Origin of the sequence: Allobaculum sp., assembly GCF_047010065.1 — a bacterium.
GTDB lineage: Bacteria > Bacillota_I > Bacilli_A > Erysipelotrichales > Erysipelotrichaceae > Allobaculum > Allobaculum fili.
The window spans coordinates 1-57,671 of sequence record NZ_JBKXLD010000001.1; the positions used below are offsets into that span (position 1 = coordinate 1).

The 57,671-nt window shown below is 49.9% G+C and carries 38 protein-coding genes and 1 tRNA gene (1 of these 39 running past the window's edge); 33 read left to right on the forward strand and 6 right to left on the reverse strand.

Annotation, left to right across the window (positions count from 1 at the left end; all coding sequences use genetic code 11):
• Window positions 1-554 precede the first annotated feature (554 nt).
• The 3 genes from ACLUYS_RS00005 (at window position 555) to ACLUYS_RS00015 (ending at window position 3,536) form a co-directional block, all read left to right on the forward strand.
• A complete protein-coding gene (locus ACLUYS_RS00005; RefSeq protein WP_288339776.1) occupies window positions 555-1,496 on the forward strand; it encodes a YitT family protein in 942 nt (313 codons plus the stop codon).
• Between the two features lie 187 nt (window positions 1,497-1,683).
• A complete protein-coding gene (gene nagA / locus ACLUYS_RS00010) occupies window positions 1,684-2,820 on the forward strand; it encodes an N-acetylglucosamine-6-phosphate deacetylase (protein ID WP_230266792.1) in 1,137 nt (378 codons plus the stop codon).
• On the forward strand, window positions 2,820-3,536 hold the full coding sequence (locus ACLUYS_RS00015) for a hypothetical protein (RefSeq protein WP_230266791.1): 717 nt from the start codon (window positions 2,820-2,822) through the stop codon (window positions 3,534-3,536). The genes nagA and ACLUYS_RS00015 overlap by 1 nt, the downstream gene beginning before the upstream one ends.
• 254 nt (window positions 3,537-3,790) lie before the next feature.
• Here ACLUYS_RS00015 and ACLUYS_RS00020 read toward each other — a convergent pair whose 3' ends face one another.
• The gene (locus ACLUYS_RS00020; protein WP_412658547.1) at window positions 3,791-4,939 is read right to left on the reverse strand and encodes a leucine-rich repeat domain-containing protein; all 1,149 of its coding nucleotides are present in this window, start codon (window positions 4,937-4,939) and stop codon (window positions 3,791-3,793) included.
• Between the two features lie 490 nt (window positions 4,940-5,429).
• Here ACLUYS_RS00020 and ACLUYS_RS00025 point away from each other — a divergent pair, with 490 nt between their 5' ends.
• Together ACLUYS_RS00025 and ACLUYS_RS00030 are read left to right on the forward strand one after the other, a co-directional pair.
• Window positions 5,430-8,003 (forward strand): ATP-dependent Clp protease ATP-binding subunit, encoded by a 2,574-nt coding sequence (locus tag ACLUYS_RS00025; protein WP_230266789.1) that lies wholly within the window; start codon window positions 5,430-5,432, stop codon window positions 8,001-8,003.
• Between the two features lie 87 nt (window positions 8,004-8,090).
• Window positions 8,091-8,840 (forward strand): NAD-dependent protein deacylase, encoded by a 750-nt coding sequence (locus ACLUYS_RS00030; protein ID WP_412658549.1) that lies wholly within the window; start codon window positions 8,091-8,093, stop codon window positions 8,838-8,840.
• Window positions 8,841-9,062: 222 nt separating this feature from the next.
• On the opposite strand, the gene ACLUYS_RS00035 is transcribed toward ACLUYS_RS00030, so the two are convergent.
• Window positions 9,063-9,425 carry a helix-turn-helix domain-containing protein gene (locus ACLUYS_RS00035; RefSeq protein ID WP_230266787.1) on the reverse strand — a complete coding sequence of 121 codons (363 nt, stop codon included), beginning with the start codon at window positions 9,423-9,425 and terminating at the stop codon, window positions 9,063-9,065.
• 234 nt (window positions 9,426-9,659) lie between these two features.
• The gene (locus tag ACLUYS_RS00040) at window positions 9,660-10,397 is read right to left on the reverse strand and encodes a hypothetical protein (RefSeq protein ID WP_412658550.1); all 738 of its coding nucleotides are present in this window, start codon (window positions 10,395-10,397) and stop codon (window positions 9,660-9,662) included.
• 698 nt (window positions 10,398-11,095) lie between these two features.
• On the opposite strand from ACLUYS_RS00040, the gene ACLUYS_RS00045 reads away from it, so the two are divergent.
• The 14 genes from ACLUYS_RS00045 to ACLUYS_RS00110 all read left to right on the forward strand — a co-directional run bounded on the left by ACLUYS_RS00045 (window position 11,096) and on the right by ACLUYS_RS00110 (window position 25,772).
• Window positions 11,096-13,138, forward strand: coding sequence for a tetratricopeptide repeat protein (locus tag ACLUYS_RS00045; RefSeq protein WP_412658551.1), 2,043 nt, complete (start codon window positions 11,096-11,098; stop codon window positions 13,136-13,138).
• 168 nt (window positions 13,139-13,306) lie between these two features.
• Window positions 13,307-15,298, forward strand: a complete 1,992-nt coding sequence (locus ACLUYS_RS00050) for a protein kinase domain-containing protein (RefSeq protein WP_412658553.1) — start codon at window positions 13,307-13,309, stop codon at window positions 15,296-15,298.
• Complete coding sequence (locus ACLUYS_RS00055; RefSeq protein ID WP_230266783.1) at window positions 15,295-15,447, forward strand: hypothetical protein; 153 nt, start codon at window positions 15,295-15,297, stop codon at window positions 15,445-15,447. The genes ACLUYS_RS00050 and ACLUYS_RS00055 overlap by 4 nt, the downstream gene beginning before the upstream one ends.
• 186 nt (window positions 15,448-15,633) lie before the next feature.
• Complete coding sequence (gene essC / locus ACLUYS_RS00060) at window positions 15,634-20,388, forward strand: type VII secretion protein EssC (RefSeq protein ID WP_412658555.1); 4,755 nt, start codon at window positions 15,634-15,636, stop codon at window positions 20,386-20,388.
• 229 nt (window positions 20,389-20,617) lie between these two features.
• Window positions 20,618-20,869 carry a hypothetical protein gene (locus ACLUYS_RS00065; RefSeq protein ID WP_230266781.1) on the forward strand — a complete coding sequence of 84 codons (252 nt, stop codon included), beginning with the start codon at window positions 20,618-20,620 and terminating at the stop codon, window positions 20,867-20,869.
• A complete protein-coding gene (locus tag ACLUYS_RS00070; RefSeq protein WP_289640765.1) occupies window positions 20,866-21,051 on the forward strand; it encodes a hypothetical protein in 186 nt (61 codons plus the stop codon). The genes ACLUYS_RS00065 and ACLUYS_RS00070 overlap by 4 nt, the downstream gene beginning before the upstream one ends.
• A gap of 26 nt (window positions 21,052-21,077) precedes the next feature.
• On the forward strand, window positions 21,078-21,398 hold the full coding sequence (locus ACLUYS_RS00075; protein ID WP_230266779.1) for a hypothetical protein: 321 nt from the start codon (window positions 21,078-21,080) through the stop codon (window positions 21,396-21,398).
• A gap of 60 nt (window positions 21,399-21,458) precedes the next feature.
• Window positions 21,459-21,785, forward strand: a complete 327-nt coding sequence (locus tag ACLUYS_RS00080) for a hypothetical protein (RefSeq protein WP_230266778.1) — start codon at window positions 21,459-21,461, stop codon at window positions 21,783-21,785.
• On the forward strand, window positions 21,769-22,056 hold the full coding sequence (locus ACLUYS_RS00085; protein WP_230266777.1) for a hypothetical protein: 288 nt from the start codon (window positions 21,769-21,771) through the stop codon (window positions 22,054-22,056). The genes ACLUYS_RS00080 and ACLUYS_RS00085 overlap by 17 nt, the downstream gene beginning before the upstream one ends.
• Window positions 22,057-22,257: 201 nt before the next feature.
• Window positions 22,258-23,211 carry an FHA domain-containing protein gene (locus ACLUYS_RS00090; protein ID WP_230266776.1) on the forward strand — a complete coding sequence of 318 codons (954 nt, stop codon included), beginning with the start codon at window positions 22,258-22,260 and terminating at the stop codon, window positions 23,209-23,211.
• On the forward strand, window positions 23,198-23,509 hold the full coding sequence (locus ACLUYS_RS00095; protein WP_230266775.1) for a hypothetical protein: 312 nt from the start codon (window positions 23,198-23,200) through the stop codon (window positions 23,507-23,509). The genes ACLUYS_RS00090 and ACLUYS_RS00095 overlap by 14 nt, the downstream gene beginning before the upstream one ends.
• Before the next feature lie 4 nt (window positions 23,510-23,513).
• Window positions 23,514-24,020 carry a zinc ribbon domain-containing protein gene (locus ACLUYS_RS00100; RefSeq protein WP_288876484.1) on the forward strand — a complete coding sequence of 169 codons (507 nt, stop codon included), beginning with the start codon at window positions 23,514-23,516 and terminating at the stop codon, window positions 24,018-24,020.
• Between the two features lie 246 nt (window positions 24,021-24,266).
• A complete protein-coding gene (locus ACLUYS_RS00105; RefSeq protein ID WP_412658558.1) occupies window positions 24,267-25,415 on the forward strand; it encodes an acyltransferase in 1,149 nt (382 codons plus the stop codon).
• A gap of 93 nt (window positions 25,416-25,508) precedes the next feature.
• The gene (locus ACLUYS_RS00110) at window positions 25,509-25,772 is read left to right on the forward strand and encodes a DUF1653 domain-containing protein (RefSeq protein WP_230266772.1); all 264 of its coding nucleotides are present in this window, start codon (window positions 25,509-25,511) and stop codon (window positions 25,770-25,772) included.
• An 83-nt stretch (window positions 25,773-25,855) separates the two neighbouring features.
• Here ACLUYS_RS00110 and ACLUYS_RS00115 read toward each other — a convergent pair whose 3' ends face one another.
• Complete coding sequence (locus ACLUYS_RS00115) at window positions 25,856-27,643, reverse strand: DUF6020 family protein (RefSeq protein WP_412658560.1); 1,788 nt, start codon at window positions 27,641-27,643, stop codon at window positions 25,856-25,858.
• Window positions 27,644-28,056: 413 nt separating this feature from the next.
• A tRNA-Ser gene (locus ACLUYS_RS00120) sits at window positions 28,057-28,146 on the reverse strand.
• An 833-nt stretch (window positions 28,147-28,979) separates the two neighbouring features.
• On the opposite strand from ACLUYS_RS00120, the gene ACLUYS_RS00125 reads away from it, so the two are divergent.
• The 11 genes from ACLUYS_RS00125 (at window position 28,980) to ACLUYS_RS00175 (ending at window position 51,884) form a co-directional block, all read left to right on the forward strand.
• On the forward strand, window positions 28,980-31,619 hold the full coding sequence (locus tag ACLUYS_RS00125; RefSeq protein ID WP_412658561.1) for a vWA domain-containing protein: 2,640 nt from the start codon (window positions 28,980-28,982) through the stop codon (window positions 31,617-31,619).
• A gap of 200 nt (window positions 31,620-31,819) precedes the next feature.
• Window positions 31,820-35,413 (forward strand): tubulin-like doman-containing protein, encoded by a 3,594-nt coding sequence (locus tag ACLUYS_RS00130; protein WP_412658563.1) that lies wholly within the window; start codon window positions 31,820-31,822, stop codon window positions 35,411-35,413.
• 451 nt (window positions 35,414-35,864) lie between these two features.
• Window positions 35,865-37,844: a hypothetical protein gene (locus ACLUYS_RS00135; protein WP_412658564.1), complete on the forward strand. Its 1,980-nt coding sequence runs from the start codon at window positions 35,865-35,867 to the stop codon at window positions 37,842-37,844.
• Window positions 37,845-37,848: 4 nt separating this feature from the next.
• Window positions 37,849-42,465 (forward strand): hypothetical protein, encoded by a 4,617-nt coding sequence (locus tag ACLUYS_RS00140; RefSeq protein ID WP_412658566.1) that lies wholly within the window; start codon window positions 37,849-37,851, stop codon window positions 42,463-42,465.
• 295 nt (window positions 42,466-42,760) lie between these two features.
• A complete protein-coding gene (locus ACLUYS_RS00145) occupies window positions 42,761-45,352 on the forward strand; it encodes a hypothetical protein (RefSeq protein WP_230266765.1) in 2,592 nt (863 codons plus the stop codon).
• 104 nt (window positions 45,353-45,456) lie between these two features.
• Window positions 45,457-46,554 (forward strand): DUF4062 domain-containing protein, encoded by a 1,098-nt coding sequence (locus ACLUYS_RS00150; RefSeq protein WP_230266764.1) that lies wholly within the window; start codon window positions 45,457-45,459, stop codon window positions 46,552-46,554.
• A 14-nt stretch (window positions 46,555-46,568) separates the two neighbouring features.
• Complete coding sequence (locus ACLUYS_RS00155; RefSeq protein WP_230266763.1) at window positions 46,569-47,339, forward strand: inositol monophosphatase family protein; 771 nt, start codon at window positions 46,569-46,571, stop codon at window positions 47,337-47,339.
• 369 nt (window positions 47,340-47,708) lie between these two features.
• Window positions 47,709-48,809, forward strand: a complete 1,101-nt coding sequence (locus ACLUYS_RS00160) for a transglutaminase domain-containing protein (RefSeq protein WP_230266762.1) — start codon at window positions 47,709-47,711, stop codon at window positions 48,807-48,809.
• A 102-nt stretch (window positions 48,810-48,911) separates the two neighbouring features.
• A complete protein-coding gene (locus ACLUYS_RS00165) occupies window positions 48,912-49,466 on the forward strand; it encodes a hypothetical protein (RefSeq protein ID WP_230266761.1) in 555 nt (184 codons plus the stop codon).
• Between the two features lie 540 nt (window positions 49,467-50,006).
• The gene (locus ACLUYS_RS00170; protein ID WP_412658569.1) at window positions 50,007-51,290 is read left to right on the forward strand and encodes a tetratricopeptide repeat protein; all 1,284 of its coding nucleotides are present in this window, start codon (window positions 50,007-50,009) and stop codon (window positions 51,288-51,290) included.
• Between the two features lie 87 nt (window positions 51,291-51,377).
• Window positions 51,378-51,884, forward strand: coding sequence for an NUDIX hydrolase (locus ACLUYS_RS00175; RefSeq protein ID WP_230266758.1), 507 nt, complete (start codon window positions 51,378-51,380; stop codon window positions 51,882-51,884).
• Window positions 51,885-52,067: 183 nt separating this feature from the next.
• On the opposite strand, the gene ACLUYS_RS00180 is transcribed toward ACLUYS_RS00175, so the two are convergent.
• Window positions 52,068-52,670, reverse strand: coding sequence for a hypothetical protein (locus ACLUYS_RS00180; RefSeq protein WP_230266757.1), 603 nt, complete (start codon window positions 52,668-52,670; stop codon window positions 52,068-52,070).
• 148 nt (window positions 52,671-52,818) lie between these two features.
• Between ACLUYS_RS00180 and ACLUYS_RS00185 the strand changes: the two genes are divergently transcribed.
• The 3 genes from ACLUYS_RS00185 to ACLUYS_RS00195 all read left to right on the forward strand — a co-directional run.
• Window positions 52,819-54,396 (forward strand): FHA domain-containing protein, encoded by a 1,578-nt coding sequence (locus ACLUYS_RS00185; protein ID WP_412658571.1) that lies wholly within the window; start codon window positions 52,819-52,821, stop codon window positions 54,394-54,396.
• Window positions 54,389-55,879 carry a protein kinase domain-containing protein gene (locus ACLUYS_RS00190; protein ID WP_412658572.1) on the forward strand — a complete coding sequence of 497 codons (1,491 nt, stop codon included), beginning with the start codon at window positions 54,389-54,391 and terminating at the stop codon, window positions 55,877-55,879. The genes ACLUYS_RS00185 and ACLUYS_RS00190 overlap by 8 nt, the downstream gene beginning before the upstream one ends.
• A 112-nt stretch (window positions 55,880-55,991) precedes the next feature.
• Window positions 55,992-57,671 carry the 5' portion of a hypothetical protein gene (locus tag ACLUYS_RS00195; protein ID WP_412658574.1) on the forward strand. It continues 240 nt past the right edge of the window, so the window shows 1,680 of its 1,920 coding nt (coding positions 1-1,680); its start codon is at window positions 55,992-55,994; its stop codon lies beyond the right edge, outside the window.

Here is a 57,671-nt window from a genome sequence, read left to right on the forward strand (position 1 = left end):
GTTGCAGTGAGTGAACGGACGTCAGAAGGCGGAAATTCAGAACGATCTTTTTCTTCTTTTCTGAGCAAGCCATTCGAATATGGAAGGCTTTCTCAAAAAACCGAAGGAAGAGGAGAGTACAAAAAAGCCCGAAGCTGAGCTGGTTCGCTTCCAAAAGCACGTCAGAATACAGGCTTTTCCATTGCAAAATACAGACGGACGAAAACGCGTCCAATGTTTGAACGACTAGTCCTTTCCCCCAAAGACATCGCCTTTTTGGTCAGAAAACGAGCGGCGCGGTTAGAGGGTCAGCCCGTTTGAAAGAGCCAAAACCCTGACTTAAGATTTAAATACTTATTAAATAAGATGAGTTGCTTAACTGAACAAGGAATTTATGATTCCTGCCTTCGTTTTGGTTTTGTGCAGTTCTGAGGATTTCATCCATGCACAGACGATGGGTTCCCAGAACGCCCCAAAAATCGAAACGAAAAACCGTCAGAGACAGGAGACGGTCTTGGTCTGGTAACAAACAAGAAAAATTCTGTCGATAAGAAAAGAAACAGAGGTATACCAACGTGAATTCATCCCCCAACCAAAACGGCACGCTGCAGTCCGATCCTGTTATGCCAAAAGATGCAAAACATCTTGAACCCAAAAAGAAAAAGATATTTACAAAGCACAAAGCGTATCAGTATTTTCTGCTGATCGTCGGCAGCATTCTTTTTCCAATTGGCGTCAACGTCTTTATTTCCCCCTGGAAATTCAATACGGGCGGCCTGATCGGTATCGCCCAGATCGCTTCGCAGATGATCTGCGGTTCCGTAAAGCTGTCCGGTCTTTTTAACACCCTGATGAACATCCCGCTGTTCATCCTGGCCTGGAAAGCCTTAAGCAAGAGCTTCCTTTTCAAAACGATTCTTTCCATTCTGATTCAGTCGACTCTGCTTTCTTTCTTAAGCGTTCCAACAACCCCGATCTTCGCGGATCCGCTCACCAACGTTATCTTTGGTGCGATCCTTGGCGGTCTTGGCATCGGTCTTTGCCTGCAGTCTGCGGGCAGCGCAGGCGGTCTGGATATTCTCGGCGTCTATTTCTCGGTAACCAAACCCGGATTCTCCGTCGGCAAGATTTCCTACATCGTTAACGCGTTCGTTGAACTGTTCGCCATTTCGATCTACGGTCTGGAAAACGCTCTGTATTCCACGCTGTTCATCGTCATCATGTACTTTGTCAGCGACCAGGTACACCTGCAGAACATTTCGATGACAGCTATGATCATTACCTCGAACCCCGAACTGAAACACGTTATTCTCGATCGAATCCACCGCGGCGTAACCTGGTGGAAAGGCAACGGCGCCTATACCGGCGACGACAAGGAAATTCTTCTCTGCGTCATGAACCGCTACGAAGTCCGTTACATGAAAAAGCTGATTCAGGAATACGATCCGAAAGCTTTCCTTCTGCTCAACCGGACCAAGGCAGCCCTTGGAAATTACGAACGCCGGTTAATGGAATAATCCTGTTTTTGAAAGCTGTAGCGAATCAAATGCTTGTTTATCGTTTTTGACAAATTTGTAATTATTAACATTTACAAGGGCAGAAACTGGATAAAATAAATGGTGATCATTGTCAAAGGGCAGCCGGACGACTGCCTTTTGACCCATACAAGGATCCAGCAGAACTGGATCACGGAGGAAACATTTTATGATTATTCAAAGCCGTAGAGTATGGGTCGTTGATACTTTCATGCCATGCCAGATCAAGACGAATGGCGAAAAGATTGAAGCGATTCTCCCTTACGAAACCCTGCCTGTTGACGAAGACTATGGCGATCTGCGCATCGTTCCTGGCTTCATCGATCAGCATACCCATGGCGCCTATGGATGGGACACCAATGACGCTACGGAAGAAGGCCTGCGCAACTGGATGAAGAACATCGTTCGCGAAGGCGTTACCGGCATCCTGCCGACAACCATCACCCAGTCTGAAGAAGTTCTGACGGCTGCGGTTAAGAACGTCGCCAAAGTCGTACGCGAAGGCTACGAAGGCGCTGAAATTCTCGGTATCCATTTCGAAGGTCCGTACCTTGATCAGGTGTATAAGGGCGCTCAGCCGGAACAATACTGCGTAAAACCGGACGTAGAACAGTTCAAGCGCTACTACGAAGCTTCCGATCATCTGATCAAGCTGATCACCATGGCCACCGAACATGACTGCGACTATGAACTGACTCACTTCTGCGTGGATCACGGCATTGTAGTCAGCCAGGGTCACTCCGGAGCCACCTATGAACAGGCACTGCTTGGCGTAGCCAACGGCGCGATGTCCATGACGCATGTCTACAACGGCATGACCAAATTCCATCACAGAGAACCAGGACTGGTCGGTGCAGCGTTCCGCTTCAGTGACGTATACGGCGAACTGATCTGTGACGGAAACCATTCCACAAAAGAAGCGATCTTCGACTTCTACAAAGCCAAAGGTCCAAACTTCGCCATCATGGTTACTGACTCCCTGATGGTTAAATCTCTGCCGACTGGAACTAAGGTTCTCTTTGGCGGAAACGAAATCGAACTGATGCCGGACGGATCCGCTCACCTGACATCCACAGGCGGACTTGCCGGTTCCACACTGAACGTAAACAAAGGTCTGAAAGTTCTTGAAGAAGCCGGGGTTCCATGGCTTTCCGCCATCAACTCCGTAACGATCAACCCGGCTACTCTGCTTGGCGTCAACGATCGCAAAGGCTCCATCCAGGCCGGAAAGGACGCTGACCTCGTCGTTCTCGATCCGAACTACGACGTAGTCATGACCTACACCAAAGGAAAGAAGGCATTCTAGTGAAGTATTACCTGCAGACCATCGATCCCGCTGAATTTCTCGAAGTCAATCAGGCGATTACCCTGAGCGGTGTCTATACCGAACCCATGGATTTTTCAAGATCGAATAAAAACGTCAAGGAGACGCTGAATTCGCTTCTTGAAGTCATGAGCGAAAGCCAGAATATCCTGCTCTATTCAATCGCTCCCAGCTTCCGCAGCATTCTTGAAGAGGGAAGACACCTGCAGGCATTCTCACCGCGTCTGATTCCCGTGGTCACTGCGGATTCCCAGGGCTACATGACCCTCAAAGCCGCGCATACGCTTCATATTCCGACAGCCTGCGGCCGAATCTTTACCCTCGAACAGGCGATGGCCTCCATGCATAACCAGGCGTGGCTGACCATTCTGGATCTTGAAAAGATTTCCCGCTTTGCACCAATTGAAGGCCTCGTTGAAGACGTCCTCAATACGGCTGGTGCCTATTCGCCCAACGAAGACTATGATCCTGATCGCGTTCTGGTCGTCGTTTCCGATTCCAGTCAGTTCCATATGGCCATTCAGGCCGGCGCCCAGAATATCTGCGCTCCGAAAAGCGTCTTCGATCAGATGCTGTATTCGCCTCTGACCAAGTCCGAATCCGTGGCAGCCAGAGATGAATGGATCGTCACCTATGCCCGCATGGAAGTTCTGGATGATGACCAATCCAGCGATGACGAAGAGGAAAATCTCGGCTGATCCGATTATTAAGCAAAACCAGATAGAAGCCCGCTCTAAAAAGCGAGAATTCATAAAAAAACTGCGAGGATCTTCTAAGTAAGTTGCCTCGCTTTTCTTATATCGTCTTTCGTCTATCGTCTTTCGTCAAAATCGTTGAAAAACTGAGCAGAAGAAGAAAGTCCGCCCTTTTCAGAAGCAGAGAAAAACGGGGATCATCGAATAAATGATCCCCGCAGCGGATTTATAGATTTATGGAAAGAATGAAACGATCTTCAGCTGTTTAACGGAATGTCTTTCGCGTAAACGCGGACGTTATGATCGGCGTTGACGTGGGAAAGCTGTTCGCACTCCCGCAGATCAATTTCCTTAAGGTCGTTTCTGGAGGCGTTGAGACTGACCAGAGAAATGCAGTCGTTAATGTTCAGCTGCGTAATCTGGTTATCGGAGCAGTTGAGATGGGCGAGATCCGGGCAGTCGAGAATGTTCAGCGTCTTCAGATGATTGTGCTGGCATTTGAGGTACATGAGCCAGGGACAGTCGTTTACGGTCAGCTTTTCGAGATCGTTGCTGGAGCAGTCGATTTTTTCGAGTTCTTCAAAGGTAACAATTTCCAGTTCATGAAGCTGGTTGTTCGAGCAGTCAAAATCGATGAGATCCTGCCATGGGTAAACGGTCAGCTCCTTGAGCTGATTATCGGAACAGTTGAATTCGGTAAGGTTTTCGAGGTTGCCTGGATCCAGAGAAGAAAGAAGGTTGCTGGAGCAGTCGAGAACCTGCAGATTCAGACAGCTTTTTACATCGAGTTCCGTCAGAAGGTTTTCGGAGCAGAAGAGTTCTTTTAATGCGGGGCTGGATTTGAATACGAGAGACTGCAGACGGCCGCAGCGGCAGTCGAGCTTGCGCAGACGGGAGCATCCATCGACGAAAAGCTGACGCAGCGGATTGGCGTACACGCGGACTTTTTCAATGTTGGGGCAGGCACGCAGATCCAGTCCGCGCAGGCGGTTTTCCTGACACGATAAAGACGTGAGCGCCGGCACTTCACTTAAGTTCAGAGAGGTTAACCGGTTTTCCCGGCAGGAAAGCTTGCGCAGGTGTTCATGTGAACCGAGGGTGAGCTCGGTGAGGTAATTGCCATCGCAGTTGAGATTTTCCAGATAAACGAGGCTGGAAATATCGAGCGCTTTCAAAAAATTGAGGCTGACGTCGAGCTTTTTGAGATAGCGGAAATGTTCAATGCCTTCCAGACTGTCAATAAAAAGGGAGGAGAGGTCGAGGTTTTCGATCCGGGAAAGAATATCGAGATTCAGAACATCGCCTTCCTTCAGCTTGCACTGCTTGCAGACGGCTTTTCGAAACTGAGCGTCCGGGAAAAATTGGGAATCGAGTCGAATGATTGTTTTGTTGTCGGAAATGGGCATGTCTATTCTCCAGACTGTGAAATATTATGGAATTTAAATTTTAATGGAAGAGCGAATGACGTGCAGGATCATCTCTGGAAAGCGCAGTCTGAACAAAAAGAAAACATTCGCAGCCGGGACTAAAATTGAATTCTGGTCAGCGGTTTATCTAAGCCAAATACGTCCAGAAAAAAAAGAAACCGGGCTTGAAGGCATTACTTCTGGGGGAATGGGCTTCCATCGGATCGAGCAGAACTCGCTAAGATCACTGTAGTCTTTAAAAAGAAGAGGTTATGAGGCTTTGCCCGAATAGAAATACGGTCAATGTGCTTTTAAACGATGCCAGGCCTGTACACAATGCTGAAACTGACGAGCTAGAGGAAGCGTTTCAGTGTACAGGACGGGCTTAGGCGGTCTGCATTGCGGAGTGATAAATGTTTTAGGCATCCTCGAAATGGGAATGAAGTCCTGCGCCTATAATGAGGATGTTAGATAGACAAGGAGGGAAAGTATGGAATTTGATAAGATGTCCGAGAATCTTCAGAAGATCCTGGTTGAAGCCATGAATGATGCGAAAGCAAAATCTCATGCCAGCGTGGATACGATTGATGTTCTCGAGGCGATGTTCAAAGACGGTACTCTCAAAGGCCTGTTTGATCGGCTGAATGTGAATCCGCAGACTGCTCTTTCCGTAATCCGTGAAGAAGAAAAGAATATCGTTAAATCCAGCTCCGCAAACATCAACCTGAGCAATGAAGTTCAGAAGTCCATCGAGACCGCGTCCAAATGGGCAGCGGAACACGAAGAGACCTACCTCAGTACGGCTACGCTCTGGATTGCTCTGATGTTCAACAAGTCGTATATCTCCCGCAAGCTGGTTCAGATTTTCAACCTGACCGAGCAGCAGTGCTACCAGGCTGAACTGGAACGCCGCGGAGGACGTAAAATGGATACCCCGAATTCTGAAGAAAACCTTGAAGCCCTGAAAAAATATGGACGCGACCTGGTCGCTGAAGTACGCGAAGGCAAAATTGATCCAATCATTGGACGTGATGATGAGATCCGCCGGATGATGCAGATCCTTTCACGTAAAACCAAAAACAACCCGGTTCTGATTGGTGAACCAGGCGTTGGTAAAACGGCTGTTGTTGAAGGACTCGCATGGCGTATTTTCAAGGATGATGTTCCAGAATCTCTGAAAGACAAGAAACTGATCGAACTGGATATGGGATCTCTGATCGCCGGCGCGAAATACCGCGGCGAATTTGAGGAACGACTGAAAGCCATTCTGGATGAAGTCAAACAGTCTCAGGGTCAGATCATTCTGTTTATTGATGAAATTCATAACCTGGTCGGCGCCGGCAAGACCGAAGGTTCCATGGATGCAGCCAACCTGCTCAAGCCAATGCTGGCGCGCGGCGAACTGCACATGATTGGTGCCACCACCTTTAACGAATACCGCAAATACATCGAAAAGGATGCGGCTCTCGAACGCCGTTTCCAGCAGGTTCAGGTCAAGGAACCAAACGTAGAAGATACCATTTCCATTCTGCGCGGTTTGAAAGACCGTTTTGAATCCTACCATGGCGTACACATCAACGACGATTCGCTCGTTGCTGCCGCCGCGCTTTCCGATCGTTACATTACCGACCGTTTCCTGCCGGATAAAGCCATCGACCTGGTCGACGAAGCCTGTGCGACGCTGAAAGTCGAAATGGAATCCATGCCGCAGGAACTCGACGAACTGCAGCGTAAGATCATGCTTCTCCAGATTGAGAAAACGTCTCTGATGGATGAAGACGATAAGAAAGCCGCGGAACGCCGTAAAGAAATTGAAGAAGAAATGGGCCGTCTGCAATCCAAGCGTGATGAACTCTACTCCAAGTGGGAAGACGAAAAGCGTGAAATTGAACTCGCAAAAGAAGACAAGCAGGCCCTTGAAAAAGCCAAGCTCGATCTGGAAACTGCCCAGAACGAAGCCCGCTACGAAGATGCAGCCAAACTGCGCTACGCAACAATTCCTGAGCTCGAAGCCCGCATTGCTGCCCGTCAGGGAGAAGAAGCCGGTGAAGATGCTCTGATTCAGGAAACCGTCAACGAAGAAATGATCGCCAAGATTATTTCCCGCTGGACCGGCGTAGAAGTCAGCCGTCTGGTTGAGAGCGAACGCAAGAAACTGCTCAATCTCCAGAACGAAATGGAAAAACGCGTTGTCGGCCAGGATCATGCGATCAATCTGGTTGTCGATGCCATCCTTCGTTCCAAAGCGCAGATTCAGGATGAAAACCGGCCGATCGGTTCCTTCCTGTTCCTCGGTCCTACCGGCGTAGGTAAAACCGAAGTCGCCAAGACGCTGGCACAGCAGCTGTTCGATGATGAACGTCATATCGTACGAATCGACATGTCGGAATATATGGAGAAACATGCTGTGAGCCGTCTGATCGGAGCGCCTCCTGGATACGTTGGACACGAAGAAGGCGGTCAGCTGACAGAAGCCGTTCGTCGTAATCCGTACTCGATCGTCCTCTTTGATGAGGTAGAAAAAGCCCATCCGGATGTCTTCAACGTTCTGCTGCAGATCCTCGATGACGGCCGTATCACCGACTCCAAGGGGGTTACCGTCGACTTCAAGAATACGATTATCATTCTGACGTCCAACCTCGGCGCTCAGTATGCGTTTGAGTATGCCAAGGAACCGGAAATTCTCCATGAGAAATACATGGAAGAAGTTAAGAAGCACTTCCGTCCAGAATTCATCAACCGTATTGATGACATCGTGGTCTTCAACGCACTCGATGACAAAGCCTTCATCAAGATCGCGCACAAGTTCGTCGGCGAACTCGAACATCGTCTGGCTGAAAAAAATATTCGCCTGCATGTCAGCGACAAAGCCTACGACAAGATCGCCGAAAACGGCGTAGACCCTGTCTTTGGTGCTCGTCCAATGAAGCGTTACATTCAGCGTTATCTCGAAACGGACATCGCCCGTAAGATGATTGAAGAAGGCATCATGAACGACGCCGATATCTATGTAGATATCAAAGACGGAAAATTCACCGTCGGCATCATTAAAAAAGAAGACTAGATTTATAATCAGACCGGGAGAGATTTTCTTCCGGTCTTTTTTCAGCCTGACGGCTGCCCAGGCAGGAAAATAAAGGAGTAAAGCCATATGACGCTTACAGATATTCTTCGCGATTCCAGCAATATTGTCTTTTTTGGCGGAGCCGGCGTTTCGACCGAAAGCAATATTCCAGATTTCCGTTCTCCGACGGGTCTCTATGGAGAGAAAAAGGAAAACAAGTATCCCTATCCGGCGGAAACGATGCTTTCCCATTCGTTTTTTGTCCGTCACCCCAAGGAATTTTTCAATTTCTACTTCAATGAAATGATTTATCTCGACGCCGTTCCAAACGCCGCGCATTACGCGCTGGCGGATCTGGAAAAGATGGGCAAGCTGAAAGCCGTAATTACCCAGAACATTGACGGTCTGCATCAGAAAGCCGGATCGCTCAACGTGCTGGAACTGCACGGATCCGTTCTGCGCAACTACTGTACGAAAGACCATACGTTTTTCACGCTCGAAGAAACGATGAAAAACCGCGATCAGGACGGCATTCCAAGAGATCCGAAAGACGGCGCCATCATTAAACCGGATGTCGTTCTGTATGAAGAATCCCTGGACGGCAGCGTTCTGAACCAGGCGGTTTCGGCTATCGCTCAGGCTGACTGCATGATCGTTGGCGGTACCAGCCTTCAGGTTTACCCGGCAGCCGGACTTCTGCAGTATTTCCGCGGCCGCTACCTTGTTCTGATCAACCGGGACAGCACCCCGTATGACAATCAGGCGGATCTGGTCATTCACGATTCCATCGGCAAAGTTCTCGGCGAAGCCGTAAAGGAACTCAAAGCCGAAAAATAGGACAGAACTGGAAGGAAGACCGTTTCCAGCCCGGTTTCTTCGTTCCTGTTGAATCTCTGATAAACACGAAAGCCGCAGTTGGACACACGATCGATGTGTCGGACTGCGGCTTTTTTCGCGAAGCGTAAAGCTATAAATTTGCGAAGCTAGAAATTATGGATCCAGATGGATCCGGATTCTTCTGTCTGTTTTGGATAAAGAACAGGATCTGGCAGGAAAAGGTCACAGCGTCAGCTGCACATAATCCTTCGGATCGGACGCCACTTCAAGCAGCCGCTTGACCAGAATCTGCACGGTGACCTGATCCTCATGGGAAAGCTTTCGATAGTCTTCAACGAGCATCTGTTCATCAATCGAAAGAATCAGAGGGGAAGCGTCTCCCGGATCGGTCAGTCCCAGAATGTAATAAATGGAGACGTCAAAATAGCGGGCAAGCTCTTCGAGCTTTTTCTGGGGGATGTTCTTGATGCGGTTGGTCTCGTATTTGGAAATGGAAGTCGGGTTGACGCCGACGGCTGCCGCGACTTCTTCAAGAGTTTTCTTGCGCTGAATTCGAATGTATTTAAGACGGTCACCAATTGTCATATGTATAATTCCTTGCTTTAAGTATAGCGTAAAAAGCAAGATATTCTGTAAATCTTTCCTCAAAAGACAGATCCAGACGGACAGGACATCCGAAAACAGACAAGGTACAGCTTTTTGAGCTGTACCTTGCATGGTTTTGTGGTATTTGAGCGTCACCAGATCAGAAAGCCTCAGACGAGAAAAATACCTTCTGGATCCGTCTGGTTTGCGGATGGGTTCAGCCGATCCGGCCTCTTACTCCCCGCTGAACTCGCGAAGCGTGTCCATGATCGTTTCCAGAATCTTTGTAGGGGGCAGATCGAGTGTTTCCGCAACCAGATCGATGACGGTTTCCGGGTCCGCGGTTTCCCCTTCGGGGGATTCGCCGCCAAAGAGCTGATAGAGATGTTCAAAGAAGTTTTCTGTCGGCTGCATCTCGAGCGCCTCGATGATTTTCGCGCGCAGCCGGCGGATCGGGGAATCGCTGTGGACGGCAACGGATTCCGTTTCGTCTTTTTCGTCATCCAATTCTTCGTCTTCGGATTCCTGACCGAATCCATAGACGATCTTCGCCATATCCTTTCCATAGACGTCGAAGGCGGCGATGGACATGTGGATCGCGTCATCGAGCACGTCTGGATTTACGGTACTGTTTTCCAGGTTGATGTACGTTTTGTAGCGGATTTCTCCATCGCGCAAATCCATTTCGAAGTTTCCGTTGCGCAGCCCGTAGTTGGCATTCGTCTGAAGAACAGCCAGTTTCGTCATCATTTTGCGATCGCTGTCATCCCCGCGGAAGGGAGCGATCATGTACATGGTGAGGGTATGATCGCACAGCCGGATCGCGAAATCGTAGGCTCTGAATTTGGACTTCGGCACAAGCATGGAGAAGCGGATCAGGCCGTCGTTCGTGTCGTCGAATTTGTGGATGCCGATTTCTTCAAACGCATCCAGAACCCATTTATGGGTTTCTTCTGCATAGTCGTAATGCATAATGTATTTCCTCCTTTTTTCCCTGAGAAACCAGGAACGGAACGCGAATTCGATTCCTTCGCTTCTCAGCGATAAAGAGAAGCGATCGGGGGAACCGAACCTGTATCTGGTTTTCAGTATAGAAGTACGAGAAAACTGAATTTTGGAGGGGTAAAAATTCTGCTCTGAGCTCAAACAGAAGAGATCTTCAAAGACGAACCCTTTCTTTGGAGAGGATCCGGGCGCTTTTGGAAGGCGCTCTTTTTTGCAGGACCAAACCGGAAATTCTGTTCCGAAAAAAGGCCGGCGCTGTGAGAGCCAGAGAAACCGAAGAAAGAATTACACCCGGATCGGCCAATCGGACGGTCGGAACGCGAGCGGATGATCCAGGGCATGCGAGAGAATGGAAAACTTACGACACAAAAACTGCGCAGATTGGGCAAAAACAAGTTCGAAAGCCGACAGAATCACCCCTTCTTTTTGGGAAACGAAGAAAGGCAGTAAATTTTAATTACGATTATATCTAGATCGAATTCGAGCCTTTCCTATACATCACAGCGGAGGAAAGGCTCGGAGTGTCCTAACAAATCAACCGGCACAAAGAACGGTTAAAGATAAAGCACGCATTTCCTGGCGAACCTTCGCAAGGCTTGAAGGCAGACCGGGAAACGGCGGTTTCTACGGTAGTGAAAAGAGAAGAAAAGGCAGGAAGAACCCATATGAAATGTCCAAAATGCAAAGCAGAAATTCCAGACGGCATGAAGTTCTGCATGAACTGCGGAGCACCGGCTCCCGAAAAGAAAGGCGGCCTTTCCAAAGGCGCCAAAAAAGGAATCTTAATTGGATGCACGGCTGCAGTCGTCGCTGCCGGGGTAGGCCTTGGCAGCTGGATGGGCCGGTCGATGAATTCTGGAAACTCCTATGAAGCAGCGATTGCGGCTGCAGAAAAATATATGGAAACTCAGGATTACGACAAAGCGGAAGAAGCGCTTCTGGAAGCCAAGAAAATTGATCCGAAACGATCCGATACGTACGAACAGCTCTATTCTCTGTATTCGAATCAGGGCGACGAAGAACAGCTCGTCGGGCTCGTAGAAGAAGCGCAGACCGTTCTGGATCAGCAGGAAAACGATACGTTTACCCAAAACGTGAACGAGATGGCCGAAGCGGGTCAGGCCGTACCGATCGAAGAAGTCATGAATGCGGCTGCCGATACGATTCAGTACAGCAAGCATATGAATGAGGCGATGGATTCCCTTGAACAGGCGGATGTGGCGACCGCTGTCCGTCTTCTGAATTCCGCAATTGAAATCAATCCCGCCCGATCCGACGCCTACCTCCTTCTTTATCAGGTCCTGATCGAAAGCGGAGATGTGATTGAAGCCCAGCAGGTCGTTGCGGATGCGCATGCCACTCTGCCGGACAGTGAGCAGGAAGAGTTTGATACGCAGCTCGCCAATGTAACCAGACCGGAAGAAGACGGAAAAACCGATCCGGGATGGACGGAAGTTGCGGATTTAGGTCCGCTCGATTTTACCCCGATTGAAATTGGCGAACAGGGCTGGCTGATCGCCGCCGACGGCGTTTACGGCTTTGTGACCCCGCAGGGAAAAGTTACCCGTACGGATCGAAAGCTCAGCTGCGAGATTCTGCTGAAAAATTCGCAGGCGAAAATTCCGGAAAGCATCCAGTCTGTTTCACTGCGCGCGGACGATCAGGGCAAACAGTACGAAATTACAAAAGATCTGCATGAAGCAAAAGCCGAGCCCGTCAAGAAAGAGGAAAAGCCCTCTTCCGCGAAGAAGGAAGAAAAGCCGGCTGCAGCCGACAAGAATGAAAAAACGGCTGCAGAAAAGACGACGCATTACGCGCTCAACGAAAAGCTCGAACTTATCGTAGTCGGAAACACTTCGGAAAAAATTGCTTCCCAGGAAGCACCGATTGCTAAGGAGAACAACGACGCGTCCGATTCCGATCCATCTGCTGCCGATGCCGCTCAGGATGGAAAAGCGGATCCGAATGCGGGAGCAGACGATACAAAAAAGGCGTCCGGCGAAACCTCTGCGAATGAAAAAACTGTAAATGAGAAAGCGGCCATCCAGCAGCCTGCCGCACCGATTCTGGTTCGCGTCGAGAAAAAGGCCGCTTCCGATGAGAAGGCACCTGCTGCAAAGGACAAAGCGAAAGAGGATGTCTTCTATATTTACAATCCGGTAAACCGGAAAGCCTACGGTCCATACGATGCAAAACAGATTCCCTGTTTTGCACTGATCGAACGCGAAGTTCCCGCCATGAGCATAGTGAATACGGAAAACTATGCTCTGGGCCCCTTCTTAGCGCTGAACACAGATCGGACGTTCACGATCATTTCCGCAGACGGAAAGAAATCCAAAGAGGGAATCCTGGACGTTTCCAGACCCGGTCTGCATGGAATCGGAACGTATTCCAAAAAAGGATTTGAAATGCTGGACGGCAGTCTGAAAGTCGAATACGCCGGAGAGTTTGAAGACGGCGGCTGGATGATTCGCAGCGTTGCGCCGGTAAAAATCAACGGGAAATGGAAACTGGTTCGCTTTGACCAGAATGAAAACGCTGGGGTTAATGCCATTTCAGAAGCGGAAGAAAAAACGCAGACTCCGGATGAAAAAGACAGCGCAGAACTGAAAGCAAAGGAAGAAAAATCGCAGGACCAGAAAAAAGAAGACGAGCCTTCACAGGCTCCAGCGGAAGCTGCTGACGGTGTGAAAAAGAAAAAAGCTTAAGCCGGCCAGTAAACGCTTAAGCAGGGAATAAAAGCTAAAGCAGAAAACGAGGACAGAAGTCTGCGTGTACGCAGCCCGTTCCTTTCCATTGGAAGCGAACAGGCAAAACCATACGCGCGCAGGCGTCTATCCTTGCAGACAGAGAGAAAAAGGGAAGCAGGGAAGACTATGACATCAGCGGAACTTTCGAAAATGTATCAGATCAAAGGAAGAATCGGGAGCGGAACAGGCGGCCTGGTGATTCTGGCCTATCAGATCAACCTGAGGCGGTATGTCGTTTTAAAGCAGATTCTTAACCCCTCGATCGATGAGGAAGCCAACCGCATGGAAGCCAACCTGCTGAAAAAACTGAAAAGCCGGTATTTGCCGGCCGTCTACGATTACCTCGAAGTCGACGGGAAGTTTTTCACCGTCATGGAATTTATTGACGGGCGCTCGCTCGAAAAGATTCTGGAAAGCGGCGAAAACCTTGGACTGCTGCAGCTGCGGCAGATGGGGATGGATATTGCCTCTGCCTTAAGCGAACTCCATCGTCAGGAAAAGCCGATTCTTCATCTGGACGTAAAGCCGGCCAACATCATGATTCGAAAAAATGGAGACGCGGTTCTTATTGATCTGAACGCGTCGATGGAAGGAAACAGCGCGGAAGGCATCGGCGGAACGCCAGACTACTGCTCTCCCGAACAGAAACGGGTGTTTGAACAGTTCCAGGCACACGGATCCATGCCCGGCTTTCGCGCGCTCAGCCCGCGCAGCGACATTTACTCGCTGGGAGTCACCCTCTATCACGCGGCTATGGGAAAAATTTATACCCCGGAAGATCCGCAATGGGACGGGCTGGCCGCGAAAACTTCAGAAGAGTTTATGGAAATTCTGAAAAAGGCGCTCGCGCAAAAGCCGGAAGATCGCTACGAATCCGCGGAGCAGATGAAGGAAGATCTGTCGGTGATGGAAGAATCCAGCAGCCGCATTCGCAAATGGCGAAAGACCGTCAAAACGCTGAAAACCCTCTGTACTGCCGGGCTGGTGTTCTTTATCGCGCTCGGCGCGTTCTCGGTCTACCTGATCGTGCAGGATGGAAAAGATCAGTATGACCATCTCACGACGGCCATGACCGAACAGATTCGAAACGGACAGTATGCCCAGGCGCAGGAAACGTATCAGAAAGCCAAGGAAGTCAGCTCCTCCAAAGGCTATGCGGACCTACTGCGCTCGGACATGCTGATCGCGCAGGGAAAATATGCGGAAAATGAACAGTATCTGGCGGATACCGTTTTGCAGATGGATGACATTACCAAAAATTCGAACTATCTCGCGCAGGCGCTGAAAAACCTGGCTGAGTCGCAGTTTGCGCTTGGCGAGTATGAACCGGCTGCGCAAAATTACGCTTCAGCCTACGAATTACAGGAAGACGACGCCGCACTGGCGCGCGATTACGCCATCACGCTGGCGTATCTTGGAAACTTCGATCAGGCGAATACCGTTCTGGAACAGGCACAGGCTGGCGGACTGACGTCTGGCGATCTGGTCCTTGCCCAGAGCGAGATCCAGCATGCGATGGGCAATACCGCGCAGGCGATCGAACAGCTTGAAGCGCTGAAAATGGAGACAGCCGATCCGGCTATGCAGTATCAGATTTACTGCCGCCTTCCGGACTGGAAAATGGAAGTCGGCGAGTATGAAAAAGCAGCCGGCCTTTTAGAAGAAGCGATCGAAAAACTGCCCGAGGCGTATGGATTAAGAATGCGTCAGCGGCTGGTTCACGTCTATTCGCGCCTGGCTTCAAATTCGCCAGACAAGAAGTATCTCCAGAAGGAGGCGGATCTTCTTCAGGAAATTGTGAATCAGAACTATGCCTCGTATCAGGATCTGAACAATCTGGCCGTAGTAAACCAGAAACTCGGCCGCTTTGATGAAGTGGAAAAAAACATTGCCCGCATGGAAGAAGTACAGCCCGGTCATTACAACAATGCGAAACGCCGCGCGTTCCTGGAACTCGATCGACAGCTGGCGGCGCCGGTTACGGCCCGGGAGTTCCACACCTTTGATCAGTATTATCAGCAGGCTTTCGCGCAGTACGACAGCTCGACTGGAGATACCGAGATGGATCTGCTCGAAACCCAGCATGAAGAAGTAGAAAACGGAGGATGGCTCGAATGAACAAAACCATCGGAATCATCTGCCTGGGAATTGCCATTGTCGGCGTTGTGATCTGTCTGGCCGTTCTGATTTATCTGAACAATGTCAAAGAGAAAAAAGAACAGCAGATTCTTCAGGCGATTCACGAAGAATACCGGGCGAAAAGCTGACCAGTTCAGCCAGCCTCATGCGCCAGCCGTCTCAGGGTGAACCTGCGCTTAACGCTAAGCTCGGCAGGCCATAAAGACGGTTTTGCCGGATGGCGTCGACGTACCGACGTGTTTTTCTGTGCAGAAGCCGAGGCAGGCAGGACAGGACAGGGAAAAATCGGGAAGATTTAGTTAGGAAGTGATTGTATGGGTCGAGAACAGGGACTCTCTTTAAAACAGGTACCAGAATGCTCCAGAAATCTGTACTTCATTCATGAAGGGCAGCTGATCACGGTCAAATCTCTGTCCCAGTACCCCATCGGACGAAGTCGCATCTGGCTTTCGGATCGATACAGCTTCATCAACCTCTGGTTTGAACGCAACGAAAAGGAGCAGAGAATTTCCATTTTTGGAAACGGGCGGCTGAAAGCCTGGGATCAGACGCAGCCGCAGACGAGTCTGGATCTTCAGAATCTGGAAGCCTTTGAAATTGAATTCGGTTCGATTCGGCTGCAGGTTCTGCTGATCGAGGATGCGGAAGATACCGTTTTGATGAAAAACTTTCTCCTGCCGCGCACCGGTCAGATTCACATCGGCCGAATGTCAGAAAACGACATTCAAATCGATAATCCGCTCGTCTCCCGTCTGCATGCGACGATCGATCTTTCCTCGGAGGGCATGCATCTGCGCGATGAGCACAGTTCGTTTGGAACGCGCGTAAACGGCGAATTTGTTTCGCTGCGTTCGCTTCAGGCCGGCGACCGTCTGGAATTTCCAGGCTGTCTGATTGTCGTCGGATTAGGCTTTTTATCGATCCAGAGCCTGACCGAACATACGGTCGTGCGCTCCCTGACGCCTCTGACGGACCCCATTCAGTTAAAGGAATGGTCTTCTCTTCCCAAACCAAGGGAAAGCATCCCGTTTTTTCGCAAGCCGCGCGAACGTGCGTTTCATTTTGATCCCGTCAAAATTACCGTCGACCTGCCGCCCCTTTCCATGAGCGCCAACAAGATTCCTCTGCTGCTGCGCCTTGGCGGCCCGGCTGTGTTTTCCGGAATGAGTGCGCTCAATGGAAACTTCACGTCTCTGATCAGTTCGGTCATGTTTCCCATGCTGACTTCGAAGTTTACCGAGAAAGAACGAAAAGAATACGAAAACCGCCGGTATGTTCGCTACAACGAATATCTCAGTGAAATCCAGAATCAGATTGAAACGGTTCAGGCGATGGAACTGCAGGACCTCAACGAAAACAATCCGTCGGAAGACGATCTGTTCCGCTTTCTGCCCAGCCGTAGACGGCTGTGGGAAAGAAGACCGGTTCATCAGGACTTTCTGCGTCTGCGCATCGGCAAAGGAAAAGTTCCGCTCAAAAGTGAAATTCAGTATCCATCCCGATCGTTTGGCGTCGATGAAGATTCTCTGGCCCTCAAAATGTACGGGCTCGTCGAACAGGATTACGCCTTGACGGATGCGCCGATCACAGTCGATTTTATCGAGGATTACATTTGCGGCGTGCGCGGCAGCCTGCAGAGAAAGCTCTCCTTGTTTTACCGGCTCCTGTTTCAGATCTGCTACTTGCATGCGTCGGAAGAGCTGAAAATCATTCTGGTCATGGACCGCGATATGCTGGAGGAAAATCCGTTTTTAAAATTTCTGCCCCACATCTGGGATGACCGGCAGGAGTTTCGCTGGATTATTACCAGCGAAGCCGATGCAGCCGAAGCATCCAAGCGTCTGAGTGAACGAGTGGAAGAAGCGCAGAAAAAGGAAGGCCGCCGCGAACAGGTTCTGGAAAACCCGCCGTACTATCTGGTCTTCTCCTTTTCGCAGGAACTGCTTGAATCCGCAAAATCGCTCTGGACAGCAGTCACGGCCGGACACAACCTTGGCTTCAGCATTTTCAGCTTTTCGACCATCCTGCCTAAGGAGTGTACGAAAGTCTTTTCTCTCGAAGAGGGAGGCATTCATATTTTGCAGCTGGAACATCAGGAAAAGCCGGATCTGTTCTGTCTGGACGCTTCGATTTCCAGAAACGCTCTGATGAAGGCGTTCAGCGAAATTTCCAATATCCGCCGTCCCAAAGAGAAAAAGGAAGAAGAACTGCCGGCGATGCTGACCTTTCTGGAAATGTACAAAGCCGGCCGTATTGAACATCTCGATATTGAACAGCGCTGGAAAGATTCCAACCCGATGAAAACGCTGGCTGCACCAGTCGGTGTCCATCCCGACGGGTCTTTGTTTGAGCTGGATATTCATGAAAAAAAGCATGGCCCGCATGGCCTGATCGCCGGTATGACCGGGTCGGGTAAAAGTGAGTTCATCATTTCCTACGTTCTGTCGCTGGCCGTTAACTATCATCCGTACGAAGTCTCGTTTATTCTGATCGACTTCAAGGGCGGAGGTCTTACGGGCGCGTTTGTGGATCCGCAGCGCGGAATCAAGCTGCCGCATGTTGCGGGTACGATTACCAACCTGGACGAAAGCACGATGAACCGGGCTCTGGCATCGATCGAGAGTGAACTCAAGCGCCGCCAGAAAATATTCAATGAAGCCAAATCCATTGCCAACGAAGGAACGATGGACATTTACGGCTACCAGCAGCTTTACCGCCGCGGCGTTGTGAGCGAACCGGTTTCCCATCTGCTCATTATTTCCGATGAGTTTGCGGAGCTGAATGACCAGCATCCGGAATTTCTCGATCAGCTCGTTTCTACTGCACGTATCGGCCGAAGCCTTGGCGTCCACCTCATTCTGGCGACCCAGAAACCGGCGGGTGTCGTCACGGGTCAGATCAAAAGCAACACCAAATTCCGCGTCAGCCTGAAAGTTCAGGACCGCAGCGACTCCAATGACATGATCAACCGGCCTTATGCGGCCGAAATCAAGGAAACCGGCCGCTTTTACATGCTGGTGGGATACGACGAGTACTTTGCGATGGGTCAGTCCGCGTGGACCGGCGCCGAGTATAAGCCGTCCGATGAAGCGCAGTCTTCGGAAAACAAGGAAATCCTTTTTCTCGATCCCAATGGCGAACCGTATTTTAAAACCAAGCCGATTCAGACCAGACGGCAAAAAGGCCGCTCGCAGCTCGTTTCCTTAGTGACCTATTTGTCCGATCTGGCCAGACAGAAGGGAATCGAAGTGCCTTCCTTATGGCTCGACCCGCTCAATCCGCAGATCAGCCTGAGCTCTCTGAAGCAGCCGGAAGATTCCTATTCGGTAACGATCGGTCTGACGGATGATCCGGAAAATCAGGAACAGCTGCCCTATACGCTGGATCTGGCCAATGCGGGAAACATTTTAATTGCCGGCGAGCCGGGAACTGGAAAAACCTGGCTGGCGGAAACCATTCTTCTCACTTCAATCGATAGAAATTCACCGGAAGATCTGCAGTTTTATATTGCCGACCTGACGGGAAAGTCACTGGGCATGTTTTCCCAACTGAAACATATCGGCATGTGCATGAGCCGACCTTCCGAAGAGGAACTCTGCCTGCTCATTCAGTTTGCGTACGATCTGCTCGAAAAACGCAAAAAACTGTTTGCGCAGTATAACCGGACGAGCTTTGCGTCCATGCGCCGAGTGCAGCGCCTTCCGCTGACGTTTTTTATCATTGACGGATTTGACGATTTCCCCGACAGGGGACAGGGCCGTCAGGCGCTCGATCAGCTTCTTCGGCTGCTGAGGGACGGACCGGCTTTCGGCATTCAGTTCATGCTTCTCGTCGCGGACGTGCGCAATGTGACCGCCAGACAGCAGAGCGTCATTCAGACGTCTTTGCCCTTACGGCTGACCGATATGTATCTGTATCAGGATCTGCTGGATATCCGGCCGAAGGCCTTTCCCGATCCGCTTCCCGGACGCGGCTACATCCGAAAGGACAAGCGGGTTTTAGAGTTCCAGGCAGCCGCGCTCGACCCTCAGCTCGATGACGCCGAACGCTACGGTCAGATCCTTTCGCAAATTGAAACCGCGAATACGATCTGGAAAGACGCAGCCGAGCCCGATCATCTGACGCAGATCGATCCGGAACAGACGTATGAGGAGTTCATCGCGCCGTTCAAACCAGAACGCATTCCGCTTGGAATTATCCGCACCCGGCTGCGCCCGATTGCGCTGCCGTTTCAGCAGCTGAGCACCCTGCCTGTCTACTTTGGAAATCCAGACGCTGTGAACTACGTCATGGGCGCCATTCAGACCGCCGTCAAAAAGAGCGGGGGCTCTGTGATTCGACTGAGTGCTTCTGAGCTTCCCAAAACGCATCGAGAAGGAATCGAGTGGACAAAACTGACCGCTCAGACGGTGAACACGTTCGTCAATCAGCTTGCGAAAATCGCAAAGGAGCGCAAAACGATCCGCCTGGAAATCCAGAAGGAAAAAGGCATCGAAGACTGGAAAAAAGCCGCCAGCCTGAAAATCGTCCGCAAAGAGATGCGAAGAAGAACAGAGCCTCTGTTTATTCTCGTGGACGATTACGGGGATCTGATCCTGAATCTCAGTGCCGGATCTGCCGGACCTTTAAGCGGGATCATTAACAACACAGCCGGTTTCAATATTTATTTTGTATTCGGCTGGCATCCTCAGGACAAGGAACGCATTTCTCTGGCCAGCCGAAAACTGCACGAGACAGAAAAATCAAAGCTGGACGAAGGGAATCTGACCCTCGAGGAAGTAGAAGAACTTCGAAGATTCACCCTTGCCAATGACCCGGAACGCTTCGACGCTATGATGAAGTCACATTTCAAAGGGAAACTGACCCTGTTATTTGGCGGATGCTTTGACCGGCAGGATCTGGTGACTTTGCCGCGCGAATATTCCAGAATTGTCCGTCCATCCAAAACGCAAAATCTCAATAACGGGCTGATCTGGGAAAACGATCAGGTCGAAACCATTTTCCTTCCGCTTGGCGATTTAAGGAAAACCGCACAGGAAGATGAGGATGAACGGCCGGTTCTCAGCTAGACCGGCTGCCTGCATTTTGCACGAGATACGGGTCAGGAAAGAGAAAGGGATTGGAAAAGAGATGGTGATCGGGAAAGTGAAAAGTGATCTGATTCAGAAAAGATAAAGGACTCCGGGAAAGGAAAGACGGTTCAGAGCAGGCCTTCTTTCGGACGGAATGTCCCCTGAACGAACGAAAGCCAGGATGGATACGGCGGCGAAAATAGAGCTGCAAAGAAAGGAACTGTTTATGGAAAAAATACTGATCGATTTATACGTTCCTTCCATTCAGAAAACATACAACCTGATGGTTCCGGATTCGATGGACTGCAAGGAACTGACCCAGCTGCTCGCTCAGGCGGTTGAAAATCTGGCCGGCGGAAAGTATTACGCCTCCGAACAGGAAGTTCTGTTTAGTCAAAAACAGCAGCGCGTATTAAAAAGCGGCAACGATTTGAAAGATTATTCGATCGGTCAGGGGGATGTACTATATTTACTTTGATGCAGAACCGACAGGAACTATTCGATCAGATTCAAAGGCTGATCCACAGTATAGAAATGGACGTGGAAAGCTGGCAGCGCGAAACGGAGGGAGAATTTTCCCGGGAATACATTCACGCGCGTCAGGCTCAGCTCGAGCAGATCCGGCGCCTGAAAGAATGGCTGATCCGAAATGGTGAGTAAAACAAAGAAACAAGGAGGAAAGAACTATGAGTGGAAATTGGGAACTGGAAGTCGCAACAGAAGTTATGGATATGTCTGCCGAAGATCTTCAAAACATTGGAACTGTTATCCAGGAAAGCAGCAAAGCGGTAGACGCACTGATTGGAGAGCTGTACGAGGAAAGCGAAGGTACATTCTCGGATCACCTTAAAGAAGTCGGCAATGAGTTCGTAGATCTGGTGGATGCCTGTGTACAGGTCATCTGGGATCTGGCGAAGGGCTTTATCCGCGCTGGAGAATCCCTGGTCGGCGCGGAGAAAAATGCAACGGATTCCCTCCGCTCTGCCGGCATCGGAAAAGGCAAGTAATCGAAACTGTACATCTAAGTCAATCAGAAAATAGAAAGAGAACACATTAAAAGAAAGACTATGGAAAAACTGAAACTTAAAGTCTCGGAAGAAAAATATCGACAGACTCTCGACAAACTTGGAGCCGAACTGGATAAGATGCAGGGATATCAGAAAGACCTGCAGAAAGTTAAAGAAAATATGCAGAACGGCGTAATTGGCAACGTGGGAAACGACGCGGTCCGAAACCTGGATACCCATCTGCATAATGTGCAGACGGTAATCACGAAAACCATTGCTGCCAGAACCCAGATTGAAAACTATCTCAATTCCATGACCCAGACACAGAGCACCATCACGGATGATCTGAAGGCGCTGGAAGATGAGGCGAATGCGATCTTCGGATAAAATTCGAACCTCGGCACGACAGCTCCATCGCTCCAGAGAGACTCTTCTGCAGGAGAGAAACCTTCTTCTTTCCATCATCGCAAATCTGAGACAGTCACCTGAACTCCACGCGGCTGCCCATCCGTGCGAAACGCTGATACAGGAAAATCAGAAGCTCCAGCAGCTCCTCGAAGACTACGAATCGGCAATGACCCGTACCCTTCAGGATCTGGAAGAGAGTCTGAAACGATGTGAAGAAAGCGCTCTGGATCTTCAGCGACAAATGAAATAAAACCGTTTTTTCAAAATGACGTCGAGCCAGGACGAAAAAACGGCATCCATAATTTGTTTCAGCGATCCGCCGGGTACAGCCCGACTGGATCGCACCTGACGAAACGTGGTTCGACAGCGAGCCACGTTTCGTATATCTGCCCCCTTCTTTGGAATCCGAAAAAAGGAAAGGCAGACCACGATAAGCCATAAGGAAGGACACATGAAAAAAGCAAAGTGGATTTCTGTTTCGTCACTGGATATCCCGCCGGTTTCCGCCCGTATTAGCGGGCTGATTCCGATCGTGGTTCCCAGAACAGCCAGCGATCCCATTCGACATAAAGCCGTAGACAGCGAAGAAAAGGAAATCTGCGGCGGCGATTTCTCAAACATCCATTCCCAGACCGAACCCGAACCGTTCGTTTTTCCGGAAGAAAAGCCTGCCGGTTTTCCAGCTTTCGAATCCGCAAAAAACGAAACCACGTCATCCAAAAAAGACATCTTTGATCAGATGTTCCGGGAATTTTCCTCAGATTCCAAAGTGGAGACGGACCTTTTGAGCAAGAAGGCTCCAGAAATCATACCGGAACGTCCAGCAGAAACCATCGTGCAGGATAAAGCGGATCCTGTCGAAACTCAGCAGGAACAAAATTATCAGGAAGTCGAGGAAAAAAAGGCGGAAGATACGGCTATGCGAGATCTGGATGACTTGCTGGACTTCAGAACCGATCCAGCCCCAGAGGAAGCCGCCGAAGCTGCCGAAGCTGTCGAAGTGCTCGCTGAAATACCGAAAAGTTCTGACGATGGTATGGTACAAAATTCCGATTCCATCCCAGAGCCCGAACCGATCGTGCGTTCCCGGTCAAACTGGTTTTTGCGTCATATGAATACGGGCATTCAGATTCGCCTGCAAAAAGAGCTGCTGATCGGATGCGGAAGGCAAAGCGACTTTGTCATCGATTTTGATACGACACTCTCTGAGCGGCATGCCCGGCTGACGCTGGAAGAGAATCGCGTTATGGTGGAAGATCTCAATTCTTCTTCCAAGACGTTTGTCAATTATCAGCCCGTCACGCAGAAATCGGAAATCCGAGACGGACAGATTCTTCGCCTTGGCTCCAATCAGCTGTTCCAGCTTGAACAAAGCAAGGAGGATTTGCGTCATGAACCGATTTGAAGGCGTATTGATCGGCACAGACTCATTCCATAAGGGAGAAGCGGTTCTGCTGCACCATCTGGAAGAAGTGTTCGTGGAGATGGAGGAAGAGCCGGAAGTCGTTCTGGAACAGAGCGAAAAGGCGTCTGTCGGCATTTTTTACGATTGTGATCTGGGCATGTATGGAATTGAGCCGTTTGAAAACCGGGCTGTCTTTTTAGAAAGCGGGCAGCCGCTGGGGAAACATCGTCGATATTACCTTGGGCGGGATACGGCGATCTATTTGAAGCAGCGCGAATTTGCGATTGTACTGGGGTAAGACTATGAGCGGAAATAATAAAACAGTTTTTATTCGAATGCCAAAAGCCGATCAAGGGGAATCGTCTCTGGAAGCCCTCGATGCGGCGTACCGGGAACTGGGCAAAGCGTTTTATGAAAATCGTTTCGAAGAACCGACGCCAGAACTGATTCTTTATTTTGATCAGATTACGCATCTTAAAGAACAGCTCAAACTGCGGGATCGTCATACTGAGACGATGGACCTGCCAAAACCGGAACCTGCCGCTTCGACCGGCGGCATATTTGACCAGCTTCGCTCAATCGATCTGGACAGTCTCGATAATCTTGAGAGTCTGGACAGTTTAGATGGACTCGAAAGTCTCAGCCCGTGTGAAGATCTGGATTCCAGAAACAAAACCGGAAACGGCGATTCAAACCGTTCAGACCCGTTCGAGCAGCCGATGACGTTTAAATACTGCCCGTTCTGTGGCACCAAACTTCCGCTGGATGCCCGTTTCTGCGGCAACTGCGGAGAGTCCTGCGAAGAATAACGGGTTTCGCAAATCGGACAGAAAAAGAAGAGATACTGTACGTAAGGGGACAGCTCTTCTTTTTTTTCTGGTCATAAGAAACGGCGATGAATACGGACCAGAAAAATCGAGGGAAAAGGAATGGACTTTGTCAGAGGATCTTTTGCGTTCGACTATTTGAAATGCCCGATTTTTAAGAATTCGTCAATTGTCTGCTCAGTCCGTTACAATAAAGCCGATCGTTTACGATTTGCAGGAGGTTTAAAAATGACACAATCCACTACAATGGCTCTGACTCGATCCAGGCCAAAAAAGAAAAGGGGCCGAGATGCCCGCGTAGAACTGGTTCGGCTGATCGCCTGTCTGATCGTTCTGCTCTGTCATTCGTATCCGCCAGTGATCATTAACGGCGAACCGGCTTTTGGCCGTGTCTTTATTGCCTGCCTGGGAGCGGATGGCGTTGGTATTTTCTGGATGGTCATCGGCTGTTTTCTGTTTTCCAGTACGTATGGCAAAACGCTCAAGCGAGGGTTTACCCGGATTTTTATTCCGCTCGTTCTGGCGAGTCTGCTCGGCATTGCGATGAACAGTCTGCCCCTGCCCGGATTTGTCCCTTCGGATATTCCGGCGGTATTGAATGATTTTCTGCAATGGCGAAACGGTGTAATCGGCATGGATCATCTGTGGTATTTGTACGTCAATCTGCTCGTCTTTCTGTTCTTTCCGGTTTTGAAATGGATTGCGGACGGGCTGGATCGATCCCGAGTCGCCACCATTCTTTTTATGGCTGCTACGTTAGGGTTCTTTATTGTGAACGATCTGACGTCCAACCATCTCGCCGGCTTTTCTCACTATCTGTTCCGAGCAGCCATTCCGGCTTCCATCGAAGTGATCTGGGGACATATTCTGTATCGAAATCGAAAACACTTTCACGGCTGGATCACTGCCGCTGCGGCACTGGCCGGTTTCGTTTTCCTGAATCTGGCGCGGGCCAGGGTCCAGATGAAACATTTTGCGGCAGATCCGGGCGATGCGAGCGCGCTGTACTGGTATTCCGCCTGGGGCATGCTGGCCTCGGCACTCATTCTGATTTTTGGTCTGGCAGCCATTCGCCCCAGAAAAGGCGCTAAAAAAGCGGTTGAAGCGGGTGCAGAATCGATGATCTGTGCAGCCGCTTCGTATTCTTTTCTGATCTATATTGTTCACTTTCCCATTTTGCGCATTCTGACCAGCGTAGGATTTACTCAGTCTCTGCAAAATCTGATTTTGAAAAGCAACGGTTTCGCTTTCAGTCTGCTCTATACCCTTTGCATGGAGGCGATTCTCTTCGTGCTTTCCTTTATTCTTTCCTGGATTGTGAAATGGCTGTGGAAGGGCATCAAGATGCTCTTTCAGCCGGAAAAGGTCTATGGATAGAGCGTGAAAATTCGTTTTAAGTTAAGTAATGAATTTGCCTGTAAAAGCGTAAATGTCTGGATCAGGCAGTTCAGGATTTAAGGAGTGACATGTATGGAAACAAAGAAACAGACAATTTACCCTGGCCGAATCTATCGTCATTTCAAAGGCGATCTGTATCTGGTCGAAGCCATTGCCCGAAACGCGGATTCCGCTAAGGAAATGGTGATCTACCGCCAGCTGTATGGAGACGGTTCACTGTGGGTACGCGAACTGGATGAGTTTGCTTCCCCGGTGGATCATGAAAAATATCCAGAAATGAAACAGACCTGGCGCTTTGAACTCCAGAAGGTGGAGTCGACAGCCAGACATTCGTAATGAAAAGGCAGGTACCGACGATAAAGTCGACACCTGCCTTTTTATTTGAGGAATGCCTGTACTGGGTTTGAAAAATCAGAAGATTAGATAGCCGCTTTGGAAGCGGCAGCGGCTGGATCGGCAGCCGATTTGCGTACGGTCCGTTTTATACGGGCTGTTTTCTTTTTTGGCTTGCGGGACAGAGCGCTCAAAAGCAGAACGCCAAGAAGGAACGGCCACTGATACGTATAGATAAAGGAATAGCGCAGCAGGGAAACAGGCCCAAGCAGCATGGTCAGAATATACAGAACGGTATAGAGGCACGCGGTTGCCGCAAACTTGCTTCGGAAGAAAATAGCATAGCCAAGAAGGAAGATCACCAGATAAAGGGTAATGCCGGGATCAAAGAAACGCAGCCACAGCGGACAGTTGTCAAAGGTGGCCGACTGCATTGCAATGCCGCGCAGTTTGTCGCGGTAGCCGGGAAGCAGAGAATAGGAAGCGATATGCTGCTTATCCGCGTAGTCTTCGTAGCTCGTCATAACAGAGAGCGCATTGTACTCTCCATAGCGCATATCGAAATAGGGAGCGGTCAGATAGGCGGCTGCCTGAATCGCGCCGCGCCAGTCTGTTGTCAGTACCCGCAAATACAGGGAAATAAACTGTCCCGGATTTTCGGAGAACTTTTCGTTGTAAAAAAGATCCTTGGAACTGTCTGCACTGAACGGATCCAGCTGATCGGGCGTAAAGCCATCGAAATAGCTGTAGGCGAGAGCCTCGTCTTCTTTGGAAATGAACTTCTCTTCGATCTGATCGTTGCGGTTCAGTTCAAAGGCAAGCTGATGAATCGGCAGAGCAAGCATTTCCCGGGGATTGTTAATCTTGATGCCGGCAATGGAAGGGACAAGGGAAGTAAGCAGCCAGCCCAAAACAAGTATGGAAACCTGAGAAATCATAAAAAGCTGAACAATGCGCTTCTTTCTGTCTTTTAGATAGACAAAGAAGAGAAGGATCAGACCGAGTATGGCCAGGTATAACCCCTGATTGCGCAAAAGACACATGAGAACGCCCCAGCCGATAATCTCGGCTGTCTTTTTCAGAAGGGAAGACGACGCTGCAGATCTGTCTTTCTCCCGAACAGCCTTTGGATTTTCTGCAGGTGAGGAAAGATCGGCTCTGGCGCTTTCGGAGGGCTTTGGCGGGAAGAGAAGCGAGCAGATCGAAACAATAAATAAAAGGAGAGCCGGAGCGAACATTATATCCTTGGTCGTATAGCACACGAGCATCTGCGAGAAAGGCGAGACGGCCATAAAAAAGGAAGTCGTGATCAGAATCCAGGCGTTGAGGCCTTTTCGATAGAGATACAGCATCGCTTTGGCGATCGCATAGGCGCAGAACACGATCTGAAAGAAGAAAATGTAAATACCGGTCCCTGCGTTCGGGTTGTGAAAGAGAATGTTTCCGAGTCGGAGCAGGGAGCCAAGCAGAAGGGTATGAAGCCACGGATGATGCGTCGTGAACGGCAGATCGCCGTTATACATCGCCAGCTGGATCGGGGCATCCGCGCCAAAGGTTCCTGGGAAAAACGCCAGGAACGCCGGCATCCAGGTCACAATCATCAGCAGCAGGACGCTCCAGAACAGAAAGCGTTCCTGTTTTTTTGTTGTGGATGAATGAACCAGAAGGGATCGCCTCGAGCGCAGATTGAACTTTCTGTTCAGGACGGTAAAGAGAAAGGCAATAGCCAGAAAAAGAAGGCTATAAAAAAGAAGCCATAAAACATAGGATTTAAAAAACGGAGATAATCCGTACTCCATCAGTTTTGGCCAGGAAGCAAACAGGGAAAAGAACAGAGATGTCCAGATCCACAGTCCGCGCATGGATTTGCTCATCGTAGAATCCTCCAGTCGGGATGAGAAGCATCCGCAAAGCGGGAATGAACCGTTATCGAGTGAAGAAACGCTTTAGAAATGCTTTAAAGGGATCATTTTAAAAAGAGATCGGAGAAATCGAGTCCGATTTTCAGCCGGTAATAGAGAAAAAGACTTCGTGAGTTCTGCTGAATCCAGAAAAAAGCCGGTGTTTCTTTTACAGAATAATCCGGAGTTTCTTTTACAAAATAATATGGTACGGAAGGAGAAGAAGCCGGTCAAATTCAATGTAGACTCCAGGACGTTTCCTTTGGACAGGACTGAATCCATGAAAATCATACAGACAAAGAAAAAATGTCAGACAGGAAAAAGGGAAAACCATAAAAAAACGAACCGGAATTTCTTTAAGAAATCCCGGTTCGGATTGTTTTCAATGGCGGAGTCGCAGGGATTCGAACCCTGGGTAAGCTTTCGCCTACACAGCCTTTCCAAGACTGCACCTTAAACCGCTCGGACACGACTCCGTTCGCTTAACGCTCGTTTATATTACCAAAGCCCTCTCGACAAAGTCAAACAGGAAATTGAAAAATAGTTAGGATTATCTAATGCATTTTCGAGGGGCCGAAAAAGGCAGAATCCCGTTTTCTTCTTTCGGATCTTCTTTCGATCCTGTTTCGTATCTGTTTCGTCCTCGCGCTTTATGAAAATTCTCCCCCTCGTCCGGGCAGCCAATTCGGTTCGGTAAGATTCGATTGTTCAGGAAAAAGGCGGACTGGAAGAAAAAGGAGGGGATGAAAAGCACACGCTGCCTAGATGTTTCCGACAGAGGAGGCAAGTAACCCGGGATCGAAATCGACAGAAATGAAAACAGAATAAATATGGATACTGTCCATCTCCATCCAGTCATGCCCTCCTTTGTGCGCATTGAAGGATTTGATGGAGTCAGGAAAAAGGCCGAAATTATTTCACATGAATTCGACAATTCTTCCGACAATTTGCTCTAATTTGCACACAGTTTGTCAATTCTGCAAATGGGCGGGCAAAGCCCTTGTGAACCCGATTATAATTTGTAGGACAGCTATATTTTTTGTAGGACAGCTATATTTTTACGCAACGGTTAGATTGATATATTCAAACGAAACAAAAATAATCGCCTTTATTTGCTGAATACGCACAATTACGATTGTTCGACTGCTCAGCGCCCGCTTTTGGACCCAGCGGATTTCATGCCTGAAAATCGACTTCTTTTCGCACGATGAGTGCAGATACGTTTTCTGGCAAGCCTTCTCAAGTCTGCAAATCGGTTTTCAGGTCGGCTTAAACTGCAAGTTTTCATTCATGGAAAGGAAGAAAAGCTATGTTCATTAAAAAAATGGAAAAAGTATTCGCTTCAATGCTGGCTGCTTTCACAGTGTTCGGGTCCATCTGGACCGCACCGATTTCCGCGATGGAAACCAGCAAGGATACGACGCAGATCAACGTTGTCTACGACGATTCCGGCAGTATGAGCAATTCCCGGATGGACAGCTGGTCTCAGGCGAAATATGCAATGGAAGTTTTTTCAGCCTTTATGGGTGAAGAAGATACACTGAACGTTTTTCCGATGAGCAAAGCCGAAGATAACGATTCGAAAAATGACTTCTTTACTTTAAAGGGAACGGAAGATCCAGCCGATCGTGTCAAACGGATCAATGACATGAAGGATACATCCGGCACGCCGATCCAGGCCGTCGATGCCGCGGGCGAAAACCTCAAACAGTCCACAGCTCAGCAGAAATGGCTTGTCATTTTGACAGACGGTGCGTTTTTCAACGATACAACCGAACTGAGCAATGAGGAGATTCGATCCGATTTCCAGAAATATGCGGGCGTGAACGGCATCAATATGATCTATGTGGGAATCGGGTCCTATGCGGAGGAGATCAGTCTGAGTCACGACGGCTACGAAGCGTACTACATTGATACGAGTTCGATTCTGGGTGCTCTGACAGAAATTGCCCAGAAGGTATTTTCCCTGCAGAAAGTCACGCTTCAGGGAGATTCCTCCTATTCCTTTCAGGCGGACGTACCCATTTCAAAATTCATCGTTTTTGCTCAGGGCAAGCAGACAGAAGTAACGAACGCAAAAATCAACGGCGAAGATGTACCGGCCAAGCCTTTCTCTGTAGAGGTTTCGGTAAACGATAAGACTCCGCAGCCGGAATGCAATTCGGGTTGTGCCATTGCTCCAAATCTGAACGGCAAAGTGGTGACGTATGAAGCCAAGGATCCAAAGAAGCCTTTCTCTTCGGGAAAGTACACATTCGAAAGTACGTCCGATGACGTGGATGTGTATGTAGAACCCGGAATTGAATTCCGGACGATTCTGCGCAGCGGATCCGAAGTAACTACCGATACAGAAATTCAGGACGGCATATCCATTCCTGGCGGAGAAAGTACAGTCGTTATTCAGATCTTTGACCCGCTTACGGGAACACCGATTGACCCTTCTCAGTCGGAACTTCTTAAAGGTTCGGAATTTGCGCTGACCGTAACGGATGAAGACGGAAACACAGTCACGTACACCAACGGAGAAAAACTGAATTTAGCACCAGGCAAAGCCACTCTTCAGTCGGTCGCCCGGCTTCCGGGAAATATCAACATGACGGGAGAATCGGCAAAACTGGATGTAAAAGACGCACCGATCTCCGTCCTCTTTTCGCAGCCGGCTGGATACGATATCAACCCGGGAACGCTGAGCGGAGAGCAGCCTGTGCAGGCTTCGATCTCGGCACCGGATGGAACCCGAATCAATAAGTATACCTTTGATTCCTACTCATTCGAAGTCACCGGTACCGAAGGGGTGAACTGGGAGATCTCAATGAGCGACCAGGACGGCGTCGTAAATCTGACGCCTTCTTATGCGACCGATCAGAAGGGATCGGGCATTACATCGACAACTCAGAATCTTGTCCTCAAAGTCACCCGCGATAACGGCAGCTATCAGCAGGCGGGGGAAGGCAACGTGGAAATTCGCTATGTCGCACCAGAGCCGCTGAATCTGATGATTACGCTTCAGAATCCTGAGGAGACGTATAAAAAAGGCGAACGAACCTACATGTTCGATCCGAACCAGAGAGGCTCGGGAAGCGAAGCCTATATTCTCGCCAAAGTGCAGGTCGAAGAAGAGGACGGCTCACTGAGAGATCTTAATGAAGACGAATGGGAAAGAGGCGTAAGCAGCTTTACGTTTACAGCCAGCCAGCACGCCCCGAATTTTCTCGATCAGCTCATTCGGTGGGTCTGCTTCCAGTCGCTGGAATTTGATGTAGTCAAAGATGAGCAGCCATCGTGTTACCGCTTCTATCTGGGCGGACCCGCAGCAACCACCGTCCTTCCCAACGACCTGGATCTGAACGTGGACCTGGACATTACGCTGGCCAGCGGACAGCAGGAAGAAGGCCAGACAGAAGATGCGATCAGCATCATGCCGCTTTCTCTGTGGGCGTATTTACTGAAATTCATCCTGATTGTTCTGGCATCGCTTCTTACCCTGTTCCTTGTCTATAAATTTATTACCAAACCGCGTTTTAAACGGGGTACATATGTCAGCGCCAAAGGCCATTATCTGGATCGGCGCGGAATCAGGATGGGACTGGAGGGAAGAGGCCGTCCGCGGCAGGATTACGAACTGTCCTTCAGCGACCGGATTAATCCGTTTAAACCCGAGAGTGCAACGCTGAATTTCGAATTAGGAAATACAAACGGAATTATTTCTGAACTCAGCCTGCAGTTCACTGCGGTTAAAGGCGGGAACATTCGCTGGGAAAATCCAGAAGCCCTCTGCAACCGATGCGCTTTTACGTTTAACCATAAAAATTATTCGCTGGGTACGAATCCGGAAAAGGTCATCAATCTTGTGTTCGGATATGAAACACCGTTTGTGCTTAAGGGTCTTAAGGTGATGACCGACCCCAATGTCACCGTCAGCTTCAAATTTTCCAACAAAAAACACTGATCCGGAATGGCTTCACAAGGTTTAAACCCGCCCGTCCAGGATCCAGAAGGCCTTGTGTAAAGCCGTATGTTCTAAGGGAAATTAACGGAAGCGGACTTGAGACGAACGGGCATTTTCGCTATTGGTTTCACAGGCTGGCCTGGCCAGTCAGAAATAAAAATCAGCACTACAAAGAGAAAAAGAAAAAAGGAGGAAATGGAATGACTGCTCCAACAGTAATTATTGGACTTGGCGGCGCGGGCAGTACGATCTGCACGAAGCTTTCGAAGATGGCGAAGTCATTGAAAGACAGAAACCGCCTGCAGTTTGTCTGCATTGATACAGACCGGAATGATCTGAGACACAGAAAAGAAGAAGATGCCACGGTCGTACAGATTCAGACATCGGCACCTTATAAAATTGAAGACTATCTCAAGCGCAACAGACACGCCCGTGAAGACTGGTTCCCCATTCATACCATTCTGAACAGCAAGACACCGACAGAAGGTGCAGGACAGGTTCGTGCGATCAGCCGGCTGGCCCTGGACGAAGCGATGAGCAAAGGCAAGCTGCGTGCGCTCGACGATGCGATCGACACATTGTTCCGGCTCAACGGCGATGCTGGCAACCAGGCGATCCGCGTCATTATTGTGTCTTCCTTAGCCGGCGGTACGGGCTCTGGAATCGTAATTCCTATTGCGATGTACATTAAGCATCTTCTCAACTCCAGCTTTAACAAAACCGGATCGGTTGTTCGCGGTTTCTTCCTGCTGCCGGAAATTTTCGCTTCCGCAAAGAGCCAGGATGAGAAGGCAAGCATCTTTGCCAATGCCTATGCATCCGTCCGTGAGCTGGATGCCTTCATGCGCAAAGGCGACCAGGCTCTGGAAAACACAAAGTACAAAGATCTTGAGTTCTCAGTTCCTCACCCAATGTCCGGAAAAGATGTGAACTACAACGAATCGCCATTCAATTTCTGCTTCCTGTTTGATCGCCGCAACGCGGATGATCTTTCGCTCAGCAGCTTCGATGAATACATGACGTATGCAGCCAATACGATTTACGCGCAGGCGATCAGCGGCGCATCCAGTCGAAGCAACTCCAGTGAAGACAATGCCATTAAGGCGCTCATTCAGTCGGGCGGACGGGATCGTTTCTGCGGTGCCGGATCTGCGGTCCTGAAATATCCGTATGAAGAAATTCTCGACTATCTCGCCGGACAGACCTGCTTTGAACAGCTTGGTGAAGAATGGCTGACGATCGATAAAGCGTATACAGAAGACCTGAATAAACGGAAAGCGGAGAAAAAGCAGGATCCTTCGGTCGAATTTGAAGACCCGCATACGTTCTACCTTAAGAATGTAGACTCCAAATCCGATGACAAAGGCACATTCCAGCAGATGATTTTCCGCCAGACCCATAAAGAACACGAAGATGAATATGGAGAAGGAACACAGTGGGAAGAACTGTCCCGATCCTTCGTCCATGCTCTGGATAGTCATCTGGAAAAGAAAATCCGCGAGAACGAAGAGATCAAACAGATCCTTTTTGAGATCAACAAACAGCGTTCACGCCTGCAGGCTTCCAAAGGCAAAGTCGATAAAGGCGCGATCAATTCTCTGGAAGGGGCCATCATTCGACTTGCACAAAGTCTGATGCGCGTTTCCCGTGAAACCGGCCGTCACGTTGCCCTGGATGTTTTCAGCGCTTCACCTCGAGGAAAGAATCCGAAACCCTATTACTTCCAGCATTATCTGAAGACGGAAGACGGAGGCTTCGTTCATCCAAACGCCGTTCGCTACATGGTTTATGCCATGGTTCGCAACTGCAATTATGCCTACTCGACGGCCCAGGAGGAACTTGGCGAAGACGATGATGCCAAACGATCCATGCTGCATCCGTTCGATGATCCCGCTACGACAAATAAAGTGGAAACGGCGAACGATCGCTACAACAAGAAAAATCGAAACAAAATTTCAAGACGGATCATCAAGAAATTTATTGAGGAAACGGAAACGCTTGTCAGTGATGAATCCGAATTTTTCACGTTTGCCAGCGCATGGGCAAAACTGATTGTCTATGGCGAAGGCATTAAATTCTTTACTCAGCTGGCCAGCGATTTTGATGACTTCTATAAAACGTATCCAACGTTTGTGGAAAAAGAAAGCAATCGCGTACGCCTGATTCCTCAGCAGATTGCCAACCGCGACGGCAGCGCTATTCGCTATACATGTACCAGTCAGGCCTGCCTGGAAGAACTTCTCGATATCGTCGGGGCAGCGGATGCGCAGGAATCAATTACCGGCAAGCTTTCCGCTCTGATTTTCCAGGATATTCTGGAATATTCCAAAACGGAAAAGCGTCCTCCGGCAGCTTCGCATTTTGGCAAACTGTTCCGCGATGTGATCATCAAATACTACAAAGATGAAATTCAGAATCACTTCGCGCAAGTCATTGACATGGACGTCATTTCCGCTCTGATGAAAGAAGTAGAAATTGAACGTCATGCCGATGAGCTCAGCCGTGAAGATGTAGAACTGGTCGCTGCGGATACCCTGACCGAAGTCAACAATCTGGCCAGTATGTTCCTCGAAGAGCCGATGGGTGTGGAAGGTCACGTGATTCGTGCAGCTGCCTATAACCCGGCGGTTCTGCTGGATGACGACCCGCTTCGCCATGACTTTGTTCAGAAGTATTTGAATCAGGAACTTGGCGGCGTTGCGGATAAAAACATTTCCAAGTACGATCTGCTCGTCTACAAAGCGGTATATACACTCAATCCGGGTGACTTCAAACGCTTCCGCGCTCCGGAAAATGGAAAGCCAGGCGGAGACTACTACGAAGCCTATATGCGGATTTACAGGAAACTGGGTCCGAACGTAGAGAAGAATTTCGAGATCACTCCCCACATGGACCGTCACTGGCATCTGACGAAGTATATGCCGGATCTGGATGACCGCAACCAGAAGATTGTCGAAGACGGAATCTTCCAGGCTTTCCTCTGGGGAATGCTTACCGGGGATGTGGATCAGAAAGTCGATTCCAATCACCTCGACGGCATGGACGTAATCTATAAGCCTTCCAACTCCAGCAACGAAGACTTCATTGTTCCAAACGGCACAAGCTGCGATGAACTTTACGAAGTTCTCGACGCCTTAAGCATCAACCCGCCGCAGGTAGACATCATGCTTCGCAAAATGGAAGCGGAAAAGGAAAAGCAGGTGAAGAAGAGCCTGTCTCTCGCGCAGTCTACCCTGATCCGTCGAATCAACTGGCTGGATGAGAAAAAGGCACTCGGCGATTACTACGATGAAGAAGCTGTCCGCGAGGACGAGCCAAAATTCGTTCTCCGGGAATTCATCCCTGTAAAGAGCCCCATGAAACCATCGGTATTCGATCTTCTCTTCTGGCTCAAATACAGCATGCCGAACTGCGATTACTATCTGTCCGACTTCACTTCCATGATCGATAACCTGATCGCTCTGATCGAAAACTATGTCAGCACGTTTACAGGCGAAGATGAGATGTACGCGGTAGCCTTCTCGATTATTTCCGATCAGTTCCAGCTTTTCCTGAACAATATGACTGATTACGTAAACGTACCGAAGCCGGCAAAACGCTTTGACGATGAATCCGTAACTCTGATTCGCGACCGCATTGATGAGATCGTCGATAACAAGTATCTCTACAAGCTGAAGTATCATCACGAACCAACGATGAAAGAGCTCTACGATCGCAAGTATCAGGAAATGATTCATGCGGCGGCAAAAAATGCCGAAGAAGCAAAGAACGGCGAAGAAGCAAAGAACGCTTAAAGTATTCGAATTTCCCGAATCCTTTACTTCACTGAAAGATTCAGAAGAAATAGCTTTGGCTTCTCTCTGGTTCTGTAAAGAATAGCCAGGATCTGGCTGAACGTTTGAAATAGCTCCTGCACTGCCCTTCCAATGCAGGAGCTATTTACCTATAGGATCATGATTCGAAAAGTTTCAAAGGATTGAAAGATCGAAAGAAGAGGGGAACTGCTGCCAAATCTCTTCTTTCCTTCTGTTTTTTCCTGCAGCGGCTTTTCCTTCTCGTTCTTCTATCCTTTATCTATTTTTCGCGGATGGAAATTCACGAAGAAGATGAAAATTTCATTTTGCGATGAAGCCAGTCGGCTTTTTCCCCGCTTTAGATCCGTTCCTTCGAATCCATGATGGATTTGCCTTACTGTAATTGCTTTACTGAATTTCTGCTTTTGAAAAAAGAAAGGAGGAGTGTACATTGCTGACTGTCATTATTTATCCCAGATCGGCGCAGAGAAGCTTTGACCAGCATAAGCTGCTGTTCGAAAACTCAATTGAAAAAGAAAAAGTCTGCTTCTGTTTCTGGGACGAAAATGGTGAAGACTTTTATGAAGCTCTTCCAGATTTAAAGACCCAGCTCGAAGGCGTTAAGAACTGGCGCGCGATTGTCGTCGACCCGATTGACGGGACGGCGGCGGATCACTGGGAACTGGATAACCGGGAAAAGACGACCCAGAAAGGAAATCCTTTTGACTACATCGAAAACGATGATCTGTTTCCTTTAGTCCATAAGAGCAAGTACGCCCTGATCCGCTTAAGCCAGATGCTTGGGGGCATTCCCGACATCAGTCTGGAAGCGACCAGGCGCAAAAGCATGGGCGATGACGATTACCAGATTCTTCTCGATCAGCAAAAGGCTTTGTACGACAAACTTTCCGAGCAGTCGGAAATGCCGATTCCAAAGCCAGACGAAATCTTTCTGTTTCGCACGATGATTGAGTCCGAATCCGATTCCATCTCGTACGAAGAACCGGAAATCGAAAATATCGGCGATTTTTATGCGTCCCTGTTCTGGCAGCGAAACCGTTATCCTGCAGCCTGCCGTTTTCTCACATTCAGGCAGGCCAAACCGGATACATCCATGTTTCAGGAATCCATGTTTCGCTTCTGGCTGACCGTGCTGCTTTTAGCGGAAGAGGAGTTCCCGGCGGGAACTTTTGAAGCCTATCGCCTGTATGAAATGTCGGCCAACGCCAGTGAAGAGGTTCTGAAGACCTATTTCGAAGAATACCTTCTGAAAATGAACGATATTCGCTTCTTTCTGCAGCAGGAAATTGATGTTCTTCATTCCGTGAACTACACCTCGAAAAATCTGGATACGCCGGATCTCGAACGTTCGATTCCGGTCGACATCACCCTCACTTCGAATGACGATATTTATATTCCACGCTTTTTTACCGGGCCGACAGGGGATCTGCCAAGACCCGAACTGCCTGCCTGGAAAAAGAAGGTCCGCGTAAGTCGAAGAGCGTTTCGAAAAGTAATCGGTGCGTATGAGCGCTCGGTCGAACGCAGCTGTCAGTACGCGCATCAGGCCGTCGAACTCGAATCGGCAGAGGAGCTGAACTTCAACTCCTATCAGATCGCCGCGATACGGGAGGAGACAGCCGATTACGAACATGAAGTCCTTTCCGGCTATACGCCGATCATGATGAAGCTCCGACAGGTGCACATCAAACTGAAAGAACGGGATAAAGTGGTCCAGAAAAACATGAGCCACCGCATGTATTCCTTCAAGGCGCTCGCCGCGACAGCGGTGTGCATCTGCGCCTGTTTCTTAGGCGTCATTCCTTTTGTCGCCTATTGTCTGATGCGCAATCAGTCCATGGGGGATTACTCGTTTTTAGTTTATGCGGCATCGATTGGCATGCTGATCTTCTGCATTGCGGTGATCGTCGTTTTCTGGGTGATTCTGGGGGTTCGCATTTTCGAATACAACTACACCCTTGATCAGGCGCTCCACTCCATCGAAGCCAAAATTCCCGCGATTACGCAGTATTTGAAAAACTGCTGCGCATCCATCCGGGGAAATCGAATTGTCTATCGCTTCGAAAAGGAAAACAACAGCCGCTCCAATCAGGAGCTGAAGTGTCTGGCGCACATCAAGGCCATCGACAACCGGGCGGCTACGGTAAAAAGCTGGATGAACGCGTTCAACATCTGGCCAGGTTCGAACAGCCGCATCGTGCATACGGTAATTTTCGATCTGGAAATTCCGCCTGAACGAAACCCGGCATATTTGCTGGAAGAACCGGAAGATCCCGTCTTTGTCTCGTTCCCGGACGGAACGGTCATTCATTCGCCGTTTCCCTTTGTGACGAGCATCGATAAAAAACGTCTGGAACCTTATGAAATGAAGGTCGTAGAAAAAAGCGGCCTGAAGGATCAGGAGGATTAAACCGATGAATTATATCCACGCATTTATCTCCTTTATCCTGTTCTGGGTTCTGTTCGCCTTTCAGTTCTTTTTCATCATGACGCCGTTTCTGATTCATGAAAAACCGAAAAAGCGCTGCTATCAGTTCGCTGTTCCGTTTCTCTGTCTGCTTGTTGTGTGCCTTGGCATGTTCAACAACGATGCCGTTCTTCAGTTTCTGTACGACATTCTGATCTGGATCGCGAATCTGGCGGGCCAGATTCCTCTGCTTGGCCGCTATCTCTATGCGTTCTTTGCCTGGCTGGCCGGCACGATTCTGACGGGTCTGGGGGCCTTTGTCTGGTCCAACATTTTGCTGGCTCTGTTCTGGCTGCTCGTCAAGAAACTGACGTTTCGAAAACTGGTCAGCCTCTGGGAAAACCATGCCTATCTGTTTGATCTGACTTCTGGCGAATTTTACGAGAAAGATGAAAGAGCCCTGCGGCAGTACACCAATCCGCAGGAACGCTACGTGCTCAAGCCGCGGTACTACAATCTGCGGGTTCTGATCATGGCGGCAGTCTTCTTCTGCTATTTCATTTATCTCATTACCCAGTATGTGTATTCCGGCATTGGGGGATCGAACATTCCCGCAATGATGACGCCGGTTGCCGGAATCCTGATTCTTGGAGAATGCTTCGCCTTTTTAAACGGCTGGCAGCCTGAGAAAAACGAAGGAAAAATTCTGGCCGAAGAAGAAAACAGCGCGGAATGCGATACGATCCGTGCGTCTCTTAAAAAAATGTTCCGAGACCGGCTTTGCTTCGATGATCATCAGAAAAGAAAAACGGTGGCAAAAGTCACCGGACTCTATCAGGAAGATGCTCTCGAAAACACAGAAATCGATGAACTGGCTTCTGCGTATTTCAACTCCCTGCTGGATATCGGAATTCCTCTGCAGCCGGACTATCAGAAGGCGGCAAGACAGCTGCTTAACCGTGAAAGTCTGGTCGTAATGAATCCCTTTTATAGAGACTTCACGTATTACCTCATGCTTCCGATGATTGCCACGCTCCTTAAAAATAAAAAGGTTCTCGTGATCTGCGGCCGAAGTACGGACGCACAGGATATCAAGGAATGGATTACCGACGGATTTCTGGAAACGACCAACCTGAAAAAGCTGTGGATGACGGAGGAGCTCAGTGAGAAGGGAAGAAGCGACGACATCAGCGTCGGCATCATTACGTTCCACAACATTTATAACCACACGTTCATTCACAACAATATCGGCTTCCTCAAAGAGGTACAGTTCGTTCTGCTTCTGGAACCTTCCAATCTTTTAGGAACAGGTCAGATCGGTCTGCGAAACATTTTGGAAATCTGTGAATCTTCGGGCGATCCGCTCACTTACTGCGCGCTCGACCGCAGTGTGGACGGTCTGGTCGACGCCCTGAGCCATCTCGTCCATCAGCCGCTTGTTGAAGTCCTTGCTCCGCCTGCCAGCGAAGCCGGCACTTGCCGGGCGATCTGGCATGTGGACGGCCCTGGCATGCAGAACCGCATTGTTCCTGGAATTTCCCGCTATCTTGGCGTCGGTACGGAAATCGCCCTTGAAGGTCTGGCGAATGGGGCAGATGAGATTTACTGGTTCAGTTCTTCTAAATCGCCGATTGCCGATATTCGCTGGAACGTTTCGCAGTATTACCCAAGTTTCTGTGAATATACGCACACCCGTCTGGAACAGAACCAGCTGGAAGAGCGCATGCATTATGAAAGCCATCTCTGGCAGGTGCCGGAAATGGAAAAAGGCTATCTGATCGTGGAAGATGAGTTTCGAAACGCATTTGACATCGCCCGCCTGTTCAGCTCGCGTCTGGAAAAGAAAGGCTTCGTCAATATTCTTTCGGAAAACTACATGCTTCGCGATTACATGACGGCCAATGCCGAAATGATGACAGTTGACTCCAAAGCGATCCCGACGATTGTTCCGGATTACGCCCGAACGGAGCGCAACTTCATTATCCGGCTGCTCATGCTGATGAGCATGGAACCGGTAGACGAAAGCTATATCAGCAATCAGCTGGCCATCCATGGCATTCATTCCAGAAAAACATATGACGTCCTTCAGCATCTGATCCATAAGCATACCGGACAGGAAAAATTCAAGATTCACACGACGCAGGTCAATGCCTATCGGGCGGACATTCAGACCACCCGCTTCCAGTACAGCATTAACCTCGACCAGCTCCATTCGGTATACGACTCCGCCCTGCGTTCGGTTTACTTCGTCATTGAAAACGAAAAAACGAAGGAATATCCGATGGGCAACCGGCTGCTCGGCCAGATTTATCAGGTCCTGCTGCCTGGACAGTTCTTTTCGTGGGACGGCCGTTACTATCAGGTCGTTTCGATTTCCAATGACAGCGAAATTATCGTTCGCCGTTCCGGAGATCACTTCATGCGGCGCGTGTATTACCGTCAGCTGCGCGACTATAAGATTTCCGGTGTCGAGATGCAGCCAGGAGAAAATCATTTCCGGGATATGGTCATCCGTCATGGCTTTGCGAATATTGAAGTCCGGACCGACGGCTATCTGGATCTGCCTTCGCCCAACGATTTTGAACACGCCTCGCACGTTCGGCTCAAACCGGCCCATGTTCGCCGCCTGTATCAGAAGGAATTTTTGCAGATCACGCTGGAAAACGTGAAACCGGAAGTGGTCTACACCGTTGCCGTTCTGCTTAACGAAGTTTTCCGAACTCTGTTTCCAAACGAGACCGGATATCTGATTGCGCTTCCTGGACAGATTCCGGAAGCCGTCTTAAACGATCCGCTTTACCGCGATCGAAACCGGGCGGCTTCTGCCTGTGTCGCTTTTGAAGAGGAAGATATGGAGAAGAACGCGATTTATATTGTGGAAGATTCTCATATCGATCTTGGTCTGCTTGTGACAGTAGAAAGAAATCTGCAGAGAATTATGGAAATCATTGCTGACTATCTCGTATGGAATTCCAAAGGTCCATCGACCACGCACAGAGAAGGCGAAGACGCTGCACACGACGTCAGTGATGAAGACGGTTCGAACGAAACGCAGGTGCAGAATTATCTGCCTTCGCAAAAATCGCTGCGATCCATGGCCAGCCGGCCTTCGGATTCCAGTCCGACGCTCTATTCCGTGATGCCGCTCTTTGGATTTGGCCGACGGAAAAAAGACGAAGCGAATTCTTCTGAGAGCGCAGACTCTTCAAATTCATCCGAACAAACACCTGCTCCAGCTGAGAATCCATCACCGGCAGCCGATCCGGCTGACGTTCAGACCGAGAAGGCTTCCCAGGCGGATCAGCCTGCTGCTTCAAAAGAGCAGAAAGCATCCGCTTCTGAAAACGTTTCTGGTGAAGCCGAACCGACACCGCAGACTGAGGCAAACCCAGAAGGAGCGGCAAACCCGTCTTCGGGTACGTCTTCTGTAGAAACACACGAACCGCCTGCTGCTCCAGAACCCGAACCGAACCCGGCGCCTACACCGGAACCAGAACCCGAACCGGCCAAGGCTCCGGATCCGAAAGAAGGAAAAGGCCGCCGGAAGAAAAAACGCAGAGGCTGGTTTGGACGCGGCCGCAAGGACGAGGATTCTGAGGAAAACGCCCCCGAAGAAAACGGCTCGCAGGAAACGGGCGGCGGTTCGAAACCCGAACCTGGCAGACAGCCCATATCCGAACCGGTAAAAGGACCTTCCAATCCAGCAGCGATCTTCGCGGAAGATGAAGAGCTGGAAGAAGAGGATGAAATCCAGTCCCCGTTTGTTATTCTTCCGTATCTTCAGTACGGCGCCCAGGAAGTACCAGACTGGCTTGCGCTCGACGCGACGCTCGAATACCTGCGAGGCATGCATTTCGAAGAAAGCAGTCTTCACGATGCCCGTACCGCCAAAGCGCATTTTGATTCCGGATCGACGTATGATCCGCGCATGCCGGGTATCCATTACTGTGATTTCTGCGGTCAGCAGCTTACTCCAGGTCATTACGATACGCTCAAAGACGGCCGCGAGCGCTGCCCGGAATGCTCGGCCACTGCTGTACGCAATAAGATTCAGTTCAAGCGTGTAGTCAATGAAACGCATGCGGAACTGGAGAAAATCTTTAACATTACCTTCCGAACAAAACTGGAATTCCATATGGTGAACGCCCGCAAGGTGAACAAGCACCTGACCGACTTCAAGCCGACGCCGGAAATGGATCCCCGCTGTGTAGGCTACGCTTCGCCGCGAAAGGGAAAGACAGTGATCTATGTGGAAAATGGTTCTCCGCTCTGGAATGTGAAATCGACGATTGTGCATGAAATGACCCATGCCTGGCAGTTTGAGCACTGGAACTCCGAGAACGTAGGACCAGGGTATGACAACCAGGAGACGAACCTGCTTCTGCATGAAGGCATGGCTGTCTGGACAGAAGTCCAGTACTATGTCGCGATGGGCGAGATCGAACGCGCCATACGGTATATGCGCAACCGTGAACTGGAAGACAATGAGTATGGAATCGGTATGCGCCTGTACCTCGCCAACTATCCGATTCAGCAGGATTCGATGCTCGGTACAAGCAAGACACCGTTCAATACGCTCCCGCCCATTCCGTATGCAAGCGAAGAAGAAGCGGGCGAACAGTAACCGGGATCGAATGGATTCAGCCCGTCTGCTTTCAATTCCAGAAAAAAATCCCAACGCTTCAAACGGGTGCGCCGTTCAATAGAACCGTACCTGCATGAACGTTCAGGAGGGAACAGTCTGTACATTTTGCCTTTTGAAAAGCGTCCTTCATTCAGAAAATGAGGGACGCTTTTTTACGGAAGAGGATTAAAATGCAACGAAAATAATAAACCGCATCCGCATTTTGAATATTCTCCGTAAACTGAAAGAATACTGGAACTCGATTTATTCCAAAAACAGGAAGAGGAGAAAGAATATGCAAAGTCTGCTTGTGCTGGCTGGTTCGATACTGATCATTTTTATTCTTATGCTGGTTTTCGCCTTTGGTACGCAGTTTCGATTTCATCGAATTTTCGTGTTCACAGGCGGGATTCTCATCACGGTTTTCCTTTTAAACCTGTTTGTACTGAGCAGCCCTAGTCCGGCAATCGCGCAGGATGCAAATGGACTGGAAAACGTATCCATGTCCATAATCAATACGCTGCAGACTGTCTCTCTTGATGCGGATTACGGTCAGTTTCTTGCGATGGAAGAGCAGGCGATTGACTGGTGGATTCAGTCCGGTCCCTATCCAGCCTGGGCATGGATCAAGCCCATCCTGCTGGATCTGACCGCCGTATTGAATGTGGCGGCTCCCATTTGCGGGCTGAGTTCGGTCGTGACCGCTCTGGATATTCTTTTCCCGGTGCTGAAAATTATGGGGCACCCCTTCCGACCGAAAATTGTGTTTACGTCGCTGAGCGAGGCAACCATTTTAATGGCGGAGGATATCCACAGACGCCTTGCCCGCGGGGATGAAAAGACACTGCGTGCGCTGTACGGTCTGGATTTGAATGACCCGCTTCCTTCGAGCTGCAAGCGGCCGCTGCTGATTTTTACAGACACGTACATGACCAGTGATTCGGAAGCCAATATGGAACTCGTGGAACGCGCGAAAAGCATTCAGGCGATCTGTGTGAAATCCGATCCGCGCCTTCTTCATCTGCAGAAGTCTTCCCGGGTGGTGTATTACCTGATGGGCGACACCATGGAAAACTACGAAATTCTGTCCAACTTCACAAAATACAGCGGCTCCCAGAAAGCCGGAATATGGAGCGTTCTTCAGCACGATTATCTCAATCGCTCCCTTGGCCGGCAGCCGCTGCTCAAAGCTCCGTTTCCCACAGAGAGCACGCTGGTCAATATTTACATTGACGATCCGGTATGGATGGAGCGCATTGATCATCTTCTGAACCTCTCCGCCCAGAACGGGGATCGGGTTCTCGAGGTGAACGGAATAAAAGACTATATGACAATGGGATTCAATCTTCTGCGCGATCTCCCGCTCTTTCTTCCTCTGATTGAGAAGCCTGAATCCGAGAGCGGAGAATTGAAACTGCTGGTCTGTGGATCTTCATCCGCGGCGAAATCCATTGTTCTGCACTCCATCGTTTTAGGACAGATGAAAAATCACCGTCTGTCCGTTACGGTCATGAATCCTTCGCAGTCGAGCATGGAAAAGGAACTTCATCTGAATTATCCGGAACTCATGCTCTCCTGTCTGGAAAACGAAGATCTGCTCTGCCCGGATCCCGTCTTATCCGCACAGCGAAATCGAAGAAATTCCCCTTATGCCAGACTGAATTTTCTGAGTCTGGATGAGAGCGAAGACATGAGACGACTGATGGAGGAGGCACTTCGAGCGGATTATATCGTTCTCGCTCAGGACGCTCAGACGGAAAATATGGAAATGGCGCAAAGAATGAAACTTTTCCTGACCCAGAGAAACTATGATTCCAGACGAATCGGCAGGCAGCTCGTCGTACCGATCCTTCAGAACTCGGCGCTGCTTCCTTCTATGCAGACACCGCTGCCGCTGACTTTGCAAACCCCGGAAAATGGAATCGAAGAAGAAGCTCTGGGTTCCACCGAACGATACGTGCCCATTGTCATTCCTTATGGATTTGATCAGGCGCGCTTCAGCCTCGAAGCGGCGCTGCAGATGAGCATTCTCGAAACGTCCGTGGAATCCAATTTCCGCTACGACGTGATTCATGGCTATGCCGAGGAGAAACCGGCCGAAACTCGACACCGCAAGCGGACCACTTCTTCCGCCTCCAAAAAAGCGAAGAAAAAGGGAGCCCCGAATTTTTTGAAAAAAGATTACGGCAACTGGTCGAACTGGTCGAGAGCATCCCATGCGGAATACAAGCTCTTTGATCTGGGGCTGATTCAGTCGGCGGTGATCGAGCCAGGCACTTTGAACGATTCCTGTTCTTTAGCCTCATCCAGTCCAGCCCGGAATATGAACGCCTTCAGCCGGATCGAGAGCGTCCAGGACGTGGATCCAGGCTATTTTGAAATTCCATCGGTGATTTCGGATCTGACGTGGATGGAAAAGCGGCGATGGAATGCCGCCACCCGCGTATCAGGCTATTCGTACATGCCCGTGATCGAACGAAACGAGATCGACCAGTTTAAAAATCAGTCCAAAGACGGCCATCTCATGCGGCACGTCTGCTTAGTGGAAACGACTCCAGAACTGTCCCTGCCTTTCTTTCTGCGCGAGGAGTATGGAATGAGTCTGGAAGCGGACCGTCTCGATGAGGTGAGTGAAGCAACCCTGCAAGCCAATCCGCTGCAGGATGAACAGGGAAATCGTCCGACGTTAAGCCAGTATCCGGAAAAGGACTATAAGGTAAATGACCTGCCCTGTTTCGACGTTACGCTCTGTCAGAAAATTGGCCGGTTCTTCCTCAAGGATCCGGTCCCATCCAGCCCAGGCCGCCAGCTTGCCTTTGAAAAACTGAAAGAAAGGACGCGTCAGGCTGTGATGGAAGGCAATTCCAGATACACAACACGAAAGTAGAAAAATCATCGATGCGGCTTTATTGAAGAAAAAACGGGAACAGGAGCTGCGTTTCCAGAAAGGGACAGCTTCTCTTTACCCGTTACAGAAAAGGAGGGATGAGCATGAATAACCGCGAGTCGATCTATACAGCCTTTCTGTCTTCCACCAGCGATCTTGAAGATATTCGCAAAAGCATTCTCGATGAACTGATTGACTACAGCGTATTCCCGTTTGCGATGGAACATTTTGCGGTGGATGCGGATGAGGGCTTTGCGGATATCCGGAGAATGATTGAGAGTTCCGACTTTTTTCTCATGATTCTTTCGCTGCGGTATGGATCCCGCGACGATACAGGAAAAAGCTGGACCCAGAAAGAATACGAATACTGCCAGACCGTTAAAACGTCCACAAACAAGGGCATTAAAGTCTGGGTAGGCCTGACACCGGAGCTGGTGCGGGCCAGAGATCTGTATTTGCAAAACGCGGACATGCCGGTTGAAGAACTTCAGGCTCTCGATCCTCACCAGTCCGTGAACGATATCCGCGATCAGCTGAAGTTCGTCTGTTCCATTCATTCGCCTGTGCCGGCAACCGATCCGTACAAGCTGATCCGAAGCTGCCGCAACTTTGTCAATCGCAATACCAGTCAGGTGAGCGGCTGGATCCGGGGAATGCCTGTGGACAGTTATTATGAGCTTGAATTTGGACGCCCTTACTATCAGGTCCATATGAGCGAAGTGGCGAAGGGATATCTCCGACTGGGAACGGTTACTTTTTTACGAGGGGAGCAGCCGGGAGAGATCATTGCCAATGCGGAAAATCATAAGGTAAGCTATAACCCAGCGGATGGAACGATTGAACTCAGCCAGTGGGATATTACCCGGTGGCAGGGAACGTATCTTTGTCAGGACCGGGAACTGGTCGGAATCTTTTCGGCTTCAAAATCCACCAAAGGCGTTTTCGGGGACATGGAGATCGAACCAGGGAAAAAAGATGGAATTCATCGATTTACCATTCTGGATAAAGAATCTGGAAACCGCCCGATTTTCATCCGCGGGACATTTCAGGACGCGGCGGACTATCATCATCCAAAAAGCAACTATAAAACCGGCCGTATTTTCGTTTTTGAAACGGAAACGGAACGGATCGAGTTTTTAAAGAAATACCACCACGATGTGCTTATGCTGAATCGGGCGGACGATGGAACTGCCGAATTCTGAGGGAGGATCAAGAGATGGACTATTCAAAAATTATCGACGCAGTTAAGGAAGCTGGAAAATTTGCGCACCAGGATCATCTGCAGATCGCAATGAAAGGGGAAGCGGATTTTGTCACGCAGGTTGATCTTTCGATCAGCGAGTTTCTGAAGAAAAAACTGAAAGAAATGGCACCGGAAGCCGGCTTCTTTTCGGAAGAAGAAGAAGGAAGTCTTTCAGATCCCTGCTGGATTCTTGATCCGATTGATGGAACGACCAACCTCGTTTACGGGTTCAATATGAGTTCGGTCTCCTTAGGTCTGTATCAGAACGGCGAGATTGTGTTCGGCGTCGTCTACAACCCGTTTACCGACGAATGCTTTACGGCAGAAAAGGGAAAAGGAGCCTGGCTCAACGGATCCAAGCGCCTGCATGTGAGCAATCGGGAACTTAAGGATGCGCTGGTCGAATTTGGAGCCGGCTCTACGCATAAAGATCAGGCAGACGCCAACTTTGATCTGGCCAAAAAAGTCTTTAAGGAATGCATCGATGTCCGCCGGATCTGCTCTTCCGCACTCGATCTCTGCTATATCGCGGACGGCCGCATCGACGGCTATTTCGAAAAGGTTCTTAAGCCCTGGGATATTGCGGCAGGCTCTCTGATTTTAAGCGAAGCCGGCGGTGCAGCCAGCAACTACGACGGACGCCCGCTTCAGTTTGCCAGACCGACTTCGGTTATTGCCGGAAACGGAAAGACCAACGCCCGCCTTTGTGAAATTATCCAGGAACACAGCCGCACAAAGGACTGAAAACAAAGGCTTTCGCCCTTTGAATTCCATTTGCCCTTAGACAGGCAGGAATAGACAATCCTTGAAAAAAATAATCAGAAAAGACGATTTTTACCGAACCGGATTCGGAAAATCGTCTTTTTCGTTTATTGGAAACCGTCCGTCCATCACAGCCGCACGGATCGGAAAAGGGCGGCTTCGATTTTCTGTATTTTTACCCCTATCTCTATAGAAACGATCATTCTGAATAGAATGCTCTCAAAAGATACAGTGTCGAAAAAGCATTTCGTTAAAATAAAATCAAACGCTTCCTCAAATGGGCAGTGAGCCTCTGCATGGAGGCTTTCGAAGAAGCAGAACTGAGCAGAGAGAGAAGAGGAGGACAGGAAAATGAGAAGAACCGGAATGTACGATTACCACGGAAAAAAAGGGGCTTTGAAAAGCCTGGCCGTAACTGGAATTGCCTGTTTATTATCCATTACCGTTCTGGCCACGCCGTATCTTTTTCGTTATTACGACAGCACATTTACCAGTCCGCTCGCATCCAGTGGAACTCCCGCGCTTCCCGCAAACGGCGGAAGCGGCGGCACATCCGGCTTAACGGCGCCTTCCAATGGCGGAAATGGAAACGGCGGGTCATCCGCAAGTGCCCCGACCAGCCCTTCTTCCCAGAATCCTGGCTATGATCTTTTAGGAACGGTCATTCAGGACAACCCGACTAATGCCAGACCGCTCATGAAAAGCAATGAATATTACTACTACAGTCTGATGTGCGCTGCAGATCAGGAGATTTATAACGATATGCTTTCGGGTCTGTACGCATTCGATCCCGATATTTCTGTGGTTACGGATGACAGCGATCACGTCTTTAATATTTATATGTGTCTTCTCAGCGAGCATCCGGAAATTTACTGGGTGGATACCGGCGGCAGCTATACCGTCATGGGGAATCAGACCACCTTCACGTACCGCTACAACCGGGCTTTGGATGCCGTGACGGCGATGAACAGGGAACTCGAACAAAAGCTGCAGACCGTTCGGAGTGAAATTGGCAGTCCGGCCAATGAATATGACCGTCTGAAAGCGGCCTACAGTTATGTCGTGGAACACGTGGAATATGTTGCCGGCGCACCGGATAACCAGAATCTGATCAGTTCCATGATGAACGGGGAATCGGTATGCGCGGGCTATACACAGATGATGACGTACCTGCTTCAGGACCAGGGCATTCAGGCATTTATGGTTACCGGCAATGTCTTTCCCAACGGCCCCCACGGATGGAACGTCATCCGAATCAACGGCAATTACTACCAGTGCGATTCGACGTATGGGGATCCCGTTTATATGAGCCAGAACGGCCAGACGGTATCGGGCGCAGCGGATTATGACTACATGATTACTTCGGATGAGTTCATGCTTAAACGCCGCTCGTATGATCCGACCGAGTATCACGCGCCTGCCTGCACCGATACGCAATACGATCCCAGCTAAAGACGAAAGCGCAAATTCGCAGGCAAATTCGTAATAACATGGATTTCGAAAAAGACTGAAAGTTTCCGTGCTTCAGCATGCAAAGGAAAGGAATCTGCATTCATGTATATCCAGAAAATCTGTGATACCCCGCTTTTCGCTTATCCCCTCGATGAGCATCATCCAAAAATCCGTCAGCTGCTTGAGGAGAAAAAACTGATCCAGCTGCCGGATGGAAGCTTTGAAGTCTTTTCGCAGGAAACTAAAGGACAGGCGCATGGCCAGCATGCCAGCGCCGGCGATTACATTAAGATCGATGGCGCAGGCTATCCGTATCCGAACACGCGGGATTTCTTCCTCGCACATCACATTCCCGCAGCCAGGGAAGATACGTTTTTTCAGAAGCCGGAGACCCGTCAGGCCTGGCAGGTCGGCGAGCCGTCAAACGATCTGATCGAGTATCTGGTGAAGCATGGAAAACTGGAAATTCATCCGGAAGATGAAGACCATTACTTTCAGGCGCAGCTCTGGGGAACCCTGGAAACGGCAGCCAAAGACGCTCTTGTTGTGATCTATGAAGCTGAGCGCAGCGAAAAGCAGGAGATTTTGTCCGTTACGTTCAATCTGCTGACCAGAGAAGAGTTTGAAAAAACGTACAGGGAAGTAAAAAACGACTGAATTGCTTTCCAGGCTATACGTTTTTAACAAAATTCGGATTGCCTGAATCGTCCGCTGCATCGGTTTTCTCGTCCCTCTGGAGTCATTTTTCATAGGGGAGGAAGGAAAGCCGTCAGGCTGTGCGGCAGTTCAAAGGCAGTCTGCAGGCAACCAGTGAATTCGTTCGAATTTCAGGGTGCCGGATCCGAATGACGATTTTGAAAATCGCCAATTGGGTCTGGCCCCTTTTTCTGTGGATTCAGCCGTCCAGAATACCGGAAAGGGAACAGGAAAAATGATTGTGCGTACAGGCGGCAAGAAAGATCGGAAAGAGGCGTTCCGTATTTTCCTGCTCTCCTATCCAGTGTTTGCCTGTCGCGGCAATCGACTTGGCTTTTCTGGTGCGGTGTGTCGGAATAAAATGAATACCACAATTTCACATCATCCATTAGGGAATTTTAGACACACGATCGGTTTTCGTCTTTTATACTTGTGTAAGGTATTATTTGAGATTCTCATGGACTCGCTCTTTTGAGAATCGAGTGTTAGAGAGGTTTTTTCATGTGGAAATATAACTGCAAGCGGCAGCTGCTGATATTGTTCGGCGCTTTTCTGATCGGCTTTCTTACCACATATTTCTTCAGCTCCAGCGAACTGTTCTGGAGCATGGCGAAGGATATGCTTCCGGCTGACGTGCTGAAAACGGTCATGGAACAGCCGCTCCTGATCTCCCTTGCCGGCGGAATCGGTCTGATGGGCATGGCGAATGTGATTACGGTCGCCAATGTCGTTTCTGCCTATTACAGCGGTTCCATCTTCATCGTTCTGATGTTTCTGATGTTCATGCCCGACTGGGTTGTCCTGATCGGCATTCTCAGTCTTCCCGTTACGATCATCGTATGGATTTACGGCTGGGCCACGCTCAACCGTTCGACAAGCAAAGCCCTTCGCCAGGCCGATATTACCGGCGATGATGAAATCGTCCGTATTTACACGATTCATCACCCTCTGGATGAAAGCTATAAGGCACTGGGGGAAAACGTTCGCCGTACGATGCGTACGATTCGTTTCGCGTTTGTACTCGGTCTGGTTGCGATTGGATGCTCTCTAGTCTTCATCGACAACTTCTGGATTCTGATTCTTCTGCTGACCGTCTGCATGGTCGCCATGCAGTTTCTGTCCCGCGTACGGATGCAGGCATTCAACTCGATTGCCATGCTTCTGTATCAGGAGTGCAATCCGGAAGCCTGCATGTCTGCGCTGCTCTACTATTCAAAACGCGGCAGCCACTACAAGCTGGCTAACCGGGCGCTCATGGCAAGCTGTCTGATTTATCTCGATGAGCCGGAACTGGCGCAGGACGTTCTGATCGCCTATCGCCGTCCGAGCTTCTCCGATCAGCTTCAGTACTATCTGCTCATGGGCAGCATTTACTACCAGCTGAAAGACGAATCCGGCGTTCAGCGCTGCATCGACGCCGTGGAGAAAATGCGTTTTCCGCGCGGTCAGATGGGCATGATGATGAAGGATTCGCAGCTGAGCATGCTGGAAAATAAGCTGAATCTGATGCACGGCGATTTCAACGAAAGCAAGAAATACTTTCTCATGTCTCTGAAAGCGTCCACTAGCCGCCTTCAGAGTGCGGAATGCGCCTACTATATTGCGCTGATCTCTTTTGTTCAGCAGGATTACGTACTGGCGAAAATGTATTTTGAAAAGACGATCAGTCAGGGCGGCAGCCTTTACTACGTTGAAAACGCGCAGAACTATCTCGCAAAAATTCAGCAGAGTCATCTGCTCGATGAGCCTGACGAGTACAGTTTGTCTCAGGAAAACGAAGCCTGATCAGGCTTTCCGGATACAAAAAAACGGTCATGCAAGACCGGTAAAACGATAAGGACGTACGTCCGAGTGAAATCTGGAGGAAATTCTATGTCAATGGATCTTGGCTTTTCCTGCAAGAACAAATGGTTTCGCTATCGCGCTGCAGCCATCCTCATTGAGGATGGCTGTGCTCTTTTTGCGGGCAATGCCAGAAGCCCGTACTGCTATTCCGTGGGCGGCGCCGTCCAGCATGGAGAAACCGCGCAGGAAGCGGTCTGCCGCGAAGTGCTCGAAGAAACCGGCGTGGCGTATGAAGTCGATCGCCTGGCGATCATTCATGAAAGCTTTTTCTGCGATACGCAGTTTGGCCAGGAGCGGGAATGCCACGAAATCTGCTTCTACTTTCGGATGAAACCCAGAGGCAGCCAGAATCTGAACAGCCACAGCTATTCGCAGGGCGTCCGTGAGTATATGTACTGGCTTCCGATCGACCAGCTCGATCAGTACCGGGCATATCCTTCCTTTTTACAGGATTACCTCAGTCAGGATCATTCGGAAATTCTGCACATCGTAACGGACGATCGGCCTGTCCAAAAAGAGAAAGCAGACATCTGAAGCCCTGGGCTGCTGTCGGATTGAACGCGCCTCAACGCAATCGCTGTGTTTAAAACGGCCAGAATTCAAATCGAAAAATCTCCAGCTGATCCGCATTTCTCATCAATAGAGAATGCGGATTTTTTTGGTCCGTTTCGTTTTCGTAGACGAAAAACAGGGACCGGCCAAAGCGATGCAGCAACATCACGAGCCGGCGTCCCGCGAAAATGTTCGAATTTTCCAGACCAGATACACAGGGGAAGCGCAAAGAAAGAAGAGTTCGCAATACAGACTGACGGACTGGCTGAAGGCCATCAAAGCCAGAGATCCCGCCGCTATCCCGATCATTCCCTGCGCGGCTTGTCGAAGCGCCCGGCTGCTCGTCCAGGAGAGCGCCGCATACAGCCAGAGCAGAAGAATCCCGCAAAAAGCAAGCGGACAGAGAAACAGGTGCAGGCTGCTGAGCAGACCCCAAAGCAGGTTTACGCTCACATCCTGCCAGGGAAGCCATGCGCCAATCCAGCCGATTCCCCAGAACAAAAGGGAAAGCCGGGCCAGACGTGTTTCTTCGCACTGACGAAACACGCGATCCGTTAAACAGGCGTTGAACAGGCAGGCAAAAGGAATAAACCCGCCCGCACTCATCCATTTATGGTCGATCCAGACCAGACCCGTCAGATTGTCCCGCCAGGGATTGCAGGATAAACAGAGACCAAGCGCCCACAGACACAGAAGGAGGCAAAGTCCCCAAAGCCAGAAAGAAGAAGGTAAGCCGCGTCCATCCGAGCGCGTTTTTTTATGCGACATGCTCTCATTATCGCTGTTTCTTTCGCCCGTGTCTTCCGGCTCCATCCATCTTTTGACTCTCGCATGACGTCGAAATCAATTCGGTTTTCCTTTCGTAGGCGATCGCTCGTATAACACGACGAACGCCACGGGAAAGGAGAGAGAAAAGATGCTGATGGAATGTACAGAAATTGTTTATGGACTGAATCGCCTGCAGGTGCGCGTCAAAGAGCGCGAACTGTATGACGAGCGGGTTATGGAAAATGAGGAGGATGAAAGCTTTCTTTCCTTAATTCGCCTCGATCCTGTTTCCTGCAGCGCGTACTACAGCCTGGAAGAGCGGATTTCTCTGCACGATTTTCTCGTGCAGAGCCATTTGGAAACCCGACTGGCGTGTCAGTTTCTGCATGGATTGCTTGAACAGGTTTTAAAGGCGATGCAAAGCCAGCCGGTTCTGCTTTCCGCCCGAACGATTTTTCTGTCCCTTCGCGGTGACGCGTTTTACTTTGTCCGGGCCCCGGTTCATTTTCGAGCCTGGATGAAGCGGCAGGAGGAACTGCTTCATTTGTATCGGGAACTGCTGGACTATTTCGATCCGAAAGCGAGCGCCGTCTGCGGGCTGCTGTTTCTGGCGGCGAATGGCCGGCTGGAAACGGATGCTCTTCTCCAGGAGCTTGAAACGCTTTTTCTGTCCAGAAACCGTCTGTTCGGATTTTGTCTGAAAAAAGACATACCGCCTTATGTCCGGTCCAAACCGCTTTATCCGCTTCGCGGCGATGGGATGAGCGGTTTGGAAGAAAAGGACGATCTGGTGTGGACCGAGTCGGAAGAAGAGGATACGAATACGGATCCTCTGAATGAAGAGAAGACGTCCTTTGCGGCGTGCTCTCCTCTGTTTCCCCGGGCTGAAAAGGCAAAGCCCGAAAGTTTTGACGGAAAGCTTTCCCCGCTTGATTTTTCCCGGGAAGAAAGCGAAGGATTGCCATTCGATCCTTTTTCCGACACGTCTTCAAAAGAGAAAGCGCATCTTCTCAAGCTTGAACCAAATCCGCAAGGAACCGATGATTCCAATCCGAAGAAAACAGAAAAACGGAAGAAAGCAAGGAAAACGAGAAAAGACGATCCGATATCTCACAGCGTTCCAGAAAGCAACACGCCTTTTGGCGGTTCGGTTTCGCTTTACGGTCTTGAAGAACCTTCCGCCCTTTCGGTGCGCGAAGAACCGCTTCTTACGCCTTACGGCAGCCCGCATGAGAGCCCGCTTGCCCCTCGTCCGCTCTGGCCCGATTCGGGGGCATTCAATCCTTCATCCCAGCCCGATCTGTCAAAACGAGAAGAACAGGTATCCGAATCTGCTGTGCAGGATCAGAAACCAGAACGCAGCATGACGCCAAAAAGAAATTCTTCGACTTCCAAATCCAGAAAAGGAGCAGTGCCTGCGAATCCGACGGTTTTGCTGGAAGAACTGGCGCGCCCTGCGTTTCTGGATCTGGAAGGGAAGCGGCTGGACCTGGAGGGAGCGGACATTGTTGTTGGCCGTCGGGCAGACTGTCCCCTCGTTCTGATCGATCCCACGATTTCACTGACCCATGCCCGGCTGACGCATACGCAGGGAAAGTGGTACATCCAGGATCTGAAATCGACCAATGGCACATGGCTGAACGGAAAGCGGGTCATTCGGAAAATGCGCCTTCATGACGGAATGGAAATTCGGCTGGGCAGCCGGACGGTGATTTTCCATGAGTGAATCCTGGATCTGGATCGAAACGCTCAAGCAGACGCCGCATGGCCAGACCGATCTGGTAATGCATCCGCTCTCCCAAAAGAAAGCCGTGCGCAAAAGCGTTCCGATCGATGCGCCCTCCGTTGTTCTGGACGCTTTGCGACGGGAAAAAGACGTTCTGGAAAAGCTCGATTCGATGTGGACTCCTTCTTTAGTGGAGTATGGATCCGATTTGTATGCCCACACGCTGGTGGAAACCTGGTTTGAGGGCTGTTCGTTAGAGGAATGGCTGCACGAACGCCCCTCGCGAAAGGCGAAAAAAGAAATCTTCCTTCAAATTCTTGCGCTGATCGAACAGGTGCATCAGGCCGGATATCTGTATCTCGATTTGAAAGGCGACAACGTCCTGGTCCACAATGGACATGCCGTACTGATCGATTTCAATGCCTGTCTGCCGATCGGGAGCACGCGTCCGGTCTTCGTCAATAAAGACGCGCTGCCGCCTGAAGGCGCGGACGGTGCACGCATGGATGAGCGAGCGGATCAGATCGGGTTGGGCCGTCTGTATCTGCATATGTTTGGACCTTCGCTCATTGCGTGGACAGCACTGAGTACCGATCCGAGACGGCGATTCTCGTCGTTGAAGGCCATGAAAAAGGCCGTTAAGAAATCGCGAAAGAAAAGCGCGCTGCTGATCCTGTCCCTTTTTCTGGTCGCGTGCTGTTCGGTATTGATGCTTGTGCTGCCGATTGGAATGTCTTCCCAGGCAGGCGAAAATGAGCGGCTGGCGTATGCGCTCGACTCGTCGAACGGACTTCCCGAAGCCTCGGTTTTGTGCGCCCAGTATGCCAGACTTCTGGAAGAAAAACCGCAGCGCAAACTGAGCCCGGCGGAGTGGAGTGTGGCGGCCAAAGCGGCTTTGCGCGAAGAACATCGCAGTCTGGCCGGCTTCTGTATGGATCATCTGCCAGACGATACGAACTATTCGATCCGCTTTTCAAAGGCGATGCTGGAGCTTTTAGTGTATGGCCTGATCCCGCAGAAGCAGCTGGACGATCTGCTCGAAGAACTCCCAGACCAGAGCGGATGGCAGGAACCGCTTGAGCTTATGGCGCAGATGGTCGCCCTTACGCCGGATGCGGTCGCTCCAGATCGGCTCGAACGCCTTCTGGCAGAGATCGAAACTCCTGAACAGATGAGCGGAGAGTGTGCGCGTTCGCTCGTGTACATGCTGATTGGAAAACGGCAGAACGGACAGACCCTTTCTTTAAACGAAACGATGCAGAACGCTCTGGCCAAACGCGCCCCGGATCTCTGGAAACTGTATTTGCACTGGCAAAGCGCAGATTCAGACGATGCTGCTTCCATAGAGGAAATTCAGAAAGAGGATCTCTTTTCGGATTTTCCTCTGGTTACGAATTCCGCTCTGGAAACCGATCGCCAGGAAGATGAGAAAAACAATTCGTTTTTGTGGAAACTATCCGATGACTTTTCCAGCCTGGAATGATTTTCGAGAAAACAAAAGCCGTCTCAAATTTTCGCCCTCGACAATTCAGGCTCGTATGAATAGATGAACCGCAGCCGTCATCAACGGCATGTAAAAAGGCAGGTGAATGAATATGACTGTGGTTACAACGGTGATGCAGACTTGCAGCGCCAGTCTTAGTCCAGAAAATCCTGCGAATTCAGTATTCGCTGAGGCGCGGGTGGTCTGTTATCCGCAGGTCGACCGGCACCGGTCGATTTTCTGTCTCGATGGTTCGCGTCTGCACGATCTGGATCTTCTTCTCGATGAAGGATTTCATGTTCTTTCCTATGAATTGCAGGATTCAGACGGACACATTCTGGAAAGCAGCGAAATCGCCCTGTCCAAAGACAGTCCCTTCTTGCTCAGCCCGTATTTACGCCTTCAGCGCATGTCTTCCGCCAGCCAGCGACAACTGCAGGAAGAAACGGAGAGTATCGACTGGCCGCTTTCCATGCCTCAGGCGCCTTTTGCTACGCCGGGCGAACGGATTTTATCGGATACCGAACTTTGTCTGAGACTGAATGACGACACTGGGCAATGCGTTCTGGAAATCGAGGATGAAGAGGGAAGGCGAGAAGTGTACGCTCTGGGCGATTCGTTTCGCTTCTCGCTGAAGTATCCGCATAGCCGGCTTCGGCTGATCCATGTACCGACGGGTGCCGCACTGGAATGGAGCGTCTATAGTCCTTCCCTCGAAAACAAGGACGGGCAGCCGGATGCTGAGCCGGATACCGGATATTCAGAGTCGTTCCATTCTCCAGCGGAAATCGAACGGCTCAGTCCGCTGGATGTATCCTGGGCAGCTGGAGGATTTTCTGCCAGTGAATTGTCTCGTCCCGAATCCGATTTTTCCTATAGTGAAAATACTTCTCAGGACGGCTCTCTGGAGGATGACTTGCCAGAGGAAGGAGGAAACGACAGTTCGGATTTTGCGGTGTATGAACATCCCGATACGCCTCAGCCCAATCCGCAGACGAACGGCACAGATCTTTCGGATCCATCCGTTTTAAATGTCGAGAATGCCTTCACGTATCAGGACGCACCTCTCTCTGATTCCAGCTGGAATTCTTCGGCTAGTTTTTCGTTTATGCAGGATCGGCCATCCGCTGAGCTGACCGCTTCGGTTTTTACGGATTCAAATTCCGCTTCTTCCAGCGTATCGCTTCTCGACGATCCGCTGCTGTATTCGCCTTTTGCGCCGACCGGACGACAAAATCCCGGAGCCGTTCTCAGCGCGGATCCGGAAAAGAGCCTTCGCCCTTCCAGCCGCAAATACGGGGATTCTCTTCTTCAGACCGCTTTGAAAGGAAATGAAAAAGCGTATAAACCCGGTGAGCTGATTTTTACGTCCTCCGCTCAGGATCTGAAAGTCGACGTTCAAAACGGGACGCTTGAAGCATTTACTGTACAGTCGCTCGATACCCAGAAAACGTACGAATCGCTCGAACAGGCGTTTGATGCAGAATCGAATTCTGCGTTTCAGATTCAGGCGGTTTTTCTGGACGCCAGACAGCAGAAGGTGGATCAAAGCTGGACCGTCATCGATTCGGGGAAGATGTTTCAGGAGCAGATCCAGCTGCCGGGGCTGCGTTTAAAACGCTTTTGTTCCCTCGATGAAAACGGCCGGATGATTCGCAGGGATGCGCTTCATCGCAAGGAAGTTATGCTTTGCCGAGGGTTTGTCCAAACGGATGGAACAGACATTATGCCCTGCGAAGCGCTCCGCCTGTATGTGGATGATCCTTCGGCTTCCTATGCCCTTCAAATCGAT

What these genes read in the sequence shown, in the direction of transcription:
- nagA (WP_230266792.1), top strand. Translation starts at nt 1,684, where the DNA reads ATGATTATTCAAAGCCGTAGAGTATGGGTCGTTGATACTTTCATGCCA.
- ACLUYS_RS00020 (WP_412658547.1), bottom strand. Translation starts at nt 4,939, where the DNA reads ATGCCCATTTCCGACAACAAAACAATCATTCGACTCGATTCCCAATTT.
- ACLUYS_RS00025 (WP_230266789.1), top strand. Translation starts at nt 5,430, where the DNA reads ATGGAATTTGATAAGATGTCCGAGAATCTTCAGAAGATCCTGGTTGAA.
- ACLUYS_RS00030 (WP_412658549.1), top strand. Translation starts at nt 8,091, where the DNA reads ATGACGCTTACAGATATTCTTCGCGATTCCAGCAATATTGTCTTTTTT.
- ACLUYS_RS00035 (WP_230266787.1), bottom strand. Translation starts at nt 9,425, where the DNA reads ATGACAATTGGTGACCGTCTTAAATACATTCGAATTCAGCGCAAGAAA.
- ACLUYS_RS00040 (WP_412658550.1), bottom strand. Translation starts at nt 10,397, where the DNA reads ATGCATTACGACTATGCAGAAGAAACCCATAAATGGGTTCTGGATGCG.
- ACLUYS_RS00045 (WP_412658551.1), top strand. Translation starts at nt 11,096, where the DNA reads ATGAAATGTCCAAAATGCAAAGCAGAAATTCCAGACGGCATGAAGTTC.
- ACLUYS_RS00050 (WP_412658553.1), top strand. Translation starts at nt 13,307, where the DNA reads ATGACATCAGCGGAACTTTCGAAAATGTATCAGATCAAAGGAAGAATC.
- ACLUYS_RS00055 (WP_230266783.1), top strand. Translation starts at nt 15,295, where the DNA reads ATGAACAAAACCATCGGAATCATCTGCCTGGGAATTGCCATTGTCGGC.
- essC (WP_412658555.1), top strand. Translation starts at nt 15,634, where the DNA reads ATGGGTCGAGAACAGGGACTCTCTTTAAAACAGGTACCAGAATGCTCC.
- ACLUYS_RS00065 (WP_230266781.1), top strand. Translation starts at nt 20,618, where the DNA reads ATGGAAAAAATACTGATCGATTTATACGTTCCTTCCATTCAGAAAACA.
- ACLUYS_RS00075 (WP_230266779.1), top strand. Translation starts at nt 21,078, where the DNA reads ATGAGTGGAAATTGGGAACTGGAAGTCGCAACAGAAGTTATGGATATG.
- ACLUYS_RS00080 (WP_230266778.1), top strand. Translation starts at nt 21,459, where the DNA reads ATGGAAAAACTGAAACTTAAAGTCTCGGAAGAAAAATATCGACAGACT.
- ACLUYS_RS00085 (WP_230266777.1), top strand. Translation starts at nt 21,769, where the DNA reads ATGCGATCTTCGGATAAAATTCGAACCTCGGCACGACAGCTCCATCGC.
- ACLUYS_RS00090 (WP_230266776.1), top strand. Translation starts at nt 22,258, where the DNA reads ATGAAAAAAGCAAAGTGGATTTCTGTTTCGTCACTGGATATCCCGCCG.
- ACLUYS_RS00095 (WP_230266775.1), top strand. Translation starts at nt 23,198, where the DNA reads ATGAACCGATTTGAAGGCGTATTGATCGGCACAGACTCATTCCATAAG.
- ACLUYS_RS00100 (WP_288876484.1), top strand. Translation starts at nt 23,514, where the DNA reads ATGAGCGGAAATAATAAAACAGTTTTTATTCGAATGCCAAAAGCCGAT.
- ACLUYS_RS00105 (WP_412658558.1), top strand. Translation starts at nt 24,267, where the DNA reads ATGACACAATCCACTACAATGGCTCTGACTCGATCCAGGCCAAAAAAG.
- ACLUYS_RS00110 (WP_230266772.1), top strand. Translation starts at nt 25,509, where the DNA reads ATGGAAACAAAGAAACAGACAATTTACCCTGGCCGAATCTATCGTCAT.
- ACLUYS_RS00115 (WP_412658560.1), bottom strand. Translation starts at nt 27,643, where the DNA reads ATGAGCAAATCCATGCGCGGACTGTGGATCTGGACATCTCTGTTCTTT.
- ACLUYS_RS00125 (WP_412658561.1), top strand. Translation starts at nt 28,980, where the DNA reads ATGTTCATTAAAAAAATGGAAAAAGTATTCGCTTCAATGCTGGCTGCT.
- ACLUYS_RS00130 (WP_412658563.1), top strand. Translation starts at nt 31,820, where the DNA reads ATGACTGCTCCAACAGTAATTATTGGACTTGGCGGCGCGGGCAGTACG.
- ACLUYS_RS00140 (WP_412658566.1), top strand. Translation starts at nt 37,849, where the DNA reads ATGAATTATATCCACGCATTTATCTCCTTTATCCTGTTCTGGGTTCTG.
- ACLUYS_RS00145 (WP_230266765.1), top strand. Translation starts at nt 42,761, where the DNA reads ATGCAAAGTCTGCTTGTGCTGGCTGGTTCGATACTGATCATTTTTATT.
- ACLUYS_RS00150 (WP_230266764.1), top strand. Translation starts at nt 45,457, where the DNA reads ATGAATAACCGCGAGTCGATCTATACAGCCTTTCTGTCTTCCACCAGC.
- ACLUYS_RS00155 (WP_230266763.1), top strand. Translation starts at nt 46,569, where the DNA reads ATGGACTATTCAAAAATTATCGACGCAGTTAAGGAAGCTGGAAAATTT.
- ACLUYS_RS00160 (WP_230266762.1), top strand. Translation starts at nt 47,709, where the DNA reads ATGAGAAGAACCGGAATGTACGATTACCACGGAAAAAAAGGGGCTTTG.
- ACLUYS_RS00165 (WP_230266761.1), top strand. Translation starts at nt 48,912, where the DNA reads ATGTATATCCAGAAAATCTGTGATACCCCGCTTTTCGCTTATCCCCTC.
- ACLUYS_RS00170 (WP_412658569.1), top strand. Translation starts at nt 50,007, where the DNA reads ATGTGGAAATATAACTGCAAGCGGCAGCTGCTGATATTGTTCGGCGCT.
- ACLUYS_RS00175 (WP_230266758.1), top strand. Translation starts at nt 51,378, where the DNA reads ATGTCAATGGATCTTGGCTTTTCCTGCAAGAACAAATGGTTTCGCTAT.
- ACLUYS_RS00180 (WP_230266757.1), bottom strand. Translation starts at nt 52,670, where the DNA reads ATGTCGCATAAAAAAACGCGCTCGGATGGACGCGGCTTACCTTCTTCT.
- ACLUYS_RS00185 (WP_412658571.1), top strand. Translation starts at nt 52,819, where the DNA reads ATGCTGATGGAATGTACAGAAATTGTTTATGGACTGAATCGCCTGCAG.
- ACLUYS_RS00190 (WP_412658572.1), top strand. Translation starts at nt 54,389, where the DNA reads ATGAGTGAATCCTGGATCTGGATCGAAACGCTCAAGCAGACGCCGCAT.